Genomic DNA, 57,671 nt, shown 5'->3' with positions numbered 1-57,671 from the left:
CTCGGCGACAATCCGCTGGTTGGCCACGGAGTTCAAGGCGACACCGCCGGTGAGGCAGAGCTTGGCGCGTCCGGTTACCTCATGGGCGTACCGGGCGAGCTCCAGCATCGCCTCCTCGGTCTCGGTCTGGATCTTGTAGGCGACGTCCTTGGCGAACTGGTGCTGCCAGGCGCCCTTCTGCTTGGCGTCGTAACCGTTGCCGTCAGAGGCGTACCAGGCGTCCCAGGCTTTCTCCATGTCCTCGGTACGCACCACTACGTTGCCCTCCTTGACGGTGAGCAACCGCTGCCATTCGGGCCGGGGCCGGCCGTAGGGAGCCAGTCCCATGGTCTTGCCGGCTTCGGTGTAGCCGCCGCAGCCGAAGTCGCCGAAGGTGGGGTGGCCCCAGCGGGTGACGAAGCCGAGCTTCGCGGAGAAGAAGCTGTAGAAGAGGCCGAGGCCCACCTCGCTCCAGTCCTCCGGGAAGGTCTCGGCGTGGACCCGCTGCAGAGAGGTGCCCTCGCCATCGAAGATGGTGTGCTTCTCGATGCGTCCGGTGCCCGGCACCTTGCTGCCGACGCCGTCGACGACCAGGACCGCGGCGTCCTCAAAAGGGGAGGCGAGATAGCCGGCGTAGGCGTGGGTGAGGTGGTGCGACGGCATCGGCAGGCTGTGGATCTTGCTCTTGTCCCGGATCGGCAGCTCCCGCAGGATCCGGTCGCGGGCCTCATCGCCCAGCGGCCGGTTGCCGACCACCAAGTCCACATCGTCGATGCCGATGTCGGCAGCGTCGAGGCAATAGGTGATCGCCTTCATCGGCAGGACCTTCGAGAGCTTCTCGAAGTGGCCGTGGATGATGAATCCCTCGGAGTGCTTGAGCCGGTCCAGCCGCTCCTCCTCGACCGCCGCCACGATCCGGCCATCCTTGAGCAGGCAGGCGGCGCGGTCGTGGCTCAGGTTGATGCCGAGTACGTACATGTCACAGTCTCCATATCGTTGGCGATTGCCGGGAGTTGCTGAGGAGTCGTCAGACGAAGTGGCGCCCTGCATCCACGACGAGGGTCTGTCCGGACACGGCAGTCCCGGTGCTCAGCAGGAAAGCGGCGGCGTCCGCGACCTCCAGGGGGTCGACGAGCCGGCGCAGGGCGGTGGTGCGGATGATGCCGTCGAGCACCGGGCCGTCCAGCGAGGAAGTCATCGCCGAGTCCACTGGCCCCGGCGCGAGGGCGTTCACCCGGACTCCATGGACCCCGAGGTCGCGGGCTGCACTGCGGGTCAGCCCGATCAGGCCAGCCTTGGTCGCGGCGTACTGCGGTCCGAACGCACCACCGGTCAGCGCGGCGACGCTGGATATGTTCACCACCGAGCCGCCCTCCTTGCACAGGACCGGCAGCAGCAGTTGCATCAGCCGGAACGGCGCGGTGAGGTTGAGCCTCAGTGCCTGCTCCCAGGCCGTGGCGGTGATCTCTTCGAACGGCTGCGGCCTGGCTCCGCCGGCGTTATTGACCAATCCGTCAACTGTCGACCACCGTGCAAGGACGGCGGCCGCCAACTGGTCGGGACCGTCCGGCTCGGCGAGATCCGCGGCGACCGCGAACGCGTCACGGCCTGCATTCCGCGCCGCGCGCAGGACGGGTTCTAGGACCGCGGAATTGCTGCGGTACTGGAGGGCGAGGTCGGCCCCGAGGTCGAGGAATCTGTAAGCCATGGCCCTGCCGAGGTCCCCGGACGCGCCGGTGACCAACACACGTTTGTTCTGCAGTGTCATGAGTTCTCCCCGCCCGGCACGACATAGCCGCGTACGTCCCTGAGGAACTGGCCGGCATAGCCTTCGTGGGGCAGATACGGGTCGCGCCACCAGCCGGGGACCCGGCCGTGGACGACCGTGCGGATCGAAGGCGTGCGCAGGGCCTCGTCCGTCAGCGCCGGATCGGTGCCGAGCAACGTCACGACCAGGGAGTCGCGCAGCGGCCCGATGCCGTCGGCCGCGTGCCAGGGCGCCACCCAGACGCAGGGGAAGGGCAGTTCGGTGCGCAGTCCGGGGTGGTCGGAGCGGTCCACGCAGACCACTGCGGGCCGCAGCACGGCCGCGTCGCCGTCGACGAGGGGCGTCGGCTCACCGTCGTAGTACGGCTCCGTCAACTCCTGTGCGCCCTCGGCAGCTGCAACGAGCGTCTGCCGCAGAGCCCGCGCTTCCTTGACCGGCCGGGCCGGTAGGGCGGCGTCCGGATCGGTTACCGGCCGTACGGGTAGTGCGGCCAGCCTCTCGGCCAGCGCGGTGGCCAGCGCGCGGTGGTCGCCCGAGGTGAGTACGACACTGGTGTTCGTGCAACGGACCCCGCCGTCCTCGGCGATCTCGGCTACGAGATGGTCGAGCAGGCCGTCATCCATGTGAGCGTCCACCAGGATCTTGCTGCGGCCGGGGCCATGAACCAAGACCCGGCTGTTGCCGCGCAGCCGTGCCACTGTGCTCTCGCTTCCGTACACCAGCGCCAGATCGGCGGTGGTGACGAGCGTGTCGGCTGCGGCGTGCGGGCCGGGCAGCAGGCTCAGCAGTCCGGCCGGGAGCCCGGCCTGGAGCAGTGCCCTGACCAACCGTAAGGGCGTGATCGGATCGCGGGCGCCGGGCCGCACGGCGACGCCGTAGCCGAGGGCCACAGCCTTCAGCCAGCCGAGATGCGTGGCCGGGTGGTTACTGGGGGCGACCACGCCCAGCACGGACCCGCGCCGACCCCAGCGGGCCGTGTGGCCCGGCGCCGCGCCGATCGGCCGTTGCATGCCGACTACTTCGGGCAGAAGCCCCAGCTCGTGCTTCAGCCGGTCCAGGGTGCGACGCGGGACGCCGACCGGGACGCCTGCGGCCAGGGCCTGCTGGTGGCAGTAGCTGTCGGGGGTCTGGCCTTCGATGGTCTCCGTGGCAAAGATCCGACCGGCCTCCGCAAGCACCGTGGCGAGTTCGTCGGGGCCGGGTTCGGGCACCGCACGCATGGCCTTTGCTGTCAGCCGGGTCAGCAGAGGAGGGGCCTCATGGACGGTCGCCAGAGCCTCTCCGGTGACAGAGTGCAGGGTGTGAGTGTCACGCGAGGTGCTTTCGACGCCTTGGCGAACTAAGGGTATGGACAACACGTCAGATCGATTCCTCCGGTACGGGCCGAGACCGGCCGGGGCAGGGCGCGTCAGGCGGGCCAGCCCTCGAAGACGACGGCGCGCACCGGGGCCGCTTCGACGCCGGCGATCTTGATCGGGAGTGCCATGAGCTGGGCGGTGGGGGTACTGATCTGGTCCAGGTTCTGGATGTTCTCCAGGATCGGGATGCCGGCCGCGAGCAGCCGCCGGTGCACCTGACCGCTGCGGTCGTCGGGGCGCTCGGTGATGCAGTCCATGCCGACGAGCACCGCGTTGTTCTCGGCCGCCCAGTCGGCGGCCGAGAGGGTGAGATAGGGCGGGTTGTCCCAGTAGTCCTCGCGCCCCAGATAGCGCAGGGGGTGGTCGGTGCGGATCAGCAGGCGGTCCCCGGGCTGCCACACCCCATGCAGGGCCTTCTCCAGGTCCTCTCCGGTGACCGGTTCGAGATCGCGCTTGTACGACAGATCGGCGATGCAGACACGGCCGACGAACGTCTCCAGCGGAACCTCGTCGATCTTCTCCCGGTCGTCGTAGAAGTGGTACCCGGACTCCACGTGGGAGCCGTTGTGCGGGAAGAGCTGGAGATCGGAGAAGGTACGGCCGGTCTTCGACGGGTCGGTCTCGGGACTCATGGCCCGCCGCACGCCGAACTTCGGGTACCAGGGTGCGTCGTACGAGGGCATTCCTTCGTACCAACCCTGGCTGATGTCGATCATCTTCACCTGTACGCCTCCATACGCGATGCGGGCTCGGCCGTTCCCCGGCCGGAGGGGCACAGCGATTTGAGCACCATTAACTTGAGTTGACAACCCCCATTGACACCCTGGTTCGGGCAATGGAGGATCGGCCCGTTCGTAAGAGTTCTGTCGAGGCGCGCCGCGGGGTCCGCCCGCACTCTTCGCTCCCCGGGCGAGCGGCGCCGGACAGCCCGCACAGACAGCCCCATGGAGGGCATTCATGATCGTGGTGATGAGCCGAGAGGCAACGCAGGACCAAGCCGAAAGGGTGGGCACGTTACTCAGAGAAAAGGGTGTACGCCCTGTATTCGGGGTGACGGAGGGCGTCACGGTGCTGATCGCCGAGGAGTCCGGTACACGTGAGCTGGCATCCGCCGTGCAGACTGCGGGCGGTGTCGACCGGGTGGTTCTGGTCCCCGGGGCGCAGCGGTTGACCAGCCGCCACTACTCACCGCAGAACACCCGGGTGGCGGTAGGCGGACCGGACGGCGTGATCATCGGCGGCAAGGGGTTCGTGGTGATCGCCGGCCCCTGCGCCGTGGAAAACCAACAACAGATGACAACCGTCGTGGATGCCGCGGTTGCCGGTGGCGCCGTGATGCTGCGCGGAGGTGCGTTCAAGCCGCGCACCTCCCCCTACAGCTTTCAGGGGCTCGGCGTCGCGGGCCTGGCTCTGCTGGCCGAGCAGCGCAGCCGCACCGGTCTGCCCGTGGTCACCGAGGTCGTCACCCCCGAGGATGTGGAACGGGTCGCCGAGGAGAGCGACATGCTCCAGATCGGCACGCGCAACATGCAGAACTTCGGCCTACTGCGTGAGGCCGGCCGCTCCGGCCGTCCCGTTCTGCTCAAGCGGGGTATGTCGGCCACCGTCGATGAGTGGCTGCTCGCCGCGGAATACCTCATGCACATGGGCAACGGCGATGTGGTGCTATGCGAGCGCGGCATCCGCTCCTATGAGCGCAGCACCCGCTTCACGCTGGATCTGAGTGCGGTCGCCGAGGCCAAACGGCTTACCCATCTGCCGGTGGTCGTCGACCCGAGCCACAGCACCGGCCGGCCGCACCTTGTAGGGCCTATGTCCCTGGCCGCCGCCGCGTGCGGCGCGGACGGCCTGCTGATCGACGTTCACACCGACGCAGCCGCCGCCCTGTGCGACGGGGCCCAGGCACTGGACGGTGACCAGTTCGCGGTCCTCGTGGACCAGCTCAAGCCGGTCGTGGAAGCCGTCGGACGCACCCTCGTCCAGCCGCGTACGCCCTACCTCACCCAGGTCTGACTCTCGGAGGCAGAGGATGTCCAAGGACACGTTCGAGCCGTTCACCGCCGACCTCCCCCCGGACGAGTTCGTCCAGGCCGCGATGGAGTGGCACTTCTCCCCGGCCACCGGGTCACCGTTCTGGGTCAAGCGCGCCGCTGAGCTCCCCTTCGACCCACTGCGCGACATCAGGACCTGGGCCGACCTCGACCGCTTTCCCGACGTCAGCGAGGAGTGGCGGGACATTCCCGTCGACGCCCTGGTACCCGCTGGTGTGGACCGCTCCACCTGGGACTTCCAAGTCTTCGACAGCGGAGGTACCACCGGCCGGCCCAAGCGCATCGTGGAATCGCAGTCCCGGCGCGCCGGCGTCCACTGGGTGAGCACGGTCCTCGACGAGCACGGTGTGCCCGGCGAGGGTGCCGGCAACTGGCTGCACATCGGGCCCACCGGACCGCACATCGTGGGCCGTTCGATCGGTCTGCTCGCTCAGCTGCGCCGTACCTTCTGCCACTACATCGACTTCGATCCGCGCTGGGTCAAGCAACGCGCGAAACAGCGGCAATCCGATGACGTGGGCCGCTACGTCCAGCACATCCTCGATCAAGCCCGCGACATTCTGCGCACTCAGCCCGTCTCCGTAATCTTTGCCACCCCGCCAGTCCTGGAGGCCATTGCCTCCCAGGACGACGTGCTCGATCTGGTCCGCAGCCGTGTCCGCGGCATCATCTGGGCCGGCACGAGCATTAGCGCCGAGACACTGCACCTGCTGGAGAACGAGCTCTTTCCCGACGCCGCGGTCGTCGGCCTGTACGGCAACACCATGATGGGCATCGCCCCGCAACGGCCGAGGACCCCGGCCGATGGCACGCACAGCTGTGTCTTCGTCCCGTACCACCCCTTCAGCAGGGTACGGCTGGTGGACCCGCAGGAAACCACCCGGGAGGTGGCCTACAACGAGCGTGGACAGGCCCGGATCAGCCTGCTCTCCCGGGACGTGCTGCTGCCGTGGACGCTGGAGCGCGACTCAGCCTTGCGCATCGAGCCCACAGATACCTATCCGCAGGACGGTGTGGCGGACGTCCGTCCGCTGGCCGCCGAAGGCGCAGCCTCGGTCGTGGAAGGGGTGTACTGATCATGCCCGCACTCTCCGGTACCACCGCCCTGCCCCTGCTGGGGCACGCCTCCCACGACGACTTGCTCGATGTCTGCCACCGTGCAGCACATACCGCGCAGAGCAAGCAGCAGCCGGTGCTCGCCAGCTGGGCCACTCGGTTACGGCACACCGATCCCATTGCCCTGTGGGCCCACGGCCGTACACGGATCGACCGCTCTCTACTGTGGCGGTCGGCATGGGACCGCGGATCGCTCGTCGCGCTCGGCACGGCGCACGATTTGACCGAACGCGGCAAGGACCGGATCCCAGCCACTCGGGCGTCTTGGGAGCGGCTAATCCGCGACGCCGTGACGGGGGGCCAGCAGGACGAGGCTCTGCCGACTGGCCAGGGTCCGCTTCTCGTAGGCGGATTCTCCTTCGCCGCAACAGCGACGTCAGCGGGAGCATCACCGACGGCTGCCCTGCCTGAGGCGCTCATGTGGGTGCCGTCCCTGCAGATACGTGGCAGCGCCGGTCTGGCCCCGATGGCGGAATTGCGTCTCAACGCCGTCATCCATCCAGGGGACGACCCCGAGCAGACCGCCAAGACCCTGATCCACCTGGCCGAGGAGTGCCTGCCTGAGCGCTTTGCCCCACGCCCCGAATCCAGCTCAACGTTGGCCGGCCGCCTGTCATCGCAGGTTCGAGACCTGCCCTCGGCCGAACAGTGGAGGGGCCTGGTCACACAGGCCGTGGACCACATCCGCGCTGGCACCTTCGAGAAGGTAGTCCTCGCCCGCGAGGTCCGGGTGAGTGCCGACAGGCCCTTCGACCTTCCAGCGGCGCTGGACCGCCTGAGCCGCACCTACTCCGACGCCACCCTATTCGCGGTGGAACACGACGGCCACACATTCTTCGGCGCCACCCCCGAATATCTGGTCCGCCTCAGCAGCGGCACTGTACGCGCCCTCGGACTCGCTGGCACCGCACCCCGTGGCTCGACTCCCGCGCTCGACGCCGAACTAGAGCAACAACTGGCGGGCAGCACCAAGATTCGACACGAGCACGACATTGTGGTGCGCATGCTGGTCGACGCACTGCGCCCCATGAGCGGGCAGGTCAACACGGGCACCGGACCGAGCGTGCTCAAACTGGCCAACGTTCAGCACCTGGCGACCTTCGTGGAAGGACACGACGTCCGACGTGGTCTCGGCATCCTGCACTTCGTCGAACGCCTCCACCCCACACCCGCACTCGGCGGACACCCGCGCAAGGAGTCGCTGAGCTGGCTCAAGCACAACGAGGGCCTGGAACGCGGGTGGTATGCGGGAACCGTCGGCTGGAGCGACGCCCTCGGACAGGGCGAGTTCGCCGTCGCCATCCGCTGCGCGCTGGTCCGAGAAAACACAGCATCCCTGTACGCCGGTTGCGGCATCGTCGCCGATTCCAACCCACAGGACGAGTACGAGGAGACGGTCGCCAAGTTGCGTCCCATGCGCCAGGCCCTCGGCCTGGAATGACCTCAGGATCTCCCCCCGTCGTCGGCCTTATCACCACTCCCGGATCCCGAGGAGAGACCAGCCCAATGCTTGCTGCCGTATACCACGGGCAACGCGATGTTCGAGTACAGGAATGGCCCGATCCGCCGCCGCCGGCGCCACACGAGATCCAGCTGGAAATCCTGCGGGCCAGTATCTGCGGGACCGACGCAGACGAGTTCGCCTCCGGGCCGCACCTGATCCCCCTGACCGCCCCGCATCCCGCCAGTGGCCATCACGGCCCGCTGGTGCTCGGCCACGAGATGGTCGGGCGGGTGGTGGACATGGGAGCGGAAGCCACTGAGTTCGCCCCCGGAGACGTGGTCGTACCGGGATCGGGGGTCTCCTGCGGGACGTGCCGGTGGTGCCGGGCGGGACGGACGAACCTGTGCGCTGCTTACTACACGGTGGGACTGCACGTGGACGGCGGCCTGGCTGAGCGGGTGAACGTGCCCGCGCGTATCAGCCGGTCCGTCAAAAGCTGCCCGGCGGATGTCGCAATCATGGCGCAGCCGCTCGCCGTCGCACTGCACGCGGTACGCGGCGCCGGAGTCGAACCAGGCATGAGAGTCGCGGTGATCGGGCTGGGCGGAATCGGCTCGCTGGCCGTGGCTGCCTGTACCGCGTGGGGCATCGAGACCATCGGTGTCGATGTCTCCGCGGCGCGACTGCGGATCGCCAGCCAGAGCGGTTGTTCGCTACTGGTCGACGCTTCCCGCGAGGACGCTGCCACCGTGATCCGGCGGGCCACGGGCGGTGACGGTGCGGACATCGTCATCGAGACCTCCGGCGTTCCCCATGGGCTTCAGACCGCCATGGACGCTGTGAGCCGCGGGGGTCACATTCGACTGGTCGGACTGCACCGCGACCCCTCTCCTCTCAACCTGACCAGGCTCGTCCTCGACGAGATCCGGATGTCGACGTCGAAGGTGCACATCTGCGACCAGGACCTGCCCGAGGCACTCGCCCTGCTCCACGATCACCCGGAGATCGCCGTCACGTCGATCGACTCGGTCATCAGCCTGGAGGAAGTCGTGCCAGCTGGTCTAATGCGCATGGCCGCCGGTGAGGCTGCCGGGAAGGTCGTCATCAAGCCCTGATTGAACTCGTAAGACTGCCAAACGAATCCAAATGGCGTGCCAGAGGCGACGAACGAGCACCGTGGTTGCGTCTTCACCACTGCTTGAAGGACGGCCTGGCCATACGCCTGACCCTTCTCCCGAGTCGCTTGCCGCCCTTCGGACAGCGGCGTCCGCCGCACGGTCGCTGGGCCGGTACCGCGAAGACAATGAAGCGTCTTCAACGGAGCGCGAGTGTCAAAGCTCCCCTAATACACGGAGGAGGAAAGCAATTGGGCAGGTTGCGCTGGCTGACCGCGGGGGAGTCCCACGGTCCCGCACTCGTGGCGACGCTGGAGGGTCTTCCCGCCGGTGTTCCGATCCCCACGGAGTTGGTGGCGGACCACTTGGCAAGGCGTCGGCTGGGCTATGGCCGCGGTGCCCGGATGAAGTTCGAGCAGGACCAGGTCACCTTCCTCGGCGGTGTCCGTCATGGTCTGTCCCTGGGGTCACCGGTCGCGATCATGGTGGGCAACACCGAGTGGCCGAAGTGGGAGCAGGTGATGTCGGCCGATCCCGTCGACCCGGAGATCCTGGCGGGCCTGGCGCGCAACGCCCCGCTGACCCGGCCGCGGCCCGGCCACGCGGATCTGGCGGGGATGCAGAAGTACGGCTTCGACGAGGCCCGGCCGATCCTGGAGCGGGCCTCGGCGCGGGAGACGGCGGCCCGGGTGGCGCTGGGTGCGGTGGCCCGGTCGTACCTGAAGGAGACGGCCGGCATCGAGATCGTCAGCCATGTCGTCGAGCTGTGCTCGGTGAAGGCTCCGGCCGGGGTGTACCCGACGCCGGCCGACGTGGAGCGGCTGGACGCCGATCCGCTGCGCTGCCTGGACGCGGACACGTCGAAGGCGATGGTGGCCGAGGTCGACCAGGCGCACAAGGACGGCGACACCCTCGGTGGCGTGGTGGAGATCCTGGCCTACGGTGTGCCGGTGGGCCTGGGCTCGCATGTGCACTGGGACCGCAAGCTGGACGCCCGGCTGGCCGGTGCCCTGATGGGCATCCAGGCGATCAAGGGGGTCGAGCTCGGGGACGGGTTCGAGCTGGCGCGGGTGCCCGGGTCGAAGGCGCACGACGAGATCGTGAACACCCCTGAGGGCATCCGGCGCACGTCGGGCCGTTCGGGCGGTACCGAGGGCGGGCTGTCCACGGGTGAGCTGCTGCGGGTGCGGGCGGCGATGAAGCCGATCGCGACCGTGCCGCGGGCCCTGCAGACGGTGGACGTGACCACCGGTGAGGCCGCGCAGGCCCACCACCAGCGCTCGGACGTGTCCGCGGTCCCGGCCGCCGGGATCGTGGCCGAGGCGATGGTGGCGCTGGTGCTGGCGGACGCGGTGGCGGAGAAGTTCGGCGGCGACAGCGTGCCCGAGACCCGCCGCAACGTGCGGTCCTACCTCGACAACCTGGCCATCCGATGACCCCCGTGGTCGTCCTGGTCGGCCCGATGGGCGTGGGCAAGTCCACCGTCGGGCGGCTGCTGGCCGAGCGGCTGGGCGTCGGCTATCGGGACACCGACGACGACATCGTCGCCGAGCAGGGCCGCACGATCGCGGAGATCTTCGTCGACGAGGGCGAGCCGGTCTTCCGGGCGATCGAGAAGGCCGCCGTGGCACGGGCGCTCGCCGGGCACGACGGTGTCCTGGCGCTCGGCGGCGGCTCGATCCTCGACGAGGACACCCGCTCGCTGCTGGCCGGGCAGCGGGTGCTGTACCTGTCGATGGACGTCGAGGAGGCCGTCAAGCGCACCGGCCTGAACGCCGCGCGCCCGTTGCTCGCGGTCAACCCGCGCAAGCAGTGGCGCGAGCTGATGGAGGCGCGCCGCCACCTGTACGAGTCGATCGCCACGGCGGTCGTGGCCACCGACGGCCGTACGCCCGAAGAAGTCACCGACATCGCGCTGGACGCACTGGAGTTGAAGGAAGCATGAGTGAGGCAGTGACGCGCATCCAGGTCACAACGCGCCGAGGTCGTCGTGTTGACCGGCGGGGTCCGGCCCCAGCCGATGGGGGGAACACCCGCCCCCGGCCCGCGCTGCCCCGGCCGACTGCCAACCCCTCACGCATGGTGAGGAAGAGCGCTCCAAGGAAAGCCGGATGACCGTGCCTGGTGATCGCTGATCCGAAGGAGATGCCTCCAGTTAGGGTGGCGGGGGCGCACGCTTCGGGTGGGTGTGCGTGAAGTGGCCTGAGTGGTGAGGGGTGTTGACGGGGGATGGGCTACGTCCTGCCTGGCTGGATGGACGAGATCCTGGATTTCATCGGGATCAACTGGCCGAACGTCGATGAGGACGACTACCGCGAGATGGCTGATGCCATGCGGGAGTTCGCCGAGCAGTTCGAGGGGCACGGTGCGGAGGCGCATGCGGCGGTCAGCCGCATTCTGGCTTCCAGCGAGGGTGCGGCGGTCGATGCGCTGCAGGAGCACTGGGACTTGGTGAAGTCGGGGCATCTGGAGAAGGTGCCGGATATCGCCCGGCTGTTCTCGGATGCCTGTGACGTGGTCGCGGACATCATCTACGGGATGAAGACCAAGGCCGAGATCGAACTCGGGGTCATGGCGGCCTCGATCGGTGTCAGCCTGGGTCTCGCGGTCGTCACCGGCGGCCTGTCCGCGATCGTGGGTGCGGCGGAGACGGCCGCGATGCGCCAGCTGATCAAGCGGATCATCGACGAGGCGGCGGACCAGATCGTCGATGAACTCCTGGCCCGGGTCACGGAGCCGATCACTGGCCGGCTGGAGCAGATGGTCGAGGACACCGTTCTGGACCTGACCGACAACCTCATCAAGCTCCCGCCTGCCACCGGCGGCGCGGGGGAGGGCGGTCACGGAGGCAGTCACACCGGTATGACCCTCGCCTCCGCAGGCGGGTCCTCCGCGGGCGGTGGGGGAGGGGGTGGTGGCCGGGTGTTCATCGACCATGAGGAGTACGAGAACGGGGCGGGCAAGCTGTCCCGCCACGGCGAGGCCCTGCACATCGACTCGCTCGGTTCGCTGGGCCGGGCCAAGGGTGCTTTCGGCCGCACCAGGGGCCGCGACCCGTTCACGCAGGCGTTCGACTCCGTGCTCCATGGTGCGCTCAACGGCGCTGAGAAGGCGCTGAAGAAGGTCGGCAAGCACCTCACGGAGGACGTGCCCGGCGGGTTGCGCGCCACCTCGCGCACCCATCGCCAAAACGACAGCGACATCTCCGACCGGCTCAAGGCACTCACCAAGGGTGAGTCGGACACCCCCAAGGTGCCCGGCGCCCGCAACAACGGCGGGCGGGGTGGCAAGGGCCCGGATCCGCTGAACAGTGCCCGCGATGATGCGCGCCATCATGGTGTGGAGCCGGGCAAGCGGGTCTGCCGTACTGACCCGGTCGATGTGGCCAGCGGCCAGATGCTGCTGGAACAGACCGACTTGGATCTTCCCGGCGTGCTGCCGCTGGTCCTCAAGCGCACGCACCTGTCCGACTACACCTTCGGAGTGTGGTTCGGCCGCTCGTGGACCTCGACGCTGGACGAGCGCATCGAGGTCGACATCCGCAATCAGGCGATGTGGGCGCGTGAGGACGGCACGGTCCTCGTCTACGAGCAGCTGCCCGGCCCGCAGACGCCTGAGGTCTGGCCGTTGGAGGGTCCGCGTATCCCGCTGCGGCGGATCTCCGAGATGGGCGCCCCCGATCTTGAGTTCGCGGCGAGCGACCCGCGCACGGGCTGGACGCGCTACTTCTCCAAGCCGGGTGGCAAGGGCTGGCAGCTGTGGCTGACCACGATTGAAGACCGTAACGGCAACCAGATCGACATCCACCGTGACGCCACCGGCCGCCCTCTCGACATCACCCACAGCGGCGGCTACGGCATCAAGGTCATTGGCGACCACGGTCGCGTCACCGCTCTCGCTCTTCGCGGCCAAGGTGACGGCGAATCCGCCCTGCCCGTTGCCGAGTTCGGCTACGACGACCAGGGTGACCTCACCGAGGTCATCAACTCCTCCGGAATGCCGCTGCGCTTCACCTACGACGCGCAGGGCCGCATCACCTCGTGGACCGACCGCAACGAGTCCACCTACCGCTACGCCTACGACACGGCCGGCCGTGTCGTACAGACCGTGGGGCCGGACGGCTTCCAGTCCAGCACCTTCGTCTACGACACCGAGCACCGCACGACACGCTGGACCAACGCGGTGGGCGCGGTCACCGAGTTCCGGCTCAGCGAGCGCGGCCAGATCATCGCCGAGACAGACCCGCTCGGACACACCACCGTCCAGCGCTTCGACGACCGTGACCAGCTGCTCGCGCGCACCGATCCGCTCGGCCGCACGACCGGCTTCAAGTGGGACGAGCACGGCAACCTCGTCACCGTCGAGCACGCCGACGGCCGGCATACCCACGTCACCTACAACCACCTTCACCAGCCGCTCACCATCGTCGAGCCGGGTGGCGCACGCCTGGAGTACGCCTACGACGAGCGGGGCAACCGCACTGCCGTCACGAATCCGGCCGGCCTGGGCGTGCACTACGCCCACGACGCATCCGGTGGCGTCACGGCGGTGACCAATGCCCTCGGTGAGACGGTCACGATCCGCTGCGACCGCGCCGGGCTGCCCGTGGAACTCGCCGACCCGCTGGGCGTGCCCACCCGATTCGAACGGGACCCCTTCGGCCGGCCCGTCGCGATTCATGGTCCCGACGGGCAGATCAGCCGCCTGGAATGGAACGCCGAAGGCAAGCTGCTCCGCCGCACCTACCCAGACGGCAGCACAGAGTCCTGGACCTATGACGGTGAGGGAAACTGCACCGCCCACACCGACCCGGTCGGCGCCACCACCCGTTTCGAGTACACGCACTTCGACCTGGTCGCCGCGCGCACCGGGCCAGACGGCGTGCGTTATGCCTTCGACTACGACGCGGAGCTGCGACTGCGCCAGGTCACCAACCCGCAGGGCCTGACCTGGACCTACCAGTACGACGCAGCGGGACGGCTCACCGCGGAAACCGACTTCGACGGCCGCACCCTCTCCTACGCCCTGGACGCGGGCGGGCAGCTCACCGCCCGCACCCTGCCCTCCGGCGCCGTCATCGGCTACGAGCGCGACATCCTGGGCCGCACGGTCCGCAAGAGCGTCGACGGCCACCACGTCACCTACGCCTACGACACCCTGGGTGAACTCGCCCAGGCCGCCAGTGCCGACTGCACCGTCACCTTCCAGCGCGACGCCGCGGGCCGCATCGTCGCCGAGTCCGTCGACGAGCGCACGCTCACCTTCCAGTACGACGCGCTGGGCCGCCGCACCCAGCGCACCACGCCCACCGGCGCCGTCAGCCAGTACCGCTACGACGCCGCCGGCAACCGCAGCTCGGTCTCCGCCTTCGGCAAGACCCTCACGTCCGCACACGATGCCGCGGGACGGGAGATCGCCCGGCACATCGGCCCTCACCTCGCCCTCGGCACCGCCTACGACGAGCTCGGCCGCATCGCCACCCAGTCCCTGCACCACGCAGGCGGCGAGCAGCTGTGGCAGCGCGCCTACACCTACCGCCCCGACGGACACGTCACGGCGATCGAGGACGCCCGCGACGGACGTCTGCGCCTGGACCTTGACACTGTCGGCCGGGTCACCTCCGTACAGGCGGACAGCTGGAGCGAGAGCTACGCCTACGACGAGGCCGGCAACCAGAGCACCGCCCAGTGGCCCGGCACCGGCCACCGCCAGGAAGCGGGCGGCGAACGCGAATACCAAGGCATGCGCGTCACCCGCGCCGGCAACATCCGCTACGAGTACGACTCCTCGGGCCGCATCGTCCTGCGCCAAAAGACGCGCCTGTCACGCAAGCCGGACACCTGGCGCTACACCTGGGACGCAGAAGACCGCCTCACCACCGTCACCACCCCCGACGGCACCCGGTGGCGCTACCGCTACGACCCGCTCGGCCGCCGCCTGGCCAAACAGCGCATAGCCGCCGACCACACCACGGTCCTCGAGGAGACCCGGTTCACCTGGGACGGCACCACCCTCGTCGAGCAGACCACCCACACCCCCGGCGCCCCCGACGCGATCTGCCTCACCTGGGAACACGACGGCCTCACCCCCATCTCCCAGGCCGAACGCAAACTCCACGCCGACGCCCCACAAGACGTCGTCGACCAGCGCTTCTTCGCGATCATCACCGACCTCGTCGGGACCCCGACCGAACTCGTCGACGACCAGGGCCACACCGCCTGGCGGGCCCGCAGCACCCTGTGGGGGATCACCGGCTGGGACAACGGGGCCACCGCCTACACACCGCTGCGCTTCCCCGGCCAGTACTTCGACCCCGAAACCCAACTGCACTACAACTACTTCCGCCACTATGACCCGGAAGTGGCCCGCTACCTCACCCCGGACCCTCTCGGCCTGGCCCCGGCACCCAACCCCTTCGCCTATGTCGCCAACCCGCTCACCTGGATCGACCCGCTCGGCCTCGCACCGCAGTCGTGTCGCAAGAACGAACCCGACGACCCCAGCTGGGGCGGCCGCGTCGTCTACAGCCGCGACGGGGGCCGCCCGGGCGCCATGCACGCCACCCTCGGCCTGGACATGATGGGCGCCAACCCCACCGACCCGCACGGCGACCCGCCCGGCTGGGAGAAGGACAAGGGCTACAACCGAGCCCACCTGCTCGGCGCCCAGCTCGGCGGCTCGAACTACGACCCCCGCAACTTCGTCACCATGCACTCCTACGCAAACTCGCCCGTCATGCGGCACATCGAGAACCAGGTACGCGCCGCCGTCACGAAGGGGGAGATCATCCAGTACAGCGTGACCCCCGTCTACGACGGCGCGAACAAGATCCCCCTTGGGGTACGGGTCGAAGCCCACGGCAACAACGGCTTCCAGTTCACCGAACACCGAAGCACCGGCAACACCGAGCCCACCAACTCGGCCTTCATCCCCAACAAGAAACGCGGCACCTGACCCACAGCACGCCGGTCACGCGTACGTGATAGAGCAGGACAAGCACATCCACGGAGGGAGACTTCATGAACGCCGCACTCGCCCGCCTCACCCAGCTGATCACCCCGCCCTCCGAGCCCAGGACCACGGACTGGGACGCGGTCCAAGAGCAGCTCGGCGTCACCCTCCCCACCGACTACAAGGAACTCATCCACACCTACGGCGGAAGCAACTGGGACGACTACCTCTACCTCCTCGAACCAGGCTGCCCCAATGACAACTACGACCTCATCGAATGGGAAGACCAGCAGGCCGAAGCCCTGGAAGGACTTTGGGAGTTCGAGAAGAAGCCCGACGAACTCGCGGACCTTGGCAGCCGGGTCATCCCCTGGGCCACCACCGACAACGGCGAATGCCTCTACTGGCTCGCAAAACCAGGCCAGCACCCCGACCAGTGGACCGTCATGGTCAACGAGGCCCGCGGCGACCGCTGGGAGCACTACCCCATGACCTGCACCGAATTCCTCCTCGCCGCCCTCACCGGCGACGTGCACTCCGACGTGCTCTCCTCCCGCTTCCCGCTCACCACACATGAATACCGGCAGCTGACAGCCGTCTGAACAGCCCCCCGCGATGCTGTGACCACACGGCGCCCGAGCCAACCAAGGTTCCGGGCGCCGCGCCGCGGGCCAAAGGACATTTGGAGCCTGACGTACCAGGTCCCGCCCTCTGCTCCATGGGCCCCATACCCGGCTGTTCTCGCGGGCCCAGGAGGTGTCCGTCCAGGTGATGATGCGTCCCACCGCCTGCTCGGAGAGCTATTGCACGTCCTCGGGTGTGTGTGCGTGGTCGGAGGCGTGCTCATCCCATCCCGTTTCGGAGTAGGGGCGGCCGGCGCGGATGCCCTCGATGGCAACCCGGGTGTAGGGGACGAGGTTGTCGGGAAGCGCGGTCGGGTCCCAGAACTTCCACTGAGTGCACTTGTCCGGCTCGCGCAGGTCTGGCTCGCCGGTCCAGGTCCTGGCGCGGAAGAACAGGCCCATGCGGGGCTGGTCCCCGGCCCGGTCGATGTGGTGGACGACGTGGACGAGTTCGACGTCCTGGGCCTGGATCTGCAGGCCGGCCTCCTCTTGCGCCTCCCTGATCAGGCAGGTGATGGCGCTCTCCTGCTCGCAGTGGCCGGCCAGGACGTGCCAGGTGGAGGGCGCGAACGCGGAGTCGGGGTGGCGCAGCCCGAGTAGCACTGTTCCATCGGGCCGCTCCAGGTAGAGGTGGACGCCGATGACGTTGAGGACCGTGCCGTGCGGGGAGGCCGGGCGGCGCTCCCCCTCCGATGCGGTCCCGCCCTGTGGCGCGGTGCGGGATGCGCCGACCGGGTGGCTGGCGGCGTGACGCCGTACGAGGTCGCTGGTGGTGGGTGCGATGCGCAGGCGGTGGAGGTCGTCGGGGGCGAACCAGGCCAGCATCACCCCTTCCGTCAGGTGGAGATCACGAGGGTCGCCGTTCCAGCGGCCGGCGTAGATGGCGATGGGCACGGTCGTGCCGGCGTCGCTCTTTGCTTCCTCGGTGCCGAACGGGGTCAGGTCAGTGAGGTGGAGGCCGGCTTCCTCGTGCAGCTCACGCCGCACGGTGTGTTCCAGGGTGGCGTCCTGGGGTTCTCGGCCGCCGCCCAGCAGTGACCACATGCCCGGTTCCCAGATCTGGCCGGGGAAGTAGTCGCGCAGGTGGAGCAGGTACTCGCCGCGGTCGTTGTAGATGAGGGCGGAGGCGTTGGCGGTCACCGGTTCGGCGGCGGGTGGGAGATTGAGCAGTTTCTCGCGCAGTGAGGGGGAAGTCACCCTGTCCACGGGACGCCACTCGACGCCGGCCACCTCTTCTTCCTGCAGCACCACCGGCACTTCTGCCGCGGTGAGCAGGCGGAAGAGAAAGCGGAGGTCGAAGTGCGGGTGGCCGGGTTCGCCGTTGCCCGGGTGGGCGTCGATGTCGTGGATGTCGATGTGGAACGGCACGGTCTCGTAGCCGGGCCACGGTGCCACGGCTTGGGGTGGGATCCCGGTCTTCTCGTGCAGCTCCCGCAGAGCCGCGTCTGCCAGGGACTCGTCTTCGGGTTGGGCGTGTCCTCCGGGAGCGAGTACCTTCCCGCTCGCGCGGTGCAGTCCGTGCAAGACGCGGCCGAGGGGGTCGATGACAATCGCGCCGCAAGTGACGTGTCCGGTGAGGGTGGAGCGGCTGGCGATGTCGTTTGGCCGGTCGAGGGCCTTCAGGAGGCCGCCGAGCTGTGGACGCTCGTGAGGGTGGAGGGCGAGGTAGGTTTCGACGGTGGTGCGGATGTCGTCGTGTGGCAGCGGCATGGGTGTACCTCAGAGGGCGCGGAGCGGGACGAGTCGAGGTGGTCGGTGTGGTCGTTCGTGTCAGCGCAGCCGCATCACCTTCACGGGAACCCCTACCCGTTGGACGGAGCCCGCAGGTCGCCGAGAAGGTCGGCCAGGAGCGCTTCCTCGTGCACTGCAAGGCCTCGTTGAGCCATCATGGCTTCAAGCTGCGGATCCCAGGGGGAGGGCGCAGGGGTCCCCGTGAGCGGGGTAAGCCGGTCGGCAGGCAGTGCCGCTAGTGCGTCGAGATAGTCCGTGCTGTACATGCGCCACGGGCGAGCGCCCAGTCGAATTACCCGTTCAGCGATGGCGACGCCGGGCCAGTCGAAGTCGCCATGGTAGGCGACGTTCGCTCCACTGGCGATGAGCCGTTGCAGTAATTCCCATCCTGCTGCGGACGGGTTGCCGCTGACGCACACCAGGACGCTGGGCAGGCCGTATCGTGCGGCCGCCTGAAGTACTTGCGGGTTCTCGCAGATGTACACGGTTGTTCCCGGCTCTGTCAGAGTGACATCGGGGACCGTGCGCAGCTCCTGAAGGGTCAGGTGTGTCACCAGCGCGAGGTCACGCCGGGTGCGCATCATCTGGGCCCAAGGATGCGGTCCGGGAGGGGCGAGCCGCCACACCATGACGGTTCCCGACAGGGTGTCTGTGCTGACGCCGACCCGCTCCCACAACAGCCGGCGGCTTGCCGCCGAGTCGGGCGACGGCAGTGTGCAGGCTGCCGCAATGGCCTTGAGGACTAGGAGGCTGGTGAGACGGCCCTCGTCGAGTCCGTGGGCGTCGCCGGTCGTGTGCGCGGCGAGCTCGCTCAGCTCCCACTGCTTCACAGCCTCGGCTCCGGTCCCGTCCGGGGGGTGAAGGGGCGTGTTCGTGAGTGTCTTGATGGTGCGTACGGCGCTGCCGAGGGCGGTAGTGGCCGCTTCGATGCCGGCGCGGGTGAGAATGCCGCTTCTCAACTCCCTAAGCCAGTCGCCGATCCAGCCCGCATGGGCTAGGCCTGCTTCGGTGAGGTCGGCATCCAGTTGCTGCCAGAGCGCTGTCCACGCTGTCTGCTGTGCCTCCTTGGCCGACATCCGGTCTTGCAGGGGGTGGCCGGTCAGATCTGCCACGACGCTGACGAGGCCGCATTGGGCGGCCGATGCCCTCAAGGCAGCGTCCAAGGAGCCCAGTTGGATGCGGCGTAGGCCGGGCTCGAGCCGGGTGCCGAGTAGCCCTCCCAGCCGGTTGGCACCTTCGGCGTCGAGCTGGGCTTGCACCGTGCCGGTGGGGGCCAGGCGATTGCGCTCCAGCCGTTTGCGGGCAGCGGCCCATAGCGCGGTGAGGCTGGGGTCGTTGAGGTAGCTGCGGATGGGGGCGGGGAGCCGGGGGAGGGAGTGGGTGCTCATGATGCGGCACGCAGGTGGCGGGTGCGGCCGTCCCAGTGGACGTGTGTGGTCACGGCCGCCGTGCCTTCGGCACGGCGCACTTCGTAGGCGTCCAAGGCAGGAACTTCTGGGAAGAATCCCCACAGGGCGTGTCCGGTCATGACGAAGTCGAGGTCCAGGCGGACCAGGAGCACCATCAGTTCACCGATGGTGCGGTGGTCGACTTTGGCGAAGGCGTCGTCCAGGAGGATCAGCCGCAGTGCCCGGCCGGTGTCGGGCAGGCTGCTGAGGTAGGCGTCAGCGGCGGCGAACAAGGTCACGTAGGACACGAAGCGGGTTTCACCCTGTGAGAGCTTGGCACGGCGGCTGATCTTGCGCTCCTGGCCCGGCTCGGGACCGGTGATGAAGGCGTCCACGACGTGCCAGGCCCGATAGTCGAGTGCCGTGCGCAGGTGGGTGGCGTATCCAGCCTGCGGGTCGTCGCTGTAGGCGGTGTCCACGAGTGCCTTGAGTCGACTGATGAGTTCTTCGGACTCCGCCTCGCGCAGCACATGGACGTCGCGTTTCATCAGCTCCTTGATCCGCGTGATGTGCTCGTTGGCCGAATCGGCCAGCCGCCAGCGGATTTTGACACCGATGCCGTGGCTGGTGGTGATGGGCTGAAGCGAGGCGTTCATCGCCTTGATCAGGCCTTCGGCCTCGAGGATGCGGTTGCGGAGTTCTTCGGCCATCCCGCCCAGGACGAAGTTGTGAAAGGCCGTGCGCTCCCGCTGCGTCAGTGCGCTGCGGCCGCGATCGCGTCGTTCACGCAATTCGACTGCGGCATCGGCGATATGGCGCCGACCGCCGGCATCTGTCAGTTCCACGATATGGAGTTCGTCCTCGATCGTTACCGTCACGTCGTAGGCGCCTGCAGTGTGGCGTTCCAGTACCGACTGGGCGCGCACCAGCGCTGTGGCATCGGCGGTGCTGTCCGGCCGCTGGACCGCTGCCCGGACCTCGCGCACCGCTGCAAGGACGTTGTCTGCACTGGTGCTCGCCGACAGCAGTTCCGCAGGCGCGACCGAGCCCGGGACCAAGGCCACGGCCAGAGCCGGATGGTTCAGCCGCCGGTGCAAGGACTGGGCCTGCTGGATGAGGGCAGCCCGTGCTTCCTGCGCTTTCTCCCGGGCTCCCTGCGCCTTCTCCCTGGCCGCGGCCACCTGACCGGTCAGCGAGAGTACCTGGCTGTTGGTGCGCTGCAGGATCTCCTTTGTCTGCTTCAGTTCCCGTTCGGCTGCGTCGAGACGGTCGTGTACCTCCTGGGGGCTAGATCCGAGGCTCTCTCGCAATGCGGCCAGCGCGGACGCCTCCCGCGACCAGTCCAGGCCTGCCGACTCGGCGTGTTCTTCTGCCTCACTGCGGCGGTCGCGGACTGTGTGCAGGCGGGCAAGCAGAAGCTGCTGGCGGGCGAGATGCTTCTTGACCGCTTCGCAGGCGCGGTCCACATCCCTGCACATGGTCTGCGACTGCTCTGCACAGACCTGCATGGCTCGCAGGCCCTCTGCATCGTCAGGCATCCCCAGGGCCGCGCAGACCTCACGATGGCTGCGTTGACGGGCTGTCCAGGCCCGCTGCATCCGCTCTGCCTCTTCCGCGAGCGTGCCTGCTTTCCTGCGGCTGGAAACGGCGTCCGAGCGGGCTGAGATTGCCTGCAGGCGCAGCGTCACAAGCTTTGCGGAGCGTGGAGCCTCCACCAAGTGGCTCTCCAGATCCTGCAGCCAGGCCTCCAAAACCTCCTGCTGCTCACTGCGCAGGTGTGCCGCCTGCTGCAACTGCTCAAGCAGCACGTCGATCTCGGCGAGACGGGCCGCGCGGGCGGTTGCACGCGCAGTGGCTCCGATGTAGCGGGCAGCGGCGGGCAGGTGACGTCCGGTCAAAGGACCGTTGCCCCACGAGCCGTCGGACGACACCCAGGTGGGATGCCCAGGACTCAGGGCGACCTGATCCAGGACAGCGTTTACGCGTGCCGCCTGCCTGCGGTCGCTTGTGGCCGGGACCAGCAGCGTGCGCAGCGAGCGCAGCGCCGGGGGGCCCTCCGTCCCCAGCAGCAGCTGGCCGCTCTTGGCGACCACCTCACCGTCCTGCGTCAGCGTGCCGTACAGCAGCCCCGAGGCCAGCAGAGCGCCCTCCACGCCGGCCCGGACGGGTGCGCCGACCTCGGGACGGAATTCCAGCAGCTGCCACAGTGCCGGTGCACCGGCAGGCGGGCTGTCCAGCCAGTCGGGCACCGCCGGTGGCATGTCGCGCTCCCGGCGCAGTTCCCCGGCTTCGGCCAGCAGCTGCTCACGCCGGGCGTTGTCCTGTTGCGCCTGTGCGGCCAGCGCGGCCATCTTCTGTGCATGCCGGGCCCGGGCCGGTGCGGCCACCTGCTGGGCGACGGCGTCCAGGAGGGCAAGTTCACGGTCGGCTTCCGGGCTGGCGAGTACGTCACCGGCCAGGGCCTCGACGTCGTCCAGGAGGGCGGCGACGGCTGTACTGCTCCAGTCAATCTCGCCCAGCAGGCGCTGCGAGCGCGCGGACTCAGTCCAGGTCCGCCAGGCCGCGGCCAACTCCGCTGCCGCTTCATCGCGGTCCGTTTCCGCCTGCTCAGCTTTACCTGCGGCCCCATTGGCGTCCTCGGCGGCGTCTTCGGCCCGGTCCTGTGCGCGCCGAACTTTCTCCAGGGAGGACGCCAGTTGGTCGGCCTCGCCGGCTCGTGCGGCTGCCTGCTGGGCCCGGGTGGCAGCGGCGGAGCGCAGGGCTGGGGTCGCAGCGAGCAGTGAGTCGGTTGTCATGGCGATGTGGTCCGGTGTGGGGACGAGATGGAGTGCTACCGGTCGGCTGACGGGCTCAGGATCGGCATCCGCTGCCGTGCGCACCGGCTCCACCACGGGATCCGGCGGCAGCACCTCGATTCCCGGGCCAGGGGGCAGCGGGGTATTGAGACCTGCCCGGACCAGCAGTTCGCTGGCCTGCTGGGCGATCTGAGCTGCCTCGTCCGCCGCGCTCTTGGCGTCCTGGGCCGCTTCATTGCACGCGTCGGCGCTGCGCTGTTCTTCCTCGCGAGCCCCGTGGGCGGTGGCCATGGCGTTGCGGGCGGCCGCTTCCAGAGCCTGCAAGGTGCTGAGGCGTTCGCTGAGTTCCCGGGCAGCTTTGTACTCGCTCGACTGCCGGATTCCGTCAACAGTTGCTTCCAACTCATCGCGGTAGCCATCCAGTTCCCTGAGCTGGGCTACCGCATTGGCATGATCGCGGACGAGCTGGACGTGTGTCTTCTCCCGCCCGGTGGCCGTCGCGTCGGTGTCTCGGGCCAGGACGGCCGCAGCCTGGGTGCGGTCACTGGCGGCGATACAGACGCCGGTGGCGTAACGGGTGTAGACCCTGAGGAAGTCTGCGACGTGACCGTAGGCGGTTTCCAGCCGGGCCAGCGCGGCCCGGGTCTCTTCCAGCCCGTCGAGTTCCTCACCCGCGGTGGCGATGGCCTTGTCGGACAGCGGGGGCAGGGCGTCGGAAAGGATCTGGGGCAGGCGGCCTTCGTCGATGCGATTGCCCACGTCGGGTGAGCGCAGCGTGTGCAGCAGCTGGAGCAGTCCTGTATACCGCTCTCGCCCCTGGTCACCGTGGAGCCCGAAGACGGCCGTGCGTACCCGGTCTCGGTGGACATCGGGAGATGAGGTCAGACGGTCCGCTCCGATGACGGCGGCCAGGCCTTCCTTCGACAGCGGGACCCGGCTGGTGTCGAGGAGGACCAAGTCCTCATCGACCCGCAGGGGAGTGAGGAAGTACCAGGCCTTTGCTTCCGCGGTGCTGTGCGAGAAGCGGATCAGGGCGCCTGTGGTCAGAAACTCCGTGCTCTGTTCTCCGCCGTCGCCCTCCACATCACGGGTGACCTCCAGCCACACGTACCCGAGCCGGTTGGCCTGGCCGTCGCCGCCGGCCCGCATCAGGTCTTCCAGCCGAACCTTGCCGGAGCCGGTGGCATCCATGCGGCGCCGGTCGGCGTCCAGGACGAATGGCAACAGCATCTCCAGGGCCCTCGACTTGCCTGACCCGTTCGAGCCGCGCAGGACCAGGCGGCCGCCGGAGAGATCGAAGCGCTGGTCGAAGTAGAACCAGACGTTCACGATTCCTGCCCGGTTCAGCCGCCACCGGTTCGGATGGGTCGCATTGGCGTGCGCTCGGCCGTCGGCCGGGCTCTCAGGTTTACGCGGGCCGGGAAAGGCGAGGGCACTCACAATGCCTCCCCAAGGAAGGACTCAGTGAACAGCGTGTCGGCAGGTGGCGCACCGCCGCCTTCGGGCGGTGTATCGGCAAGCCGCCGTGCGGCACGCGTCGGCTGAGCGTGCGGCTCGGGTCGGTAGCGGGCCGCGGCCGGATGCAGCACCAGGCCCTCGGGCAGACTGCGGGCAAGCGACATGGATTCCAGCAGGGCCACGACCTCCTTCTGCAGACGCGCCGGATCGGCAATGTAGGCACCGGCCCAGGCCCTGGAGTAACGCGAGGCCAGGCCGTCCAGTTCGCTGCGGACCGTGTCCCACGGCGTCAGCAGGCCCGGGACATCTGCCGCAGCGCCGGGGACGTGGTGACCAGCCGAGGGCCGGGCCAGATCGGTCAGTGCATCGGTCAGTAGCAGCGCTGCCTGGCGCACAGTGCCCGGTCCCGGATAGGCCACATCACTGAGGGTTCCTTCGGTGTCATAGGCCAAAGCTCCCTCCGCCCTGACCTCCAGCGTCAGCCCGAAGTGCTCCTCCAGAAGGCGCGTCAGCTCCGAACGTTCTCGGGACAGGACGTCACGCTCGTCCTCCGGGAGCTCTTCTCGTCTCACCAGCGGGTTCTCCACCAGTCGGCGGCGCAGACTGCGCCGGGGCTCCGTCGCCCCGCTCGGCAGCTGAGCCGCCAGGTCGGCGAGGGAGGCCACATTGCGCAATGGGCGGGGGAGCACATGTGGAAGCAACGGACGGTGGATCTGCAGCACACCTTCCTCGCGCCGTTCACTCCACGCGGACAGTGATCCGTCGGTCTCGGTGAGCACACCCCAGTCGATGAGGAGTCCGATGGCCTGGACCAGGCGGCGGTTTTCCGAGGGAGTGTCGCGCAGTTCGACACCGGCTGAGGCGGCATCGGCCCGTACCTGTTCGACCAGCGAGGAGATCAGCAGCCATTCCCCGGTGCCGGGTGTGAGCAATGCGGCACAGGCCAACGAGAACAGCGCATAAGTCTCCGGGGTGAAGGGCGGGCTGTCGCCCCGCTGGACGGGCCGCAGCGGACCGTCCGGGCTCGGGGGCGTCTTCACCAGCCGGGCAAAGGAGGTCTCAACGATGAGGTGATAGCTCAGGAGCTTGGCGAAGGTGGACCGCAGCGCGGCGGAATGCCTGCGAACCACGGCCAGTTCGTCCGGCTGTCGGTGCGACGTGAGCACCGGGCAGGTGAGCAAGGTACGGGCCGCCAGGCGCCGTTCCGCCGCCTCGTGCTGCGCTGTGGAGCCCGGCGGCCTGTTGTCCCCGCTCACAGGACGCCTCCTGCTTCCGCGGGCGGCTGCTGGTCCTCTCCTGCGTCGGCGGCGCTTTCGTCTGCCGCGCTCTCACCCGCTGCATCACCGGGGCGGACCCCGTCGGCGGCGGAGGCTTTGAGAGCCAGACACAAGAAGGTCGTGTCGCCGTCGTCCGATCTGATCACGGTGTCGGTGTCCGACTCCGCGACGTTCACGGCGACGTTGAGCTCGACGTCGTCCACGCGCACCACTTCTGACAGGCTGACTTCCTTGGCCAGAGCCATAGACACCAGCTCCAGCAGCAGGTCACGGGCTGCGGGAGTGAGGAGCACTCCGTCCAGCACACCGGCAGCAGCGAGTTCAGCTCCGGCCGTCCGCCGGGCCGCGAGTTCCTGGGCGGCCTCTTCCTGCAGACGGGTGATGTCCAAGCCCGGGTCGGGCACCCGCGCGGTGCGGCCGCGCGCGGTGCGGTCACCGCGCTCCCGCAAGGAGACCGGGACATCCACGGGGCTCGCGTCCCACCACGAGGTCGAAGCGGTGTCGCGGGAGCCGGCCTCCTCGGGTCCGAAACTCACATGACGCGCGGGGTAGGCGCCGAAGGCGGCCGAGAAGCCGCGGTGGGCCTCTTCGACACTGGCCTGCGCGAACAGCCCGGCCAGGTGCATCAGGTCGCTGCGCCTGGCTCCTCCGGTGCCACCGGGGGTGAGCATGCGCCGCGCGTTGGTGAGCAACTGCCCCAGAGCGGACTCGGCCGCGGCCCGCAGCTGCGCCGGGCCGGACAGGCCGCCCTCCCCGCCGCTGTACCAGGCCTGCAGCTCCGCCCAGTCGTTGTATTGCCGTCCGGGCAGCCGTTCGACGGGGGCGCCGTCCGCGGAGGACAGGCCCGGCAGGCTGTCGAGGGCGTTCAGGACATGGTCCAGGACCGGCTGGAGGTCTTCCAGGCATTTCAGGACCGCGGGTGAGTGCCGGGAGACGTCGGTGTCGATGAGGTGGACGTATTCCAGCAGCAGGCCCTTGAATGACGCGTACTCCTCGCCGGCCAGGTCATAGCGGACCAGTACGGACGACAGATAGGCGTAGAAGTCGCGGATGCTGTCGGCGAAGTACGCCTGGTTGGTGAACACGGTGGTGACGTCGGCTGCCAGGGCCTCGGCGTCGATGGAGCGGGGATGGTGGGCCTGGCGGAGGATCTTCGACAGCAACGTGGCCATGCTGCCGAGCAGTTCGCGCGCAACCTCTCGTGCACCGTCCCGCATCTGCAGGACCTTGGTGACCTGTCGGTGGACCGTGCCGCCGAGCCGGGTGACCTGGAAACGGGCCCGGGTGTAGCGCAGCGCTGCGACCGTGGGAACACGGGGATCACGCGCGGACGGCATGAGGTTCTTCCAGCGGACCAGGCTGCCGCACCGGGTCTCCGCATCCTCCGGGGACAGGACGATGCCGCGCTTCTCCAGGGCCTCGCTGACCTCCGCGGCGGACAGGTCGGTCAACAGCGTCTGCGTGAACTGGTCCATGATGGCGAGGTATTCGGCCGCGTTGTCGGCCGTCACATACCGGAAGAGATCCCGCCGCTCGTCTAACTCGTCTTCGGAGCCGTCTTCGCCCCCGAAGTAGCCTTCCTCCACTCCCATCCCCCTCTGGCGTTCTCGGCCGCGAGGGGCCCAGGAAGGTGTCGATGGTCAGATTAGGGCGGGACGCCCCCGCTTCCTGGCCTTTGATCGGCAAGGACCGAAAATGATCGGTTTTTGGCAGGACGTTCAGCCTGCGGAGGCGGGCTAGCGCAGCAGGCCGGAGGGATCGGCCGGTAGGGAGAGGTGCCGGCCTGCATCCCGCATGAGCTGCAGGAGCTTGTAGGCATCGGTGTGAGTGATGTCTCCCGCGCTGCATCCATAAGCCATCACGTCCTGCGTCTCCAGGGTGGTGATGCCTTGGCGTCGGGCGTGATCACACGCTGCGCGGTCGTCGCTGAGCCAGAAGGAACCCCTGAAGTCCGGCCAGCGCTGGATGATGTGCAGTGTCTGGGCCTCTCCCAGATGTTGCAGCGGCGCGCTGGCGGAGCCGCCGAACGCGGCCGTGCGTACGCGTTCGACCATGTCTGTCTCAAAGTCCTCGATCTCCAGGGGCTCTCCGAGCCATCCGTCGGCCGCCACGTTGGCGAGCTGGGGATGGGCGCTCTGGGCAGACCTGCTCGCTTCGTAGGCGACGGCTTGGGTCCACCGCCCTCGCCCGTTGAGGATGTTCTCGAGCAGCCCGAGGGCGTCGGCGGAGGCGAAGTTGCACAGCACCGTGTTGTCGGGAAACCACCATGAGGTCACGGAAAGAAGGCCAGTTCTGCGGGGCCGGTCACTGTGGCGTCAGACCGTGGGATCTTCTCCGACGGCCCGGGGCCAGGATGGAAAAGGTCCAGTAGCCGGTCGGCGTCCAGCCCGGTCACGGTGGCGACGAGCCGGATGCTGATGTCGCCCCTCACGTAGGCGGAGACGGCCAGTTTGGCCAGACTGGCGGAGTACCAACCATCGCCGGCCTGCTGGGCGTACCGCATGTGCCGGCCGGGGTCTCCCGCGTGCAGTGCCGCCATGCGGGTGGTGGCGGCCGACCATGAGCGACGCTGTTTGCCGCTGATGATGCCGAGCGTATGCAGTCGTGTTGCCATCGCGCTGGGGGAGACCTGGTACTCCCAGGACAGGGACAGCAGCGCTTCTTCGTTCAGGCTCCCCGCGTCGGCAGCGCTCTGTGCCACTTCCTTGTGCGGCATGAGCAGTTCGGCGGCGAAGGCGTTGGCCCTGACTTCGGCCTGGCCCTCGTCGATGTTGGGGGCGATGTGTTCGGTCAGGGGACGGTCTATGGCATCGCCAGCCAGGATGTGGCCCAGTTCGTGGGCAAGGGTGAAGCGCTGACGAGTCCACACATCCGTGCGGCCGACGAGGACAAGACGGAAGTCTCCGGTGTCCCACGACAGCCCGTCGAGGCCGTCAGGGAGGTCGGTGGTCGCGGCGATGAGGCCGAATACCTTCTCCCACTGCTCGGCGAGCCCGCGCGCGGTGACGCCGCGTGGGCTGAGGCCGATCACGGCGGAGGCGTCCTCGGCAAGCCGCGATCCCTGCGCGATGGAGTCGGACTCGTCGGGCAACGGGGGCAGCTCCGGCAGGTTCAGGCGGTGTCCCACACTGGCCAGCGCGTCGATGATCTCGGCATGGCGCAGCACTGCCGCCTTGCTGTCATCCGGCGCTGCCGCGCCGCGTGCGCGGGTGCGGGCCGCCAATGCCGTGGCTCTGCGAGGCTCCGTACCGTGCAACAGCCAGTCGACCGTGGTGTGCCCCTGTTCGGCGATGAGCGCCAGTTCCAAGGAGGTGAAGCGCCGTGTGCCGTTGAGAGACTTGCTGAGCTTGTCGGCGGACATCCCTATGCGCTGCGCGAACTGCGCCTGGGGCTCGCCGATGCCGTCGAGCACCTGGCGCACCCGCGCGTTCAACGATTCCGTCATTACTCCACCGTAAGCACGCGTTGCGAAAATCGCAACGAAGTGATCGTGGGTGGTCCTGTTCGATCGTTCCTGAGTATGACGGTGTCCCCCAGCGTCCGTGAGTGAAGAGCCCGTGCTGTGTAACGACCCCGGCCGCCTCACGTGACGGCGCCGCACGCATCCGCGCCGGTGCGGTGCTGAGCCCGCCACCTTGCCAGCTGCTGTACCGCTGCCGGACAGGCCGCGGTGGGCGGAGCGCGCGCTCACGCCAGGTCCGCGAGGTTGTGCAGGTCATCGCGGACGAGGCTGTCGCGTTCTGCTGCGGTGAGCCAGCGCGCCGTTGAGCCGCGGTGGTCCTTTTCCACCCACAACACGTCGTGCACGGTCTCGGCGACCGGCCGCAGGTGGCTGATGACGGCCAGGAGCTTGTCGGTGCCGACGTTGGTGCGCAGGACCTGCAGGGCGCTGTCGAGGGCGGCGGTGTCCAGGGTGCCGAAGCCTTCGTCGAGGAAGAGGCTCTCCAGACGGGTGCCGCTGCGGCCGTGCATCTCCATCAGCGCGAGGGAAAGGGCCAGGGAGGCCTGGAAGGTCTCCCCGCCGGAGAGGGTGCGCGAGCTGCGGCGGGCCTGGGTTGAGAGGCTGACGATGTCGAAGTCGTCGGCGAAGCCCAGCCGGCCGCCGGACAGCTGCTGCAGCAGTTCGCTGCCGTGCGCGAGCAGAGCGCGGGTGCGCAGGTCGGTGAGGTGGCCGAGGAACTTCCCGTCCGTCAGGTGGGCGCTCACCGCCTGCCATGCGGTCAGCTGGCACTCACCGGCGGTGATGGCTGCTGTCAGCCGGTCTTTGTGCGGGATCTGGGACAGAGCCTGCTCCTCGTCCTGCTGGGCGCGCCCGGCCTCGTTGCGCAGGGTGCCTGCCTGGCTGCTCAAGCCGTCCAGGAGAGTGGGGTCCAGCGGGTCCGTCTCGGCACTCACCTGCAGGACGGCCGCATCGGGATAGGCAGCGGTCACTGCTTGCGCGTGCACGGACAGCCGCGCGGTGAGCTCCGCCGTGGCTGCACGTGCTGCGGTGTCGTATTCATCCAGGGCCGCCAGCAGCAGGGTGCTGACCCTGTCCAGGGCTGCGGCGTATCCCTGCGTGGCCGTCAGGCCGTGCGTCTCGGCCGGGGTAGGCAGCGCGGGACGCTGCGCCTCCTTGATGAGCGCGGCCGCGCCGAGCGCGCTGTCCGCCCATCGCTGCAGCCGGGCCGCGAGTCGGTGCAGAGGCTGGGCAACCTCCTGCTGCCGGCGTTCGTTCAGCTCATTCCGCGTGGTCAGCAGTGACTGCACCAGCTTGCTCAGCTTCTGCTGCTGTTCGGAAAGCTCCTGTTGACGCACCTGCTCGTGCCGCACGGCCTCGGCGGCGGCTTCCAGCTGTTCAGGGACGGGGAGCGTCGGCTGCTGGGGCAGATGCGCATGCGCGAGTTCGGGCAGTGCGGACACACTCGCCACCAGACCGCGACGCTCGGTCTCCAGGCGCTCGGTGGTCTGGCGCGCCTGCACACGCCTTTTCTGTGAGGCGAGCGTGGCCGTTTCCAGCGCAGCCCGCGCGGCGCCCTGCTTGGCCTCCTGCTGCGCCAGCTCATTCTTGCTGGCGGCGGCTGCCTCCTGCATCTGTGCAACACGGCCGCGGGCGTCCCGCAGCAGTGCGTCCGCCAGGTTCTCCTGCTCGGAGGCGGTCGGCGGCGCGGATTCGGCCCCGCGGGTCAGAGCCGCTGCGGCAGCGCTCTCCAGCTCCTTTGCATATACAGCGGGCTGAGGGTGGCCGCTGCATGCGGCGAGTTCCTGGGCCCCCTCTCGTACCGTGGACAGCGAAGCCTCCATCAGAGCGGTGGCTTCTTGCACCTGGCGCCGGTGTTCGTCCTCGGCTGCCTGGAGCTGTTCGACCTCGAGCGCGTGCCAGGCGTGCTCCCGCTCGGCGTCGGCCAGCGCGGCGGAGGCCTTCTCCACCGTGGCCGTGGCACGCTCAAGGGCCTCGGCGTCCTGGGGCTGCGGCGGCCGGTAGTCCTCCGGCAGCGTTCTGATGCAGACGGGACAGCCGTCTCCCGCGGCCAGCCCGTCGCCGGCCCTGTGCGCCGCCTCCTGGCGATGGATGCCGTCCAGCACGCCCTGCGCCCGCGCCTTCACGGCCCGGGCCTCGCCCAGATCGCTGCCGGGAGGTGCCTGCACCAAGGCAGTGAGTTTGTCCCGCGTGAGAGTCTGAGCGGCACGCTGCTGGGCGAGTGCGCCGGCCGCTTCACCGGCGCGGCGGACGGCGGTCGTCAGTGTCTGCAACGCCGCGGCGGCCTGATCCGCTTCGTCCTCGGCATCCTGCAGCTGCCCGCACAGTTCCTCGACGAGCTGCTCGCCCTCCCGCAGCTCACCCGCGCGCCGGGCAAGGTCTTCCTCTTCGCCCTCCAGCTCGGCCAGGAGCTCGGCGTGCGCGGTTTCCCCGTCGGTGAGGGCGGTGAGCCGGCCGGGCAGATCCCGAAGGACCTGCGCGGCACCGGCCAGGGCATCGGGCGCCAGACCGGCCGCGGCGGCCGCATCCCGCTCGGCGGTGACGGCCTGGAGCTCGGCGCGGGCCGTGCCCTCGGCCTCGGCATTGGCCTCCTGCAACTGCTGCAGTTGGTCCTGGGCCTGCCGGACGGCGGCGGTGATGCTGCCGTAGTCCGGGACACGGCGCTCGGTGAGTGCCAAGGCGGCATCTGCGGCCAGGCGGGCCTGTTGCCCGGACTGCGCCGTCTGGGCCTGCAGGCGGCGCAGCTCGGTCAGCCGGCCGCTGAGGTCCGCAGCACCGGAGTCGGCCCGTTCGCGGCGTTCCCGGGCCGCTCGTGCCTGCGCACGCGGATCCTCGTCCAGCCGGGCGTCTTCGCGTTGCGCCTGGCTGATGAGGTCCTTGAGACGGTTGCTGGAGTCGATGGCGAGCTGCCGCACGCGCTGCAGCTCATCGACGCCGAAAAGGGACTTCAGGATGCCGGTGCGCGCGGCGTCGCCCGCGTTGAGCAACTCGTCGAAGCGCCCCTGCGGCACCAGGACGGAGGACTTGAAGGTGATGTAGTCGATCCCGATGACCTTGCGGACGGCCTCGTCGACGGCGCCCACCCCGTCGATGTGCCGGCCGTCCGGGCCCGTCAGCCGTGCCTGGGTGCGGCGGGTCTCGTGGAAGACGCGATGAACCGTCCACTCCCGGCCCTCCACCGAGAACACCAGGTCGACCATCATGGCTGGACAGTCGTCTGAGCGCAGCTGTGCGACGCGGTCGGTCCAGGAGCATTTGCCGTACAGGGCGGCTGTGACGGCTTCCAGGATGCTGGTCTTGCCCGCGCCGGTGTCACCGAGGATGCCGACGAGGGCCTTGCCGGTGAAGTCAATTGTGCAGGTGCCGGGATAGCTGCGGACTCCCGAGAAGGTCAGGCGGACGATCTTCATGAGGTGGTCTCCGAAGTGCCGTGGGCGGCGCTGGTCCAGGGGGTGGCGAGGGCTTCGCTGAGAAGCTGCTCGGCGGGGGAGTCCGGCAGTACGGAGTCGGATGTGTTCAGCAGATCGGCGAACGCGGCCACGACGTCGTCGGCGCTCTGCCCGGGCGTGCCGGCATCGGCGAGGTAGGCGCTGAACGCCGCCGTGACGTCCAGGGTCTCGTTGTCGACGGCGTCGGCCCCCGTCAGCACGGTCGCCCGGGTGGCAGCACAGTCTTCCTCGACCTCCACCAGGACTGTCTCCGGGACCAGTTCGGCGACCTTGTCTCCGAGCCGGGGGACAGGCTCGTCGCTGCGGATGACCGCCTTGAGGTAGACGCCGTTGTACTGGGCTGCGTCGGTGCGCAGTTCCTCGAGGGTGCCGTGGAAGCGGGCCAGGCGGCGCCCGGAGTGCAGCGTGTGCGGGGTAATGAGGGTGCGCCTGCCGGGGGCCGCCTCGACGACGGTGACGCTCTTGGTCTCCTCGCTCTCGCCGAAGTCCATCTGCAGCGGACTGCCGGCGTAGCGGGCGGGCAGTCGGCCACTGCCGACGGGCTGGGGTTTGTGGATGTGCCCGAGGGCGCAGTAAGCGACCTGCGGCAAGGCGTCGGGGTCGGTGGCATAGGGCTCGCGCACCTCCCACATCCGCTCACTCTGGCCCGGCATGGCGCTGGCAACGAACTGGTGGCCGGTGAACAGCAGCACGTCACGACCGGGCTCGTAACCGTCGTGCAGCCGGGAGAGCAGCCCCTCCTGCAGCTCACGCACGCCGGCCGCGTAGACGCCCTCCGTGGTCCCGAACCCGGGGAACAGGTGCAGGTAGCGGTTGGGGTGCACATATGGCAGGGCGGCCAGACGGATGCGTTCGCGCCCGTCACGACTGTCGAAGTCGAGCACCGTGCCCGGGTCCGTGTCGCCGCGGCTGTGCACGAACCGCAGACGGCCCTGGTCGGCGTCGGGCCACAGCGTGCACACATAGTTCAGCAGGTCGAACAGCTCGGGGGAATCGTGGTTCCCGCCCAGGACCACGGTAGGTGCGATGCACGCCAGGGCATTCAGGCAGCGCATCGCGCGCAGGACGTCCTTGTGCGCGGGCCGGAAGGAGTCGAACAGGTCACCGCTGTGCACGATCAGATCCGGCTGTTCACGCTCCGCTATGGCGGTGATCTCGGCCAGGACGGCGTCGAATTCCTCGTCCCGGGAGCGGCGCGCCAGCGCGCGGCCCAGATGCCAGTCGGATGTGTGCAGGGCTTTCATGAACGGCTCTCCTCAGTGCAGGCAGGACTGCCTGACGCCTTCTGCGGCAGCGGCAGTTGGCGAAGTGCCGACGACTCTACAACAGGAATCACAGGAGAAAACTGGAAAACACTGGAATGCGGTAGGGTGGGTGCCATGCACGAGCATCTGGACGCACTCGAAGAACGCATGCAACAGCTGCAGCAGGCCATGCGGCGTGCCCAACTGGCCCGTGACAGCGACCAGGTCAAGCAGTTCCGCGACGAACTGCGCCGCACCCAACGGGCCTGGGACGCCCTGTTCGAGCAGACCGAGAACGGTCAGGACGCCCCCGCCCCGGACGCCACCTCACGCAGCGCCTCGACGCAGAACGCGACGGCGGAGCCGCCGGCCCTGCTGCCCGCACGAGAACAGGTCCACCAGGTCCTGACCCTGCTGGCCGCGCCCGCAGCCCCCAAGCTCATCAGCACCGTCCACGAAGCCTTCTTCGCCGGCGCGTTGGCACCCTCACGGCTGACCAGCCTGCGCCGCGACGAGGAACGCTCCTACCGCTCGGCACCCGGCGCCCGCCCCTACTACCTGTGCCCAGCGCTCACCTCAGACCTGCTCTCACCCGCCCGCGGACTGCTCACCATCAGCACCTGGCACCTGGAGCAGCGCATCGTCGGCCCCCTCAGCGCCCGCGTCCACTTCCTCACCAGCGCCCTGAACATCGCCGACGCCGCCGAACGCCTCGACCTCGACAGCCTGCCCCTGGCCGCCAGGCAACTCCTGGTGCGCTACGCCCAGAACATCCCCGGCGCCCAGCCCCCCATACAGCAGCACACCGCAGCCCCCGCTCCCATCGACCTGCCGCTGCTGCGCCGCGCCGCCCAGGACGAACTCGCCCTGCACACCGACAGCGACACCCGCACCCGCTCCGAGGCAGCCGACCGTGCCCGCCGCCAACTCGACGAAGCGGGACTGCTGTTCGGCGGCTCCTTCCAGTCCGCCCGCCGACTGCGCTCCGTCACCTGACCGCCTTCGACCCGTCCCCGCAAGGAAGCTTCGTGAGTCTGCTCAACGACCGGCTCGACGCACTGCGCGGCACCGGCCCCGCCAAAGGGCACGACGCCCGCACCCTCGCGGCCCTGACCACCAACCCCGGCTGCACCCGCCGGGGGCTGCTGGACGCGGCAGGCGTCGACAAGGACGCCCTCGCCGTCCACCTGGGCAAACCCCGCCCGCTCGCCAAGTCCTCTATCGCCCTCCGCAGCGGTGCCATCTTCGAACAGCAGGTGAAAGCCGACGGCGGCGCCGAACTCCTGCGCCTGCTGCGCGAGGTCCTCGGCCTTCCGCTGCCCGAGGCCGCCCACACCGACCTCGCCTCAGTCGGTACCCAGGACGCCTCCCTGCAGGTGCGCCACGCCTACACCCGTACCGCCGTCCTTGAAGCCATCCGCTCCACCGGCCCCGCCCGTACGCTGCTGGACCACCCCATCCTGCAGCTGACCGTCGCCGGCCACCCCGTCTATCTCGAGCCCGACGTTGTCGCCTTCCAGATCGACGGCGTCTTCCACATTATCGAGATCAAATCCTTCTCCGTCCTCGACGGCCAGGCCGACCCGGCCAAAGTGGCCGCCGCCGTCACCCAGGCTGCCGCCTACATCCTCGCCCTGCGCGAACTGCTGGAAAACGAAGGCATCGACAAGGACGCCGTCTCCGACGACGTCGTCCTCGTCACCCCCCGCAACTTCAGCCGCCGCCCCGTCGCGAGTCTCGTCGACGCCCGCAAGAAGGTCGCCGCCCTCACCCGCCAGCTGAGCCGGCTCACCCGCATTGAGCCCCTGCTGGACGCACTGCCGCCCCACACCACCTTCGACCTCGCCCCAGGCCCAGACGAGCGGCCCACCCGCGACCCCAAGGCCCTCACGGCAGCCCTGCAGACCACCTCCGCCCGCTACACCCCCGCCTGCCGCCACTTCTGTGACCTGGCCTACTTCTGCCGCAGCGAAGCCCGCGACGAAGGCTCGATCGACGTGCTCGGTACCGGCGTCCGGGACGACCTGGGTGGCATCGACCACATCACCACCGCCCTGCGCCTGGCCGAAGGCACCCGCGCCCCGGCCCCCGACCAGAGCGACCTGGCGGCCGCCCTGCAGCACGCCCACACCATCCGCGCCCAACTGCGGGAGTCCGCATGAGCCTGCTCACCACCGTGCTGCGCCTGGAGGCGGCCGAAACCGAGCACGCCCAAAACGCCAGCACCGTCCGCCATTTCCATCTCACCGAGCGGCCGCTGATCATCCTGCCGCTCAACCGCTCCGGCACCGAAGCCACCCCGCTGGCCGTCATGTACGGCGACGACCCCGCCCACCCCCGGCTGCTCGTCGCACCCCCGCGCGGCCGGCCCACCGGGTTCCTGGACGACCTGGCCGACGGCATCCTCACCTACATCCACAGCTTCCAGCACACCACCGAACGCCTACCCGCCCGCGGCAGCAAACCCGCCCGCCACCGCTACACCCACGCCCCCCAACTCCTCGTCGCCAACGGCAAGTCCATCCCCTACATCGAGCGGCTGGGCCGCGCCCTGCGCTTCAGGGAGCCACCCGAGGGCACCGACCCGGCCCGCAGCGTCGGACGCCTCGGACAGTGGCTGACCTTCTTCGCTGAACACGCCGAGTACCCCGGCTCCGCCTTCCTGCTCGCCCTGACGGACCTGCTGACCACCCACTGGGTCACTGGCCAAAGCCCCCTGGAAGACGAGCACCTCGCCGCCCTCCTGGCCTGGATAGACCCCCCGCCCGGCACCACCGGCCTGCACGCCGCCCTCGCCGCCGAAGACCCCCAACTGCGCCGGCCAGCCGGCCCGGCCACCGACCCCTCCTTCGACACCTTCGAACTCGACCCCCTGCTGACGGCCTACGACACCGCCGCCGAGGAGGGCAACACCGCCGCCATGACCCGGCACACCGACCGGCTGCGCGACCTCCTGCACACATACCTCCACCCCACCTGGGACGACGCCTGGCACGCGCTCGCCCTGCTGCGCACCCTGCCCCAGACCCTGGACGCCCACCGCCGCTGGGACGCCGACCGCGACCGCTTCACCGCCTACAGCACCTACCTCGCCGACGACGGCCGACCCCAGCCCATCAAGGACGACGCCGTCTCCGCCGCCCGCCGCCTGGCCCGCCTCGAACAGGCCCAAGGCGCCTTCGAAGCCCGCCGCGCTCTCGAAGACGACTTCGTCATGGCCGAACGGCGCACCAGCGGAGAAGCCCTCGCCGGCACCGTCATCGACACCGACCCCCACCGCACCGTCACCGGCCCCACCGGCCGCGCCCAGCGCAAGCCCCGCTTCACCCTGCACACCACCGACCCCATCCGCCTGGACATCGGAAACCTGCTGGCCGGACCCCACAACCCCCGGGTGCACATGGCCATCCGCAGCATCACCGCCCGCGGCGGTGGCAGTGACCTGCTGCTTGAGGTCACCACCCTCACCACCAAACCCGACTCCGTCCCCGCCGTCGGTGACGACCTCCGCCTCACCCTCGCCCCCGAGTTCTTCCGCCAGCCACCCTTCCCCAGCCGCGACAACATCCCCTGGACGCACGGCGGCCCCCAGCACGACCACCCCGCCACCGTCCTGGAGACGGCCGAGGAGCCTCAGCCATGACCCAGCCCACGCCCTCACCCGCCGAGCTGGCCCGTGCGGCAGTGACCGGCATCCTTGACGCGCTCGCCGCAGGCAGCGACCAGGCCCTCGTCGTCGACTCCCCGCCCGGCGCCGGGAAATCCACCCTGGTCGTCCGCGCCGCCCGCACCCTCGCCGCAGGCGGCGAGCAGTGCATCATCGTCGCCCAGACCAACCACCAGGTCGACGACCTCCTGGTCCGCCTCGCCGCCCCCGAAGCGCCCCGACTGCGCCTGGGACGTCTCACCGGGCACACCTACCACGTCCCCGACCACGTCCAAGAACTGGCCGACACCATCATCAGCAAAGACATCAAAGACGTCCTCGCCTGCGATGTGATCGTCGCAACCGCCAAGAAATGGGCGAACGTTGACGGACCCCGCTGGAGGTGGGCCATCATCGACGAGGCCTACCAGATGCGCTCCGACGCCCTGCTGCTGATCGCCAAACTCTTCGACCAGGCCCTCTTCGTGGGCGATCCCGGACAGCTCGACCCGTTCTCCATCATCCGCACCCCCCGCTGGACCGGCCTGCCCCACGACCCCATGAACAGCGCCGTCACCGTCCTGATGAACCACAACGACGCCGCCCTGCACACACTGCCTGTCTCCTGGCGTCTTCCCCCCTCGGCAGCTGGCCTCGTCTCCCGCGCCTTCTACCCCTTCACCCCTTTCCAGGCAGGCACCACCCCTGCCACCCGGAGCCTGCACTTCACCACCAGCGGCCTGCACAGCCCCCTGGACACCACGATCGAGGAAGCCGCCCGCTCCGGCTGGGCCCTGCACGAACTACCCGCCCGACACACCGCCCGCACCGACCCCGAAGCCGCCCACGCCACCGTCGCGCTGGCCGCGCGCTTGCTCGCCCGCGGCGCCGAGGCCGTGTGCGAAAACCACCCTTCCGGCCGCCGCCTTCAACCCGGTGACATCGCCATCGGCACCGCCCACCGCGAACAGGCCCGCCACATCCAGCAGCTCCTCAACCGCACCCCCGAGACCCGGGGAGTACATGCCGACACCGCCAACCGCCTGCAGGGACGCGAATTCGCCGTCACCATCGTCCTGCACCCGCTGTCTGGACGCCGCGACGCCTCCGCCTTCCACCTGGAAGCCGGCCGCCTGTGCGTGCTGGCCTCACGCCACCGCCACGCCTGCATCATGGTCGCCCGCTCCGGCATCGCCGACCTCCTCGACAGCCACCCCTCCAACGACCCCGTCCACCTCGGCGTCCCCGCCAAATTCCCCGACGGCTGGGAAGCCCACCAGCACGTCCTCGACCACCTCTCCCGGCACCGCATCCGCACCGCCTGATTCCGCCCCGCCTGCCTCTGGAAGCCGCCCACCACCCATGGCATCTACCGAGCTGACGCTGCGCCCCCACCAGAAGAACGCGGTCGCCGCAGCCACCCGGACCCTCACCCGACACCCCCGAGCGAGCGTGATCGCCGCCTGCGGCACCGGCAAAACCCTCATCGCCGCCCGCACCGCCGCCCGCATCGCCCCACGAGGGCGCGTCCTGGTGCTCCTTCCGACGCTGGACCTGCTGTCGCAGACCATCCGCTCCTGGCGTCTGGCGGGACGCAAAGGCGCCGCGGTAGCAGTGTGCTCTGCCCGCCAGGCGCTCGACCACGAGCCGCTCGGCGCCGACGTCCCCCTCACCACCGACCCCGGAGAAGTCTCCGCCCTCACCACCGCAGCCGACCCGGGCCCCGTTACCGCGTACGCCACCTACGCCTCCCTGCCCGCCGTGACCGCCGCCCACCACGACCACCGCCTGCCCCCCTGGGATCTCGTGGTCGTCGACGAGGCCCACCGCACTGCCGGACGCCTCGGAAAACCCTGGGCCGCCGTCCACCACGACGACCAGGTTCCCGCCGCCCGCCGCCTCTACCTGACCGCCACCCCCCGCATCTGGGACGCGGACACCGACCAGGACGACGACACGGAGTCGGTCGCCTCCATGGACGACGAAACCCTCTTCGGCCCCGTCGCCTACCGGCTCACCCTCTCCGACGCCATCGACCTCGGCCTGCTCGCCGACTACCAGATCCTCGTCCCCGTCGTCACAGACGAAGACCTCCGCGACTGGCTCGCCACCGGACCCGGCGCCGGCGTCGACGGACTGCGCCTGGCCGGCCGTCAGGTCGCCGCCCTGCGCGCCATCCACGACCACCAGCTGCGCCGCATCCTGACCTTCCACCACCGCGTCGCCGACGCCCGCGCCTTCGCCACCACCCTCCCCGACACCGCCGCCACCCTCCCCGACGAACTCCGTCCCAACGGCCTGTGGGCCGACTGGATCAGCGGCCACCACCCCCCGCAGGTCCGACGCCGCCTCCTGCTCGAATTCGCTTCCCACACCACCCCCCACACCCCGGCCGTCCTGTCCAACGCCCGCGTCCTCGGAGAAGGCATCGACGTCCCCGCCATCGACGCCGTCGTCTTCGCCGACCCCAAGAACAGTCCCGTCGATACCGTCCAGGCGGTCGGCCGCGCCCTGCGCCAAAACCCCGGCGCCGGCAAGAAGGCCACCCTCGTGGTCCCCGTTTACCTCACCCCCGGCGAAGACCCCGACGACCTCCTCGGCGCCGACGCCTATACGCCCCTGTGGCGCACCATCCAGGCCCTGCGCGCCCACGACAACCGCCTCGACGCACGCCTCGCCGATCCCCGCACCCACCGCCCCACCATGCCCCCCGAAGACCCCGACGCCTGGCTGCACTTCGACCGCCCCACCCAGGCTGACGAGGTCGCCCTCGCCCTCTCCTTGCGCGTCCTGGCCCCCAAGAGCGCCGAATGGCGCCGCGGCCTGACCGCAGCCCGCCGCTACCACCGCACCCACCACCACCTCGACGTCCCCCAGACCTACGAAGACACCACCGGTTACCCCCTGGGCCGCTGGCTCACCTGGCAGCGCCACCTGCACACCACTGGCGTCCTCGATACGGCGCGCACCCAGGCCCTCGAACGCCTCGGCATCATCTGGGATCCCCGCCAGCAGGCTTTCGAGCGAGGCCTCGCACACGCCACCGCCTACGCCGCCCGGCACGGCCACCTCGCCGCCACCGTCGAAGAGAGCCACGACGGCTTCCCCCTGGGCCGCTGGCTGGCCACCCAGCGCACCCGAGCCGAGACCCTCTCCAACGAACGCGCAGCCGCACTCGCCGCCCTGGACCGGTGGTGGAACCCGCCCTGGCCAATCACCTGGCAACGCGCTTACCACACAGCTCTACGGCAGACAGAAAAAGACGCTCCACCGGGGGAGTGGCTCACGGCTCAGTGCGAACGTGCCGACACCCTTCACCCCGAGCAGCGCCACCTCCTCAAGAGCGCAGGACTCGACCTGCCGCACACGTCCGCCGCCTGCAACAACGACGCCCGGCTGCCAGCGCGTGAGCAGGCATTCCAGCGCGGACTGGCTGCCGCTCGCGCCTTCCGCGCACGAGAGGGCCATCTCAACGTCCCCCAGCGTCACATCGAGGAGATCGAAGGCGACCGGGTACGACTGGGACAGTGGCTGAGCAACCTCAGCCGCCGACGCTCCCGCCTCAGCCCGCAACGCCAGGCCGCCCTGGCGGAGCTCGGAATCTGACACTCCGACCATGCCGCGGCATCTGCCGCGGCTTCACGTCCCACTGCTTCGTGTCGTTCGCCTGCCCCTGAAACGAGGCGCACGACGGTAGGAGAGCGCAATTCACGCGCAGGTGCGTGCTGGTCCAGTTCGTCGGTGTCGGCACGTGGCCGGTCAGGACATGATGCGTGCGCATGTAAGAAAACGTGGTGTCCGGAAGCCGAGCCGGTGTCAGTGCCCCTTGCTACAAAGGGAGTTCGAGCCCAAGTCGACGTTCTCGGGGGTGCGGCGGTGTACAGGGACGGGACGATGACGCCCGGGGTGAAGGCCGTGGTCGGTCTCATCGTGGGGATCACACTGGCGCGGCTGTTATGGCAGTGGGTGACGGATACCGCGCTGCCGTGGATCGGCGATCATCCGTGGTGGACAGGGTCCGCCTGCCTGGGGCTGGTGCTGCTGACCGCCACGCTGATCGACCGCCCGGGTCGTGGCGGCCGTCAGCTGATCTACGGCGAGGACGCCGTATCCGATGACGAGGAGCCGGACAGGCTGACCTACCGCATGCGGGAACTTGCCGCGATGACCCCGACGGCCTTTGAGGAGGCCTGCGCCGAGCTGCTGGTCCGCGACGGATTTCTCCATGCGCGTCGGGTGGGCGGTGCCGGGGACCTGGGAGCCGACGTGGTGGCGTGGGATGACGAGAGCCGCAAACTGGTCCTGCAGTGCAAGCACTATGTGCGGCCGGTGGGTTCCAAGGAGGTGCAGACCTTCAACGGAACGGCGCGCCCTGAGCACAAGGCGCATCACCCCATCATGATCGGTCTGAGCGGGTTTACCCAGCCGGCCACTGACTTCGCCGCCCGGCACGGGATCATCCTGCTGGGTCGGCCGGAACTGAAACGCTGGGCCCACGGAAACCATCTCTACGACATCATTGAGACCGAAGCATCAAAGTGACCTCTTGCGGGTTCTCGGCGCGGTGGCGGCGCAGCCGAATGCCGTCCGTCCTGGCTGGGAACGGACCACAAGCGCCCATGTACTGGGGTCACGAGGCTCCCAGTGCTGTGGTGATCGTCCGGGTCAGAGGATGTGTCTCGCCCAGCGTCCGGCGGCAGTCCTCCCGAAGAGCGGCCAGCTGGGCCGCAGTCTCCTGCGGGTTTTGGGTGTGGCGTGCGACGAGGAGCCGGTCGTATCGGGTTGCCAGAGTGCGGGGATGAGCGGGGCCGTGGAAGCGCTCCTGATCACTCAGTACCCCTGACAAGGCTTCCAGAGCCTTTTCCGGCTCCCCGGTCTGAGCAAGAAGCCTGCCGAGCTGATGACGAGTACTCAAGGTGCGCGAATGCATGCCAAGGATGCGTTCCTGTTCGGCCAGCAGGGCCTGCAACTGGCGGAGGGCCCCGTGGAGGTCACCTGACCGGGCTGTCAGGAGTGCCAGCTCGAAGCGGGTGCTGAGCGTGTGCGGGTGCGCCGCGCCCAAAAGCCGTTCGTGGTCTTCGAGCACCGTGCTCAGACAGGCGAGGGCGTCGGATACCAGGCCGGTGTGGCCCAGGGTCCGGCCCAGCTCCTGTCGTGCCAGCAGAACGTCCACATGGTCCGGGCCCAGCACTGCCGTCATGTCAGGGAGCAGCTCCCGAAACAACTGCAATGCCTGCGGAGCGTCTCCCCGCTCACGCAGAAACCTGGCCTTGCTGCTTAAGGTCACCAAAGTCGCCGTATGGCGGGGCCCCAGGACACGCCGCCGGTCGGCGGCGAGACGGTCGAGAAGATCGACGGCCTCCGAGACCCGGCCCGCCTCGGCGAGGTAGCGGGCTATGTCGTGACGCGCGGAGAGCGTATCGGGGTGATCCGGGCCGAGTTGCGCGGCACGCTGCTGATGCAGTGGACGCAGCAGGCTGACGGCCGGCAGCGGCTGGCCTGCGTTGCCCAGGGCGATGGCGTGCGCACACCTGCGCGGCCGCAGTGCCATCGGGGCTGAAGCAGGTGGCGCGCATCGACCGGCGTGCCAGTGATAGCGCACCGGGCGCCTGGGGACGTGCGGCGTCCTCAAGGAGCCATTTGCCTGCCCCGTCCACCTGGGCGAGGGTGGTGCCTGATCCGGTGAACACGGCGTAGCCGTCTGGCAGCACCCTCTTCCGTGTCGGCCGGGCCTCGTGGGGGATTTGCCAGACCTCGGTGGCGAAGGGGTGCGTGGCCTCGGTGCCGGCTTCTTCTCCAGCGGCGACGGCGAGGAAGGCGTCGTCGGCGCTGAAGGTCAGGCTGGTGGTTGCTGTCCCGATCTCTCCGATCGGCACGCCGGTGGCGAATACCCGGGGCGGACGCCGGGGCTGGCCGGTGTCCCAGATCCTGATGGAGCCGTGGGCGTCGATCCCGGCCAAGATCTGCCCGCGGTGGCCGAAGGCGATCTCGGTGACGCCGGTGCTCTCGAGCAGGACGGCCACGCGGTGCCCGTCGGCTGTGGCGTCGAGGGTGATGCCCTTCGCCGTCACGCTGGCGGCCGTTCCCGCTCCCACGGCGAGTCGGGTGCCGGTGAGTTGGCTGGTCACTGCGTTCGAGAGTGGCGTGGGGCGTACTTGTGCCGCGTTCTCCAGCAATGCGGTCCAGGAGGTGGGGGTGTGAGCGGCACGGTAGGAGGCAACGGCGAGTCTGGCTGCCAGATCGGGCTGACGCGCCGCTGTCACTTGCGCGGCTGCTGCCAGCTGTGAGGCTGTCCGCTCGTGGCGTGCCGAAGCGGAGGATGCGCGCTCGTTTATGCCGATCCAGGTTCCCGCAGTAGCTGCCATGCAGCTCAGGACGGCGATCGCGGCGGTGATCCGTTGCCGTCGTCTGCCCTGGCGCCGTTGTTGCAGCTCCTGCTCGCGTGAGGCCATCGTGGCGTTGAGATAGTCCCAGTCCCGCTGGGTGAGACCGCTTGCGCCTCCGCGGTGGGCCGCTGCGGCGAAATCGTCGGCGAGGAAGGGGCTCAGGGGAGTGGAGCGGTCGACGCGGCCGTCCCTTTCCCAACGACGTGCTTCGGCCTGGATGCGCTCGCGGATCGTCAGCCAGGTGCGGTCGTCGCGGATCCAGCGGCCCATGCGGGGCCAGGCGTGTATCAGAGCCTGGTGTACCAGGGTGATACCGCTGTTAGTTTCGACGATCAGACGGCGCTCGCGCAGTCGGTCGAGTACCTTTTCCGTCCTGAGGCGGCTGTTCGGATCGCCGGTGTCGCAGGTTTCCAGCAAGAGGGCTTGCCGGGTAACGGTCTTCAACCCACCGGCGAGCCCCTGGTCATTGTGGGCGACGAGATGAAGCAGCAGAACCTGGGCGATCTCACGGTCGGTGGCGTCGAGTTGCTGGAAGCACTGCTCGGCCGTCTCCTGGATGGCGCCCTCAAGCCTGCCGCTGTCGTGATACGCCTGAAGCGTGAGGCGACGCGGTGAGTGCTCCCAGGTCGCCCGCAACGCCTGGGCCAGATACGGCAGGAGCCGCGCGGGGGGCAGGGCGGTGCGAGTGTCGCCGTACTGCGGGGCGGCTGCCGAGGCGAACTCGGCACACACGCCGGCCACGAAGTCCTCGTCGACTACGATGCCTTCCTGCCGTGCGGGTTCGACGATCGCTTGGCGTACCTCGTCCTCGCTGAGCGGGGCCAGGATGTGCTGGGTTGTGGTGAGGGCACGGCGCAGGCGGTCGTCGGACTCCTCAAGACGTCCTGAGGATTCCGACGGCACGACGAGCAGCACGCGGACCCGGACGATGTCCTCCGCACGGTCGCCGTTGAGCGGACGCCAGGGGGCCAGAGTCTCGGCCGCGGCCAGAGCACAGACAGCCGATACGAAGGCCGTCCGCTCAGGCGCTGTAATGTCCGGACTGTAGATCTTCTCGAACTGGTCGATGATGAGGACGAGTTCGGCGGGTACGCCATCAGCCGTAGCCTGCGCGGTCTGTACCTCGCGGGCCACCGCCCGCGCGCCGTCCTCGCCCTCGCGCAGGCGGGACTCGAACACGGCGGAGTCCGCCCCGGGCGCGAGCGAGGCAAGATGTCGGGCCAGGTCGTGGACAAGCTGTGGTGATCCGGGGCGCAACAAGGTGGTGCAGCGGCGGCCGGCACGGCCTTCGAGGGCTACGGCGGCGAGCCGTGGCCTCAACGCAGCCTGGACAAATGAGGTCTTGCCTGACCCGCTGGCCCCGGTGAGAACGACGGGAAGACGCGATGCCTGCACCGCGGTGAGACTGACGACAACGACGTCAGCGTCGTACTCACGGCCGCGGAACCACCGCTGTTCCTGTTCGGTGAAGGCCGCCAGCCCCGGATAGGGGCAGCGGCCGGTGACAGGCAGCGTACGGGTCCTCTGCGGTCGGACCCGGTCGAACGCCTCGGGGTGCGGATTGGGAGCCAGCACGAGATGCCCGGCAGACCCGGAGACCTTGGGGACGGGCGCCCCTTCCGGCATGGTTTGGCACAGCAGGTCAGCCAGATCCGCGAGTCTGATGTCCGGCCCGAATTCTGGTGCGCCCTTCTCCAGAAGCTCGATGAGGCGGCCAGTGAACAAAGGGAAGTCGGCGTCGGGTGGGGCCATGGCTTGTCGGTCCCGGGTCGCGGCCGCGAGAAAGAAGTAGGACTTCAGGTTCGTCATGTCCGCTGCCCCCCGGTCGGCCATGCAGCAATCGAGTATGGCCACCACGGCAGCCGGCTGAGGGCGGGATTCCTTGCCGTTGCGGACGATGTCCAGGATGCCGTGAAAGCTGACCTGAGAGGTGGACGAGTAGGCACCTGGCGCGGTGGGTGGCGCAGAGTGACGCGTCATCAGCCGTAGGCCTTGCCCTTGGCGATCGAAGTCGGGGGCCCCATGGCCGACGAAGTACAGCAGCAGAAGCCCGCCGTCGGCGCATGATGCCGCAGTGTCGACGTAGTCGAGTACCTGCCTGGAGTCCTCGGGATCGTGGAGTTCGGTCACGCCGTCCGCGGGCAGGCCGCACCGTTCGATGAGGATGTCACGCAGGCGTTCCACAGAGCGACGAGCGGACTTCACCGCAGGCCAGCCTCTGACCCCCGGGCCGTAGGTACCGTCGGGATCGTATGTTCCGGAGCCGATAAGCAGTGCATGTGCGCGCCCCGATCCCAGCACACTCTTCGAGCCGGTCATTGGGATCCTCCCCGTGGCACGGACGAGGCCTCACGCACAGGGGCGGGCCGCCGCCAGGAGCGCAGGCGCTCGGTGCGAGAACGTCTCGCTATGGTCCGGCAGCGGTGCGCGATCTCGGCCTCCAGCTGCCATGCACGGTGAGCGTCGGCATCGGCGAGCCGCGGCCAGGTGGGGTGCAACACTGCTTGTTCCTCGTCAAGATCGCCGTAGCGTGCCTGAGTCGCCAGGGCGCCGAGAGCCTGCAGTTGCGGTGCCAGCACGTCGCGAGCCTGGGCAGGCAGGCTCCCGATGAGGTGGTTGGGGCTGCGCGGCGAGTGTCGGCCCAGCAGCCGGTGCCCTACCAGCCGGTCCGCCGCCGTCTCCCAGGCACCCGTGATCCGTCCGGCCGCCGTGGGATGCAGGCGTGCCCTGCGGCGGCGCAGCCGTGGCGCGACCAAGCACACCCAGAAGGCTGCGAGCAGCGCCAGCAAGGGGAGAGCAAGAAAGACCTGGTACGGAAAGTGCGACGTCCCTACGCCACGGGTGGAACCAGTCGCAGTGGGCGGTGGCGCGGAAGGCTGCGCGCTGGCAGAGCGGCTCGGCTGGATGCTGGCCGTCGCAGTAGGCGTTGGTGTGGGACGGAGGGAACGCGCGGCGGATGGTGCAAGCCCGGCTTCGGGGCCCGTGGTGGCTCCTGGGAGGAAATGGAAGGCCGCCCAGCTGCCGTCCGGTGAGGGGATCTCGGCCCACACCCGTACGTCGCCGCCGCCGACGCCCCGCCACCCGTCGTTGAGCCGATGACCGGAGGAGAAGCCGACGACCAGCCGGCATGGCATGCCCAGCTCCCGCGCGGCCAGGGCGAAGGAGGTCGCGAACGCCGCGGCCGGCCCCTGTTTGGTCGTCAGGAACCGCTGGACGGAGCCGAGTGACTGACCGCCGCCCTCCTCAGGCCGATACGCGTAATGCGTGCGCAGGTGACGGGCGAGCGCCGAAGCCTTCTGCAATGGGGTGGCAGAGGAGGGCAGGCCGGCTGTCGCCACGGTCAGCCATGATGTGAGGGAGTCCGGCAGACTCTCCGGCAAGGTGTCCGCGTGCTCCGAGATCTGCGCCTTGCGGGTCACGCCGCCAGAAGGGTGTTGCAGTGCCCCTGTCCGATAGACAGTACCCGGAGTCAGGGCCCGCTCTACCAGGACTGTCCCGTCGCGACGGCTGGCCCGAACGGGCAGCCCGGCCACGGAGACCGCGTCCGCGGGGACAGGCAGATATGGCCCGGTCAGCGACTCCACGCGGACCCGAGCCGTGGCGACGTCACCCGCCGCGGGCCGGCCAGAGGACAAGTAGGCCAAGGACGCGGCCGGGAGATAGCGGCCTGAGAGCCGCCACTGGACACCGTCGTAGACGTCCAGACGGGCCACAACCCAATTCGAGGGGACATCACCGGTGGTGCGAAACAGTGTCCGCCGAGGCTGGGAAGCCCATAGGGAGGCCTGCGCCAAGGGATCAAGACCGCTGGTTCGCGCGGCAGCGGTACCGCGGTCGAAAACGTACGGCAGCCGTCCACCGAGCCAGCCCGTGCCCGCGCTGACCGCCGCCACTCCGACACAAGCGAGGGTCAGCACGACAAAAGCGCCGCGATGCCGGGACCCGAGACGGACAGTTCCCCGCTCCCGCACGGCGAGATCACACGCGGCCGCGACCGTGAACAGGCAGGCAGGCACGACACCCGCCGCGGTCTGGGGCACGCACAACAGGACTGCCACGGCCATCGCACCCGTCACCGGCAGGAGTGCCGCGGGCCCGACGCCGGCCCGCAACCGCAGTTCCGCCGCCGTAGTGGATGCCGCCCACGTCAAAGCGAAAGGCGCGGTCAGCGCCTCCGGACTGCCAGAAGCGGGCAGAGTGACCCCCAGCCGGGACCACACATGCCCGGCGGCCGATGTCGCTGTGCGCACCGCCTCCCACGGCCCCTGGGCCACCACCGTCCGGTGGAACAACAGCAGTGTCCCCACGACGAGCCCGAGCACGACGATGACCGGCACATCAGCCTCCGGCCCCCAGGCCGGCCGGGCGCGCCGCAGCGCCGCCACAGCGATGGCGGACACGATGGCCGCCACGAGGACGGGTGCCGCCAGATCTCTATAGGCGAAAGCATTGCCGAAGACGAACCCCGCCGCCGCAGCGGCAGCAATGAGCCAAGCCAATTGCCCGAATGCGGCCTTCACCGGGGTGCTCCCGCCCACGCGGTCCACTGGGCCGCCACGGCACGGGCGTCACCGCCGTCCACAAGAACGACCCCGCTACCCCGCGCCCAGCCGGTGACCTCCGTACGCGTCCGCTGCGGTCCAAGACAGACCACGCGCAATCCCCGGGCCGGTACCGCCGCCGTCAGAGCGTCCAGCAGGTCCATCGAGGGCGCACCGGTGACCAGAACTACGGCAGTTCCCCGGCCCAGCGTCTCGCGGGCAACACGGCCGAGCGGGCTGTGCCCGGGCGCACGATGCGGCGGCAGATCCTCCAACACGATCGGCGCGAACGCCTGACCGATGCCGTACGGTGCCAACCGGTCGCCCGCCGGAAGCGACCAGACGTGCTCTGCCCGTGTGGCCACCAGGCGCACCCCGATGCCCCGTTCTCCGGCGCTGCGGACGAGCGAGGCGCAGAAATCGACAGCACGCTCGAAAAACTCCGTGTCCTCGAAGGAGGTCACAGCCGTGTCCTGAAGAACGACCAATTCCCGTACCGGGGAATCGACATGGCGACGGACCAGGACCTCACCGGAGCGGGCGCTGTTGGGCCAGTGGATCCGTCGGATGTCGTCTCCCGGCTCGTACCGGCGCACCGTATCGAACTCGTCGCCGTCGCCCGACGGCCCCCGCCCCGGAGAGACGGCACGCATAAAGCCGGACAGAGCCGTCCTGGCCAGGGGCACTTCGGCCGGCCGGACCAGGATGCGGCTTGTGGAGGTCACCACTACCCGACTCCGACACAGCCCGAACAGATCGGTGCGGACCAGTGCAGGCGGCACGATGGAGAACACGCCGTGTCGCATCGCACGCAGCGGCAGACTCCACCGGGCCCCGGCATGCCGCTCGAGCGGTCCGCTCACCTCGATGCCGGGCCCCAGGGCTGCTCCTAACTCCCACTCCGCTTGCAGGAACGGACCCAGCGCCGTGGTCTCGACGACAGCAGTGAGGTACTCGCCGCGCCGTACCACGCTCACGTCCAGGCACAAGGACACGGAGGCCTGCGGCGCCGTCGCCACCAACACGGCCGCAACCAGCAACGCCAGGGCCGCGGCACCGGCGACGACACCGAGCGCCGGCGCGGCCAGAACCACGGCTGCGACGCCGCTGAGTAGGTGTTTTTGATCCCTGGCCGTGAGGTGTGTTCGGCTGGATGATCTGGCGTGTGGGGGCTGGCGGGACGGCTCGGCGGTACTGCCGGGAGTGTGGTGATCCGCTGTCGCAGACGATGGCGGCAGAGGCGGTGTTCTGTTCGGGTCGGTGCAGGTCACGGCGGTGGCGGAGACGAGAGCAGACCCGTGAACGGGTTATAGCGATGCAGCGGGGTGAGCAGGCTGAGTGCCCGGTGTGCGGCCGGTCCTGGACGGTGGGGGTGGAGCGGTCGAGGGCGGCGGTGTATTGCTCGGACCGTTGCCGGGTACGGGCTTGTCGTCAGCGGCGGCCGTCACGGAACGGCGTTACGGAAACGCCATAGCCGAACGCCTCGCCGGCACCTCGAACACCCCTTGTTTGTCAGGGTAGTTGACGGGGACCACCGAGCGCTTCGAGCGCCCCCGGTTCACGCTCTGTCCCGGCGTGTCGCGCCCGCGTCACGGTGGACGGTGACCGGGGCCGGCGCCCCATTGACCGGTCACGTTGTGGTGGCCGAGCCGGGCCCGGGTGAGGGCGGTGGTCGTCATGACCGACGTGACCGACCGGATCGGGAACGTCACCCGGCAGCGTTACGAACAGCTCGTCACCCAGGCGAAGGACCTGATCGCGCAGGTCGCCCGCGCGCAGTTCGCCCTGGGCGACATGGCGCTGGAGATCGAGCCGATGAGGTCGGTGGGCGGGTCGATGCCGAACGGCACGGATGACTTGTTCACGGTGACGGAGTCGTTGCAGATGTTCGCGGACGACATCGGTGTCGAGCGGCGCACTGTGGAGGACTGGCGCTACACCGCCAACCGGTGGCCGCAGGAACGCCGCAAGGAGGGGGTGTCGTTCACAGTCCACCGCATCCTGGCCTCGGTGGTCGACGAGGACGAGCGATGGGCGGCGATCGAGGACGCGCCGTTCAACCCGCGCACTGGCGCGAGGCAGTGGACGCCCGATGGCGCGAAGCGGGTCGTCGGCCAGCGCGTCGACCGCCCGGTCACGGTGGACGAGAAGGTCCAGGCCGTCGCCGACCTGACACGGGACGACGAGGTCGCAGCCCAGGTCGCCACCGACCTGCTGAAGCGGCCGACGGTGACCGAGCACGTCACCCCGGCCGAGCGGGTGAGGGTTGTCACGGAACTGACCAGGGACGACACGGTCGCAAAGGAGGTCACCACCAGCCTGTTGCGCCGTCCGGCGGTCGCCCGGACGGCGATGCGCGACGACACCACCCGGATGCTCGTCAACCGCGCGCAGTTCGACAACTCCAACGAAACGCGCGAGCGGATCCGGGAGCGCACCCCGGCCGTCCGCGCGATCGAGCACACCATCGAATACCTCGACCTGGTCGGCTCCTGTCACGGCTTCGTGGCCACCCTGGGCCGGCTGGTCCCGCAGCTGCGTGGACAGGAGTTCACCGAGGACGAGCGCGAGACCGTCCGGCGGCAGATCGGCCGGGTTCGTGCGGCGGCGGACTGGCTCGAAGGAGCCCTCGACAACGGCGAGTTCACCCTGGACGAGCAGCTCGTGCAGCTCCTCAAAGGCGAGGAGTAGCCGTGTCCCGGCGCCGGGAGGCCCGGCCGCTGGCCGAGCACTACGGCGACCTGGTCCGTGTCGCCCTGATGGAAGCACGCCCCGCCGGCCTGCACACCTACCAGCTCATGGCCGCCACTCGCCTGACCCGCTCGCAGGTCGGCCGCGGCATCCGGCACGTCCGCGACGTCGTCGCCGCGGAGAACCTAACCCCGATCACATGGACCCGCCCGGACGGCTACATGTTCTCCGACGACCCCGCGGACTGGATCGAGTACGACAAGCGCCAGTTCCGCCAGATCCTCGGCCGACTCACCCGGGTGATCACGGGCACGCTCGACCCGCACCTGGCCCGCTACCCCGACGACGAATGGGCCCAGCTCGCCACCGCCCAGCTCACCGGCGTCCGCGCCACCCTCGCCCAACTCTCCAAATAGCCCTCGCCGCCGATCACCTCTGCCGAGCCCGCCATGCCCGCTGCCTCCCGTCGCCGCCGCTACCCCTCTGACACCTCCGTCGCCGAATGGGCACTGCTGGAGCCCCTGCTGCCCGTCCCGGCCTGCCAGACCAAGACCGGTGGACACCCGGAAAAGTGGCCCCGGCGGGAGATCGTCGACAGCATCCGCTACATCGTCGACAACGGCGCGAAGTGGCGGGCCTTGCCCGCGGATTTCCCCCCGTGGGAGACGGTTTACGGGTTTTTCTGGAGGTGGAACCGGGCCGGGGTCGTCACCTACATTCGTGACCAGCTCCGCCGGAGGATCCGTACCAGCAAGGGCCGCTGCCCCCACCCGGTGACACTGATCGTCGACTCCCAGTCGGTCAAGGGCGCCTCCACCGTCGGCAAGGACAGCCGCGGCTACGACGCCGCCAAGAAAATCAACGGCCGCAAGCGACATATCACCGTGGACACGCTCGGCCTGCCCGTGATGATCACGGTGACGCCCGCCGACATCCAAGACCGCGACGCCGCCCGCGACGTCTTCTGGCGCCTGCGCCTCACCCAGCCACAGATCACCCAGGTCTGGGCCGACCGCGGCTACGCCGGCGACCTCGTGGACTGGGCCCGCGAACGCCTCTGGCTCACCCTGCGCATCGTCTCCCGGCCCAAGGGCACCAAGGGCTTCGTCGTCCTGCCCCGCCGCTGGAAAGTCGAGCGCACGATCGGCTGGTGCATGAACGCCCGCCGCAACGCACGCGACTACGAACGTCTCCCGCAGCACTCCGAAGCACACCTGAACTGGGCACTCATCACCACGATGACCAGGCGCCTCACCCGCAAGAACCCGCGAACCAGCCAGTGGACGAAGAAGCCAGACCGTTGACCTGGCCTGACTGGTGCTTTTGGCAGCCGAACAGCACCTGTGCGAGCCTTCTGCCACTCCTCCGAAAGGGCTGACCCTGATGCTCGGCATGGTTGTCTGGGACGTCCGCTCCCGCGCTTCGACGCGAGAGCGGTAAGGGCCACCTGCCTCAACGCACACGCCTGTCCTATAGACAGGCGTGCGTTCAGCCTGCTCCTCGTCGAAGTGCTCTTCGTGCCCCTGCACGTTCGACCACGAGGAGTACGTGGTGTCCACCATCCACTGGACCGAAAACCACACCCACCAGTCCGCCCGCTGGCATTCCGAGAACGCCGCCCCTCTTCCCCAGCGAACCGTCGTCGCCGACGACCGGCTGAAGGCCAACGACGCCTACCGACAGGCGTGCGAAGGAACGGCCCTGCTCTGGCGAGGCGACTTCCACAACGCCCGGCAACTCCTGCAGGCGATGGGCCGGCGCATCGACCGCAAGCCGCCCAAATACAGCACGTCCCCGAGCGAGAACTTCCACCTGCACCGACGCAGCAGCAATCACCGAGCCCGTGTCCTCGGAAAACTCCTGGTCCTGCTGGACGACCACTACACCTTGACGTTGCGCCGGGCCCCCGACGTCCGCCAGGCGTGTCTGGAAGCCTACGGCCCTTCAAAGGGACCCACGGCGGTCTCTCTGCGGGAACTGTTGGGAGTGATCGGCGCTCACCAGTGGCGCCTGAAAGGGATCGACGTGCCGGCGCTCGGGACTCGCATCCACCCCCACTACGGCGTGTTCGCACCCGTCAGAGGTGAGTACGTCGACCTGGTCGCCCACACGCCACTGCCGCCGGCGACCCGGCACAGTCCCGCCAGCAGTACGGCATTCGACCTCGGCACGGGAACGGGCGTCCTCGCTGCGGTCCTGGCCCACCGCGGAATCAAGCACGTCGTGGCCACCGACATCAGCCCACGTGCCCTGGCCTGCGCCAAGGAGAACGTCCACCGGCTAACGTTGACCGACCGTATCCAGGTGTCGGGCCCCGGCCTGTTCCCCGAAGGCCGCGCCGACCTCATCGTCTGCAACCCCCCCTGGCTCCCCGTCCGTCCGACCGGCCCCATCGAACAAGGCGTCTACGATCCGGACAGCACCATGCTCCACAGCTTCCTCGCCGGACTGCCCGCCCACCTCCGACCAGGCGGGGAGGGCTGGCTCATCTTGTCCGACCTGGCAGAGCACCTGGGCCTCCGGACACGTCAGCAGCTGCTCGACGCTATCCAGGCAGCACAACTTCGCGTTGTGGACAAGGTCGATACCAAACCCCGGCACCCACGCTCCAGGAACGCTGCCGACCCACTCCACACAGCACGAAGCGCCGAGACCACGTCCCTCTGGCGTCTGACAACATGACCGGCACCTGGACCACGCAACGACACCTCGCCTCTCGGTTCACCAGGTGAGAACATCCCGTGAGCGACTTCGCCGCGCTCACGGGATGACCCGACTCTTCACCAAGTCGGAGGATCAAAAACACCTACTGAGCACGGCGGTGACAAGGACGCCGACACCGGTCCGGGTGAGACTCATAGGCTCGGCCTGACCGCCCCGACCGCACGCTGTACAACCCGCTCCGCCGTCACCCCGTTGAACTCCGAGGAAGGATCGAGCACGAGACGGTGCGCCAGCACGGGGACGGCGAGTGCCTCGACGTCCGCCGGGATCACGTAGTGCCGTGCGAGGCTCGCCGCGCGGACCCGTGCCGCGCGAATCAGCGCGATGCCGGCTCTTGGACTGGCTCCCAAGCGCACCCGATCATCGGCGCGAGTGCAGTCAAGTACATGCACCACGAAGTCGTAGAGCTCGTCCTTCACCATCACCTGCCGGGCCGTCTCGATCATTTCCTCGAGCCGGTGGGCGAGCAGAACGCGCTCCAGCGCGGGCGCCGAGCGGCCCGAACTCTCCTGCTTGAGAACATTCCGCTCAGTCTCAGCGTCCGGGTAGCCGATGCGCATACAGATCAGGAAGCGGTCCAGCTGGGACTCAGGCAGCGGATACGTGCCAGCGAAGTCGACCGGGTTCTGCGTGGCCACGACCATGAAAGGACGCGGCACGGCCATGGCGACGCCCGCTACTGTGACCTGCTGCTCTTCCATGACCTCGAGCAGGGCCGACTGGGCCTTCGGCGAGGCCCGATTGACCTCATCACACAGCACCACGTTCGCGAAGACGGGCCCTCGGCGGAACGTGAACTCGGTCCTGCTCTCGTTGAGGATCTGGGTGCCGGTGATGTCCGAAGGAAGGATGTCCGGGGTGAACTGGATCCGGTGGAAGGTGCCTTCGACTGCACGGGCCATGGCCTGAGCCAGAGAAGTCTTGCCGAGACCTGGATAGTCATCGATGAGGAGATGGCCCTCGGCGAACAGGGCGGTGAGGGCCAGCTCGATCTCCTTGCGCTTGCCGAGGATCACCCGTCCGATGTGATCGGCCAGCATGCCGAAATCCGCGGCGAAACGCGCGCAGTCGTCGGAGCCTCGGCCGTACGGCAATGTCATGCGTCCCCCTGAGTGCTGGTGCGCCGTCGTGGCGCCGTGACCGCCGGGGTCACCCGATCTTCCACAGCTGTACGGTCATGGCGTCGGCCACGCCCAGAAACCCGGTGCGCGGGTCGAAAGCGAGCTGGTGGATCGCATCTGGCCGACGAGTGAGCGTGCGGATGAGGGTCGGCGTACGTCCCTCATCGGTGTCCCACAGCTTCACGGTCCCGTTGCCCTCACCCGTGGCCAGGACCGCGCCAGACGCGCTGAACGCGGCAGCAGTGACCTTCACTGAGGCGGGCAGCTCTCCGACGACTCCGCCTCCCGCCGCCCGTATCGCGGCCGCCGCGCCCTCGCCCGGAGCCAGCAGATAGCGGCCGTCCGGGCTGAAGACCACGGGGGAGACCCCGTCGCCCACGCGGACCGTCGAGGTGACGGACGGGGCATGGACGTCGCTGACGTCGACAAGATGCAGGTACTTCGCATCTGTCGTGCCGTGGTAGCTGAGGACAGCCATGGTCCGGTTGTCGGGACTGAAGCCAATGTCCAGGATCTTGACCAGGTGCCCGGTAATGCCTTCCACCCAGGCGGCACGCTCGGGGACGGCAGGGTTGGACGTGTCCCACAGAGTGACGACGCCGCCTCCGCCGCCACCGGTCTCCGCCGCGAGGGCCTTCCCATCGGGCCGGACGGCGGCGACAGCAGCGATACCGCGGTCCTGACTGCCCTCGAGCGTGGTGGCGGACAGCAACCGGGGCGGACCGGAGCCACCAGCTCCGTAGATGCTGAAGTCCTGATAGTGGTTATCGGGACGGCGGCCAGCGACGAACAACAGGCTTCCGCGTGCGGCATAAGTGGTTCCGCGAGTGTCACCTCCACCACTGTCGGACACGGGATACATGCGCCGGGGGTACTGCGGGTCGGAGACATCCCACAGCCGGCCCGAGCCGGGGCCGTGCGCGGTCACCAGCCGAGCCGAAGCTGGATCCCACGCCAGGCTCGTGCGGCCGTAGTCCCTCTGCTGGGCAACAGCCAGCGTCTTGAGCAGCGTGGGACCTGAGCCACTGGAAGAGGGCGCTGGGGCTGCACCTGACGCACTGCTTCCAGCAGACGGAGCGGGGCTTCCCGTAGGGGAGAGGGATGGCGACGGACGCGCGCTGCGGGTAGCGGTGGGTGAAGGCGTCGAGGGAGCAGGGCTTGGCGTGGCCGTGGGGCTGAGACTGAGACTGGGGCTGGGGCTCCGGGACGAGCTTGTGTGCACGGCCGGCCCTCCGGAGTACGTGGGTGCCGCAGCGGGTGTACGCGGATACTTCGTCAGCACACGGATCGTGCCCTGGCACTCCACCATGGCCCGCGATCCGGCCTCGTCGTTGCCCCACACGAGTCCGTTCCGTACGAATACGCTGATCCGCGCGCGTCCGTCAGCCGGCGCCAGCCGGACGGTCCGCACCGCACGGCCGCTGCGCGTGTCCACCACGAGCACGCTGCCGGAAGCATCGTCGGGAACGTAGATGCGCGTCCCGGCGGCGACAGGCTGTCCGAGGCGGGCGGAGCGGCCCACCGGAAGGCGGAACGTGGTGGTCGCGCCCGTGCCAGTGTCCACAACGGTGAGCACTCGAGCCTGGCGCAGGACGAGGGGCACAAGCGCCGACGACGCCGAGGGGACGCCGAGTCCAACGTCGGAGGCGATCTCGACGCGGTCCGCCAGCGACACGGTCCGCCGGACTCCCGCCGCGTCCAGGACGGTCAACCGCAGAGACTGGGTGTCCAGCGCGACCACGGCAGTGCGCGCCGCAGCCGTCAGCTGAAGGGAGCCTTCAACCCCCTTCACACGTACATGCTGGACGACGCGGCCGCCATCGATGCGCAAAAGGGTCGCGGACGAGGCCTGAGCGACCCACAGAGAACCCTTCTTTCCGGCGGCGGCCGCCACTACCGGGGCATCGAGATGCACCTTCGACCCCCCCTCGACAGTGTCATCGACAACAGGAGAGGAGACGACATCGACACCGGTGGACGCCGCCTGGGAATTCTCGGGTCGTTCAACGCCGTAGACCGTGGAACCCGACACAACGAGCAACTCGGCGCCTACAGGCCGGGAGTTCACCCGGAAGCGTTCCTGGGCGTCGTCCACGCTCCACACCGTGCCCCCGGAGCGCAACACGACGTTGCTGCCCTGCTGAACAACCGAGACGCGGCCCGCGGAAGTGCGGTCGGGTAACAGCAGCTGTGCCTGAGGCCGTCCTGTCGCCCCGTCTACTTTGGTGAGCAGTCCCGCCCGGGCGGACAACAACCATGCCTGTCCAGTCTCCAGTCGCGGCCCCGCGTCACCGGATACCTGGTGAAGCACCACGGGCCCCGCGATACACACCAGGCCCAGGCACCCCGCGACGGCGGCGTTGCGTCGCGACCGTCCCAAAAGAGTCGTGTGCCTCGTCACGGCCCCACCCCCCTGCACAGTCAGACCGCAGCGGGGAGCATGCCCCGCGGCAGGACACCGACCGTGCATGTACTCACGGGCCGAGCCTGCGTCGGCAAGGTATAGCCGTGACCGGCTAACCATCGACAGATGACGGAAAAGTATCGATATTGCTCATTCATGGCCGCATAGCGACCGGTTAAACCCGGTGCGTGCCTCTGGGCGCCTCAGTCCTCACCAGGCAGGGGCACCTCCAACACCCCCTTCGCCACGAAGTTGTTGGCCAGGCCCTCGTTTACAGTCGCCCAACTCGCTCTGACCGCCGTATGCGTTCCGACAGTCCGCCGTCGGCAGGCGGAGCTCAGGGCATGGGACTGCTAGGCCGCCCACCACATCCCCGTGTTCAGGTAGGCGCGTCTCAGGCACGTGATTCCCGAACAGGAGCCACCCCCACCAGATCAGCTACTGGCAGTTGGAGTGCCAACGGCCCCGCGTGCCAACCAGGCAGAGCCTTGAGCACCAGATACTCACAACCCCAAGCCCTCTTGCGCCGTCAGGCGCCCTCTTCACCAAGAGAAGCCAGCCCCCAACCAAGCAAAAGACAGCCCACGTTCAAGCTCCCCGGCAGGGGAGCGCAGGCAACTCAAATATCTGTGCAGCCACCCCGTTATGACATCACCACGGCGCCGTCAGGCGCCGGCAATCCCCAACTCAACCTCACCCTCCCCGCCAGGGGAGGGGCCTAGCTTTTCCCGTTGTCCTGCCGTCAGGCAGGACAACAGTCTTCTTGGCGACGGGCCGTCAGGCCCGCCAACACCCGCAGAAACCAACCAAGTTGGCCCGGCAGGGCCAACCCTGCACGTGCAATTAGTCGTGCCGCCAGGCACGACGACAGCACCTAACGGGCCGTCAGGCCCGTAGTTGGCCGCCAGGCCAACTTAAGAGCCATCAGGCTCTCCGCCCCCCAGATCGGAA

General features: G+C 69.0%; 36 protein-coding genes and 1 pseudogene (1 of these 37 running past the window's edge). 18 read left to right on the top strand and 19 right to left on the bottom strand.

The window, feature by feature from the left end:
* From ACGFWE_RS41210 to ACGFWE_RS41195, 4 genes are all read right to left on the bottom strand, one after another.
* On the bottom strand, window positions 1-957 hold the 5' portion of the coding sequence (locus tag ACGFWE_RS41210) for a carbamoyltransferase (protein WP_393605610.1). 780 nt of this gene lie to the left of the window's left edge; the window shows 957 of its 1,737 coding nt (coding positions 1-957); the start codon lies at window positions 955-957; the stop codon falls past the left edge of the window.
* A 49-nt stretch (window positions 958-1,006) separates the two neighbouring features.
* A complete protein-coding gene (locus tag ACGFWE_RS41205; RefSeq protein ID WP_393605608.1) occupies window positions 1,007-1,747 on the bottom strand; it encodes an SDR family NAD(P)-dependent oxidoreductase in 741 nt (246 codons plus the stop codon).
* Window positions 1,744-2,967: an aldehyde dehydrogenase family protein gene (locus ACGFWE_RS41200; RefSeq protein WP_393605606.1), complete on the bottom strand. Its 1,224-nt coding sequence runs from the start codon at window positions 2,965-2,967 to the stop codon at window positions 1,744-1,746. The genes ACGFWE_RS41205 and ACGFWE_RS41200 overlap by 4 nt, the downstream gene beginning before the upstream one ends.
* 188 nt (window positions 2,968-3,155) lie before the next feature.
* Entirely contained in the window at window positions 3,156-3,821 is a 666-nt protein-coding gene (locus ACGFWE_RS41195; RefSeq protein WP_393605677.1) for a cyclase family protein, read from the bottom strand.
* Between the two features lie 241 nt (window positions 3,822-4,062).
* Here ACGFWE_RS41195 and aroF point away from each other — a divergent pair, with 241 nt between their 5' ends.
* The 8 genes from aroF to ACGFWE_RS41155 all read left to right on the top strand — a co-directional run bounded on the left by aroF (window position 4,063) and on the right by ACGFWE_RS41155 (window position 16,384).
* Window positions 4,063-5,118, top strand: coding sequence for a 3-deoxy-7-phosphoheptulonate synthase (gene aroF / locus ACGFWE_RS41190; protein WP_393605604.1), 1,056 nt, complete (start codon window positions 4,063-4,065; stop codon window positions 5,116-5,118).
* 16 nt (window positions 5,119-5,134) lie between these two features.
* The gene (locus ACGFWE_RS41185) at window positions 5,135-6,232 is read left to right on the top strand and encodes a phenazine biosynthesis protein (RefSeq protein ID WP_393605602.1); all 1,098 of its coding nucleotides are present in this window, start codon (window positions 5,135-5,137) and stop codon (window positions 6,230-6,232) included.
* Between the two features lie 2 nt (window positions 6,233-6,234).
* Window positions 6,235-7,713, top strand: a complete 1,479-nt coding sequence (locus tag ACGFWE_RS41180) for an isochorismate synthase MenF (RefSeq protein WP_393605600.1) — start codon at window positions 6,235-6,237, stop codon at window positions 7,711-7,713.
* Window positions 7,710-8,831 (top strand): zinc-binding dehydrogenase, encoded by a 1,122-nt coding sequence (locus ACGFWE_RS41175; RefSeq protein WP_393605598.1) that lies wholly within the window; start codon window positions 7,710-7,712, stop codon window positions 8,829-8,831. The genes ACGFWE_RS41180 and ACGFWE_RS41175 overlap by 4 nt, the downstream gene beginning before the upstream one ends.
* 251 nt (window positions 8,832-9,082) lie before the next feature.
* Window positions 9,083-10,267: a chorismate synthase gene (aroC, locus tag ACGFWE_RS41170; protein ID WP_393605596.1), complete on the top strand. Its 1,185-nt coding sequence runs from the start codon at window positions 9,083-9,085 to the stop codon at window positions 10,265-10,267.
* Window positions 10,264-10,776, top strand: coding sequence for a shikimate kinase (locus ACGFWE_RS41165; RefSeq protein WP_393605594.1), 513 nt, complete (start codon window positions 10,264-10,266; stop codon window positions 10,774-10,776). Before aroC ends, ACGFWE_RS41165 begins: the two co-directional genes overlap by 4 nt.
* A gap of 284 nt (window positions 10,777-11,060) precedes the next feature.
* Window positions 11,061-15,785 carry an RHS repeat-associated core domain-containing protein gene (locus ACGFWE_RS41160; RefSeq protein WP_393605592.1) on the top strand — a complete coding sequence of 1,575 codons (4,725 nt, stop codon included), beginning with the start codon at window positions 11,061-11,063 and terminating at the stop codon, window positions 15,783-15,785.
* 65 nt (window positions 15,786-15,850) lie between these two features.
* Window positions 15,851-16,384, top strand: coding sequence for an SMI1/KNR4 family protein (locus tag ACGFWE_RS41155; protein WP_393605590.1), 534 nt, complete (start codon window positions 15,851-15,853; stop codon window positions 16,382-16,384).
* A 198-nt stretch (window positions 16,385-16,582) separates the two neighbouring features.
* On the opposite strand, the gene ACGFWE_RS41150 is transcribed toward ACGFWE_RS41155, so the two are convergent.
* From ACGFWE_RS41150 to ACGFWE_RS41110, 9 genes are all read right to left on the bottom strand, one after another.
* Window positions 16,583-18,115, bottom strand: a complete 1,533-nt coding sequence (locus tag ACGFWE_RS41150; protein WP_393605588.1) for an NUDIX domain-containing protein — start codon at window positions 18,113-18,115, stop codon at window positions 16,583-16,585.
* A gap of 92 nt (window positions 18,116-18,207) precedes the next feature.
* Entirely contained in the window at window positions 18,208-19,524 is a 1,317-nt protein-coding gene (locus ACGFWE_RS41145; RefSeq protein ID WP_393605586.1) for a TIGR02679 family protein, read from the bottom strand.
* On the bottom strand, window positions 19,521-23,759 hold the full coding sequence (locus ACGFWE_RS41140) for a TIGR02680 family protein (RefSeq protein ID WP_393605584.1): 4,239 nt from the start codon (window positions 23,757-23,759) through the stop codon (window positions 19,521-19,523). The genes ACGFWE_RS41145 and ACGFWE_RS41140 overlap by 4 nt, the downstream gene beginning before the upstream one ends.
* The gene (locus ACGFWE_RS41135) at window positions 23,756-25,033 is read right to left on the bottom strand and encodes a TIGR02678 family protein (RefSeq protein WP_393605582.1); all 1,278 of its coding nucleotides are present in this window, start codon (window positions 25,031-25,033) and stop codon (window positions 23,756-23,758) included. The genes ACGFWE_RS41140 and ACGFWE_RS41135 overlap by 4 nt, the downstream gene beginning before the upstream one ends.
* Window positions 25,030-26,646 carry a TIGR02677 family protein gene (locus ACGFWE_RS41130; protein ID WP_393605580.1) on the bottom strand — a complete coding sequence of 539 codons (1,617 nt, stop codon included), beginning with the start codon at window positions 26,644-26,646 and terminating at the stop codon, window positions 25,030-25,032. Before ACGFWE_RS41130 ends, ACGFWE_RS41135 begins: the two co-directional genes overlap by 4 nt.
* A gap of 144 nt (window positions 26,647-26,790) precedes the next feature.
* Window positions 26,791-27,330, bottom strand: coding sequence for a hypothetical protein (locus tag ACGFWE_RS41125; protein WP_393605578.1), 540 nt, complete (start codon window positions 27,328-27,330; stop codon window positions 26,791-26,793).
* Window positions 27,327-28,499 carry a helix-turn-helix domain-containing protein gene (locus ACGFWE_RS41120; RefSeq protein WP_393605576.1) on the bottom strand — a complete coding sequence of 391 codons (1,173 nt, stop codon included), beginning with the start codon at window positions 28,497-28,499 and terminating at the stop codon, window positions 27,327-27,329. Before ACGFWE_RS41120 ends, ACGFWE_RS41125 begins: the two co-directional genes overlap by 4 nt.
* 242 nt (window positions 28,500-28,741) lie before the next feature.
* Window positions 28,742-31,924, bottom strand: a complete 3,183-nt coding sequence (locus ACGFWE_RS41115; RefSeq protein WP_393605574.1) for an AAA family ATPase — start codon at window positions 31,922-31,924, stop codon at window positions 28,742-28,744.
* On the bottom strand, window positions 31,921-33,207 hold the full coding sequence (locus tag ACGFWE_RS41110; protein ID WP_393605572.1) for an exonuclease SbcCD subunit D: 1,287 nt from the start codon (window positions 33,205-33,207) through the stop codon (window positions 31,921-31,923). Before ACGFWE_RS41110 ends, ACGFWE_RS41115 begins: the two co-directional genes overlap by 4 nt.
* A 135-nt stretch (window positions 33,208-33,342) precedes the next feature.
* On the opposite strand from ACGFWE_RS41110, the gene ACGFWE_RS41105 reads away from it, so the two are divergent.
* The 6 genes from ACGFWE_RS41105 (at window position 33,343) to ACGFWE_RS41080 (ending at window position 41,395) form a co-directional block, all read left to right on the top strand.
* Window positions 33,343-34,203 (top strand): hypothetical protein, encoded by an 861-nt coding sequence (locus ACGFWE_RS41105; protein ID WP_393605570.1) that lies wholly within the window; start codon window positions 33,343-33,345, stop codon window positions 34,201-34,203.
* Between the two features lie 32 nt (window positions 34,204-34,235).
* Window positions 34,236-35,369: a hypothetical protein gene (locus tag ACGFWE_RS41100; RefSeq protein WP_393605568.1), complete on the top strand. Its 1,134-nt coding sequence runs from the start codon at window positions 34,236-34,238 to the stop codon at window positions 35,367-35,369.
* Window positions 35,366-36,850 carry a hypothetical protein gene (locus ACGFWE_RS41095; protein WP_393605566.1) on the top strand — a complete coding sequence of 495 codons (1,485 nt, stop codon included), beginning with the start codon at window positions 35,366-35,368 and terminating at the stop codon, window positions 36,848-36,850. Before ACGFWE_RS41100 ends, ACGFWE_RS41095 begins: the two co-directional genes overlap by 4 nt.
* Window positions 36,847-38,178 carry an AAA domain-containing protein gene (locus ACGFWE_RS41090; protein WP_393605564.1) on the top strand — a complete coding sequence of 444 codons (1,332 nt, stop codon included), beginning with the start codon at window positions 36,847-36,849 and terminating at the stop codon, window positions 38,176-38,178. Before ACGFWE_RS41095 ends, ACGFWE_RS41090 begins: the two co-directional genes overlap by 4 nt.
* 37 nt (window positions 38,179-38,215) lie before the next feature.
* The gene (locus ACGFWE_RS41085) at window positions 38,216-40,459 is read left to right on the top strand and encodes a Helicase associated domain protein (RefSeq protein ID WP_393605562.1); all 2,244 of its coding nucleotides are present in this window, start codon (window positions 38,216-38,218) and stop codon (window positions 40,457-40,459) included.
* Window positions 40,460-40,747: 288 nt separating this feature from the next.
* Window positions 40,748-41,395, top strand: coding sequence for a restriction endonuclease (locus ACGFWE_RS41080; protein WP_393605560.1), 648 nt, complete (start codon window positions 40,748-40,750; stop codon window positions 41,393-41,395).
* An 88-nt stretch (window positions 41,396-41,483) separates the two neighbouring features.
* Here ACGFWE_RS41080 and ACGFWE_RS41075 read toward each other — a convergent pair whose 3' ends face one another.
* From ACGFWE_RS41075 to ACGFWE_RS41060, 4 genes and pseudogenes are all read right to left on the bottom strand, one after another.
* A complete protein-coding gene (locus ACGFWE_RS41075; RefSeq protein WP_393605558.1) occupies window positions 41,484-42,404 on the bottom strand; it encodes a tetratricopeptide repeat protein in 921 nt (306 codons plus the stop codon).
* A gap of 1,024 nt (window positions 42,405-43,428) precedes the next feature.
* Window positions 43,429-44,865, bottom strand: a pseudogene (locus ACGFWE_RS41070) (hypothetical protein); the annotation flags it as partial.
* Between the two features lie 689 nt (window positions 44,866-45,554).
* Complete coding sequence (locus ACGFWE_RS41065) at window positions 45,555-47,759, bottom strand: DUF3488 and transglutaminase-like domain-containing protein (RefSeq protein ID WP_393605556.1); 2,205 nt, start codon at window positions 47,757-47,759, stop codon at window positions 45,555-45,557.
* A complete protein-coding gene (locus ACGFWE_RS41060) occupies window positions 47,756-49,051 on the bottom strand; it encodes a DUF58 domain-containing protein (RefSeq protein WP_393605554.1) in 1,296 nt (431 codons plus the stop codon). The genes ACGFWE_RS41065 and ACGFWE_RS41060 overlap by 4 nt, the downstream gene beginning before the upstream one ends.
* 406 nt (window positions 49,052-49,457) lie before the next feature.
* Between ACGFWE_RS41060 and ACGFWE_RS41055 the strand changes: the two genes are divergently transcribed.
* From ACGFWE_RS41055 to ACGFWE_RS41040, 4 genes are all read left to right on the top strand, one after another.
* The gene (locus ACGFWE_RS41055; RefSeq protein ID WP_393605552.1) at window positions 49,458-50,471 is read left to right on the top strand and encodes a DUF6192 family protein; all 1,014 of its coding nucleotides are present in this window, start codon (window positions 49,458-49,460) and stop codon (window positions 50,469-50,471) included.
* A 2-nt stretch (window positions 50,472-50,473) separates the two neighbouring features.
* Window positions 50,474-50,887, top strand: coding sequence for a hypothetical protein (locus ACGFWE_RS41050; RefSeq protein WP_351367838.1), 414 nt, complete (start codon window positions 50,474-50,476; stop codon window positions 50,885-50,887).
* Window positions 50,888-50,920: 33 nt separating this feature from the next.
* Window positions 50,921-51,775, top strand: coding sequence for an IS5 family transposase (locus ACGFWE_RS41045; protein ID WP_393605550.1), 855 nt, complete (start codon window positions 50,921-50,923; stop codon window positions 51,773-51,775).
* Window positions 51,776-52,022: 247 nt separating this feature from the next.
* The gene (locus ACGFWE_RS41040) at window positions 52,023-53,153 is read left to right on the top strand and encodes a methyltransferase (protein WP_393605548.1); all 1,131 of its coding nucleotides are present in this window, start codon (window positions 52,023-52,025) and stop codon (window positions 53,151-53,153) included.
* A gap of 173 nt (window positions 53,154-53,326) precedes the next feature.
* On the opposite strand, the gene ACGFWE_RS41035 is transcribed toward ACGFWE_RS41040, so the two are convergent.
* Both ACGFWE_RS41035 and ACGFWE_RS41030 read right to left on the bottom strand, forming a co-directional pair.
* On the bottom strand, window positions 53,327-54,295 hold the full coding sequence (locus ACGFWE_RS41035) for an AAA family ATPase (RefSeq protein ID WP_393605546.1): 969 nt from the start codon (window positions 54,293-54,295) through the stop codon (window positions 53,327-53,329).
* A 49-nt stretch (window positions 54,296-54,344) separates the two neighbouring features.
* Complete coding sequence (locus ACGFWE_RS41030; protein ID WP_393605544.1) at window positions 54,345-56,411, bottom strand: hypothetical protein; 2,067 nt, start codon at window positions 56,409-56,411, stop codon at window positions 54,345-54,347.
* Between the last annotated feature and the right edge of the window lie 1,260 nt (window positions 56,412-57,671).

Origin of the sequence: Streptomyces sp. NPDC048523 (genome assembly GCF_043199815.1) — a bacterium.
GTDB lineage: Bacteria > Actinomycetota > Actinomycetes > Streptomycetales > Streptomycetaceae > Streptomyces.
The sequence above is the reverse complement of the archived record's forward strand: the minus strand, read 5'-3'. Positions and strand labels throughout refer to the sequence as shown.

Bases quoted from the DNA above. Each gene is read 5' to 3' on its own strand.
- ACGFWE_RS41165 (WP_393605594.1), top strand. From the start codon at position 10,264: ATGACCCCCGTGGTCGTCCTGGTCGGCCCGATGGGCGTGGGCAAGTCC.
- ACGFWE_RS41035 (WP_393605546.1), bottom strand. From the start codon at position 54,295: ATGACATTGCCGTACGGCCGAGGCTCCGACGACTGCGCGCGTTTCGCC.
- ACGFWE_RS41200 (WP_393605606.1), bottom strand. From the start codon at position 2,967: ATGCGTGCGGTGCCCGAACCCGGCCCCGACGAACTCGCCACGGTGCTT.
- ACGFWE_RS41095 (WP_393605566.1), top strand. From the start codon at position 35,366: ATGAGCCTGCTCACCACCGTGCTGCGCCTGGAGGCGGCCGAAACCGAG.
- ACGFWE_RS41175 (WP_393605598.1), top strand. From the start codon at position 7,710: ATGACCTCAGGATCTCCCCCCGTCGTCGGCCTTATCACCACTCCCGGA.
- ACGFWE_RS41115 (WP_393605574.1), bottom strand. From the start codon at position 31,924: ATGAAGATCGTCCGCCTGACCTTCTCGGGAGTCCGCAGCTATCCCGGC.
- ACGFWE_RS41090 (WP_393605564.1), top strand. From the start codon at position 36,847: ATGACCCAGCCCACGCCCTCACCCGCCGAGCTGGCCCGTGCGGCAGTG.
- ACGFWE_RS41130 (WP_393605580.1), bottom strand. From the start codon at position 26,646: ATGGGAGTGGAGGAAGGCTACTTCGGGGGCGAAGACGGCTCCGAAGAC.
- ACGFWE_RS41205 (WP_393605608.1), bottom strand. From the start codon at position 1,747: ATGACACTGCAGAACAAACGTGTGTTGGTCACCGGCGCGTCCGGGGAC.
- ACGFWE_RS41075 (WP_393605558.1), bottom strand. From the start codon at position 42,404: ATGGCACTGCGGCCGCGCAGGTGTGCGCACGCCATCGCCCTGGGCAAC.
- ACGFWE_RS41080 (WP_393605560.1), top strand. From the start codon at position 40,748: ATGACGCCCGGGGTGAAGGCCGTGGTCGGTCTCATCGTGGGGATCACA.
- ACGFWE_RS41180 (WP_393605600.1), top strand. From the start codon at position 6,235: ATGCCCGCACTCTCCGGTACCACCGCCCTGCCCCTGCTGGGGCACGCC.
- ACGFWE_RS41120 (WP_393605576.1), bottom strand. From the start codon at position 28,499: ATGACGGAATCGTTGAACGCGCGGGTGCGCCAGGTGCTCGACGGCATC.
- ACGFWE_RS41160 (WP_393605592.1), top strand. From the start codon at position 11,061: ATGGGCTACGTCCTGCCTGGCTGGATGGACGAGATCCTGGATTTCATC.
- ACGFWE_RS41185 (WP_393605602.1), top strand. From the start codon at position 5,135: ATGTCCAAGGACACGTTCGAGCCGTTCACCGCCGACCTCCCCCCGGAC.
- ACGFWE_RS41155 (WP_393605590.1), top strand. From the start codon at position 15,851: ATGAACGCCGCACTCGCCCGCCTCACCCAGCTGATCACCCCGCCCTCC.
- ACGFWE_RS41085 (WP_393605562.1), top strand. From the start codon at position 38,216: ATGGCATCTACCGAGCTGACGCTGCGCCCCCACCAGAAGAACGCGGTC.
- ACGFWE_RS41055 (WP_393605552.1), top strand. From the start codon at position 49,458: ATGACCGACGTGACCGACCGGATCGGGAACGTCACCCGGCAGCGTTAC.
- ACGFWE_RS41105 (WP_393605570.1), top strand. From the start codon at position 33,343: ATGCACGAGCATCTGGACGCACTCGAAGAACGCATGCAACAGCTGCAG.
- ACGFWE_RS41145 (WP_393605586.1), bottom strand. From the start codon at position 19,524: ATGAGCACCCACTCCCTCCCCCGGCTCCCCGCCCCCATCCGCAGCTAC.
- ACGFWE_RS41150 (WP_393605588.1), bottom strand. From the start codon at position 18,115: ATGCCGCTGCCACACGACGACATCCGCACCACCGTCGAAACCTACCTC.
- ACGFWE_RS41045 (WP_393605550.1), top strand. From the start codon at position 50,921: ATGCCCGCTGCCTCCCGTCGCCGCCGCTACCCCTCTGACACCTCCGTC.
- ACGFWE_RS41110 (WP_393605572.1), bottom strand. From the start codon at position 33,207: ATGAAAGCCCTGCACACATCCGACTGGCATCTGGGCCGCGCGCTGGCG.
- aroF (WP_393605604.1), top strand. From the start codon at position 4,063: ATGATCGTGGTGATGAGCCGAGAGGCAACGCAGGACCAAGCCGAAAGG.
- ACGFWE_RS41195 (WP_393605677.1), bottom strand. From the start codon at position 3,821: ATGATCGACATCAGCCAGGGTTGGTACGAAGGAATGCCCTCGTACGAC.